The organism is Chitinophaga tropicalis (genome assembly GCF_009758205.1).
Lineage (GTDB): Bacteria > Bacteroidota > Bacteroidia > Chitinophagales > Chitinophagaceae > Chitinophaga > Chitinophaga tropicalis.
The window spans coordinates 1-57,671 of record NZ_WRXN01000010.1 but is presented as its reverse complement, the minus strand read 5'-3'; the positions used below and the strand labels follow the sequence as shown (position 1 = coordinate 57,671).

The following is a 57,671-nucleotide window of genomic DNA, read 5'->3' as shown; positions in this document are numbered from 1 at the left end:
GATATTTACCTGTCTGTACTGAACGATCTGAAAGAAGCCAACACCCTGATCACAGGAAGCACAGCATCTGTAGAAGGAGATATCCTGTTTGGTGGGAAAATGGAACAATGGAAACAGTTGATCAATGCTCTGTCTCTTCGTATACTGATGAGCTTATCCCTCAAAGAGAATAACGCAACACTGAATGTAAAGGGCCGCTTTTCAGAGATTGTCAACGCTCCCGCTACATATCCTTTAATGACAGGGAATGCAGATAACGGCCAGCTGGTATTCTACGATATACAGGGTTCACGTTATCCTACCTATTCAAATAATGACCTGCAGACGGCCTATTACATGGAAGAAAGTTTTGTAGAATTGCTGAAGGGATTGCAGGACCCGCGCCTGTTTGTATTTGCAGAGAAAGCGCCTCAATACAGTACGAAACCTGACAACGATCTCAGCGCTTATGGCGGCGCCAAAGGAAGTGCTGCCCTCAGTGAGAACAGCAGTAAAGTACTGGCTGGCCAGGTATCCAAGATAAAGTCACGCTACTTCAATGACCCGGTGAATGAGCCCAGCATTGCATTAGGCTACGCAGAACAGGAATTTATACTGGCAGAGGCAGTATTGCGTGGCTGGATAAGTGGAGATGCGGCTGAGCATTACAGGAAAGGCATAGACGCTTCACTCTCGTTCTATAAAATTGCACAGGTGCAGAAAGCTGATTACCTGGCGTTACATCCGTTACCAGCTACCGGCCAGCTGGAAGCTGTCCTGACACAGAAATATATTGCTTCTTTCATGAACAGCGACTGGCAGTCATTTTATGAACAACGCCGCACCGGGATGCCCGTATTTGATGTATCTGGTGACGGAGCGCTGAACAATAAGAAGGTCCCTAAACGCTGGATGTACCCTGTTACTGAATTGCAGAATAACGAGAATAATGTGAATGCCGCTATCAATAGCCAATTCAGCGGAGACGATAATATTAATGGCGTAATGTGGTTGCTGAAAGCAGAATAACCGCTGTTTCTGCGCAAAATCGCTTTCACCGAAGGCGAAAGCGATTTCTGCGCAATTTTCTCTAACTTAAATTTATGATGAAGAAGATATACCTCGTATCCTGCCTCTGCCTCTGGCTGGCAGGCACACTCCACGCCCAGCAACGGGAAAAGAAAGTAGTATTTGTCATTGCAGATGGTATCCCGGCAGATGTGCTGGAGAAAGTAGCCACGCCTAATATTGATGGTATTGCTGCCAGGGGCAGCTATGTACGCATGCATGTTGGCGGTGACAAAGGCACCTACAACCAGACCCCTACCATTTCAGCTGTAGGCTATAACAGCCTGCTTACCGGCGTATGGGTGAATAAACATAACGTACCTGACAATGATATTAAAGCGCCTAACTATAATTACTATAATATCTTCAGGCTGTTTAAAGAGCAGTTCCCGGAGAAACAGACCGCTATTTATTCCAGCTGGCTTGATAACCGTACCAAACTGGCAGGAGACGGGCTTCCCGCTGCCGGTAATGTGAAAATAGATCTGCATGCAGACGGATATGAGCTGGATACTGTAAAGTTCCCGCATGACCGTAAACGGGATTTTATGCACGCCATTGACGAAAAAGTAATTGACGAAGCTGTAGCTGGTATCAGGTCAAAAGCTCCCTCTTTATCATGGGTATATCTTGAATATACCGATGATATGGGACATGGCTATGGTGACAGCCCCGAGTTTTACAGGGCTGTTGAAATGATGGACAAACAGATGGGCCGTTTATGGGAAGCGATCTCTTACCGTCAGCAGCATTTTCCGGAAGACTGGATGATCATTATCACCACAGATCATGGTCGCGATGAAAAGACAGGCAAGGACCATGGCGGCCAATCCATGAGACAGAGAAGTACCTGGATGGTTACAAATTATAAACCACTGAACAGTTACGCACAGTACTATGAGCCGGCTATTGTAGATATTATGCCAACAATGGCGCGTTTCCTGGGAGTGAAGGTCCCGGAGCAAACCTTGCGTGAAGTAGATGGTATACCGATGATAGGAAAGGTAGCAGTTGCCAGCCTGTCGCTGAATTATATACAGGGTTATCTCGATGTGAAATGGAAATCCTTTGAAGAAAAGCCCGGTCAGAAAGTAAAGATATGGGTAACCACTACAAACAATTTTAAAACAGGCGGCACCGATCAGTACCGCCTGCTGGCAGAAGTTGCCCTGAAGGATAATCATGTTCTTATAGATGTGAAAGAGCTGCCTTCATCGTTTTATAAAGTAGTGCTGGAAACAGGCGATAACACCATCAACGGATGGTTAAGCCTGTAAGCCTGGCAGGTATTTTTCTTTAAGGATCTTTACATGATGCAGCTCATGGCCGGGAATCATGTAGGCCAGGGACCTCACGGAAATAGGATTGTTATTGGCAATGCCTTTTACCGCTTCCTGTTCTTTCTTCAGATTACGTAACAGGTAAATAGAAGACTCACGTACAGCTTTATACTCATTTGCCAGGTCCTGCAATAGCCGGTCATTGGCAAATGAGTTGGCTACGTAGTCGTCCTGCTCAAACCCCGGTAACCCCTGTTTCTCCCCCCGCACAAAGCATAATAGCCTGTACGCGAATACTCTCTCTGTATCTATTATATGCGCCAGTGTTTCTTTGATGGTCCATTTTCCCGGAGCATAAGCATATAACCCTTTTTCCTCCGGAATGCTGCTGAAAAGGGCATATGTACTTTCTTTCAGTTCCGGTAGTATCTCCGGTACGGATGCATCTCCCACATGGTCAATGTATACTTTCTGATAATCCAGGTATTCGCCTGGTTGAGGTTTACTGATCATAGTAGCGTGTTTGGAATAATATTAAACATTTTCCCACAAAAATGCTATGCGGAAGCGGCATATTTGAATATATTCGTATTAATCTCAATATTGCAGCCGCTTATTGCTGCTAAAAAATGACTACTGAATGGCTTTCATTGGAATTATTAACCTGGTAATTATTCTTACTAATGTGCTCGTATCCTGGAAAGGATTCAGAGATCGAGCTTTCTTTGAGAAATATTCCTTTGAAGTGGATAAGGTACTGATCTATAAAGAATACTGGAGAGTGCTTACGTCCGGCTTCCTGCATGTAAGCTGGATGCACCTGTTCTTCAATATGTTCTCACTCTATGCTTTCAGTGGAAGCCTGGAACTCTATATGGGACCGGCCAGGTTCCTGTTACTGTATTTTGCCAGCCTGGTAGGAGGTGACCTGCTTTCACTACTGATACATCGTAACCATGGTGACTATAGTTCTGTAGGCGCGTCAGGTGCCGTATGTGGTGTCATCTTCGCTTCCATTGCACTGTTTCCGGGTATGAGCGTAGGCTTCTTCATATTGCCTTTATCGGTTCCCGGATGGCTGTATGGTGTGCTGTACGTGTTATATTCTATTTACGGTATCAGGTCAAAGAGTGACAATATAGGACACGAAGCGCATCTGGGGGGCGCATTGACAGGATTATTGATTGCAGTGTTCCTCATGCCTTCTACCATGATGAGTAATTATCTTACTATTCTTGCTATTGCTACACCATGCATATTTTTTATCTACATGATTGTAACAAGGCCACACATTTTGTTGATCGATAATTACTATTTCAAAACGCATAGAGGAGATTATGATATTGATGACAGGTATAATCTTGATAGAGTAGATAGGCAGAAAGAGATTGATATGTTACTGGAGAAGATCCATAAAAAAGGAATAAAGAGTTTAACGAAGAAAGAACGGGAAACATTGCAGAGATATTCACAGTCCGTGAGTTAATAAATTTTTGGAGTGAATTGAGCGATGATTTAACTTCGAAAAAAAGATCTTTATTTATGAATCAAATGGAATTATCACAGATGATCGTCACCAGGTTAGGTGATACGCATGCAATGATAGTTGACTTAGGTACTGACCTGAGAACTGAAATTGCAGGTACGAAGGCAGAGTTAAAATCTGACATCGCAAAATTAGATGCCAAGGTTGGTAAACTCGAAACCAGGTTTGACAAACTTGAAACCAGGTTTGACAAACTCGACACCAGGTTTGACAAACTCGACACCAGAGTCGGAAGCATTGAAACCAAAGTAGAACGTCTCGAAACTAAAGTAGACGATCTGCAATCTGGATTTAATGTAATGAATGGCAGCATTGAAAATCTGAAAGCGACAACCACCATGCTGCAACTAACTTCCTTCAGAATGGGAGACCAGTTAAACAGGATCGAGCTGAAACTCGGAGCGCTTACCGAAGAGATCAAACGGCTGCATTCAGAACAGGACATCATGAAATCAGAGGTCGGCAAAATCACCAAAATAGTCCCTCTCAATCCCGAAATGCTATAAAAAAATAGCAATCAGAATTCAATCAGTTTTTATCCCCGTATACCCCTAAAATATTCGAAGCCTTACTGCGCAAGCAGTAAGGCTTTTTTATTTACATTTACCCGCAAGTAATACCTTACAATTTGAAAAGAATATTAAAGATCCTCGGGTGGACAATTACAACTCCTGTACTGTTAGTTGTCCTATACCTGTTATGCGCATTTCTCTTTTCCCGTATCAGCATCGCAAAAGAAACAGCATTGAAAGAAGACATACCTCTTTACATCCTCACGAACGGTGTACATACAGATCTTGTTGTACCAGTAAGAAATACACAGATAGACTGGAGCAAACAGGTGCTATTTGAAAACACAACCGGAAAAGATACAACTGCACAATGGCTGGCCTTCGGCTGGGGAGATAAAGGCTTTTATCTCGAAACCCCTACCTGGGCAGACCTGAAATTCAGCACCGCTTTCAAAGCCGCTACAGCGCTAAGCACATCCGCTATACATGCTACTTATTACCGCAATATGAAGGAAGGCGCTGACTGCATTCGCCTTAACATAGACAGCTCCCAATACGCAAGACTGATCAATTATATTCAGCAAAGTTTTGACAGAGATGAGAACGGGAATGTTATAAACATTGTCACCAACGCCAATTACGGTAAAACAGATGCCTTTTACGAAGCTAAGGGAAGATATAATCTCTTCTTCACCTGCAATACCTGGGCAAACAAAGGCCTGAAAAGCTGCGGACAAAAAGCCTGTCTCTGGACTCCCTTCGATAAAGGCATTTTTTACCAGTATCGCTAGATTATCTACCCTTATATCATGCAGATCTACAATCTCCCGGACAATTTGATCCCAGCCAGTGAACAGACATTTACAGATAATATTTATATCACGCCGTACCAGTCTCCCGGAGCAGGCCGCTACTATGTTGTTAAGCTACAGGGAAAAACCTGGAGAGATCTATCATAAGTTAGGATATGAGAACCATTCCAGCTTCACTCAGTCTTTCAAACAGGTATATGGCATTACCCCCAGTGAATACCAGCAGCAGAAATTGAACGTTTAACGACAGTTTTTGAACTGTCAGCCCTAAAAGGAAAGCCGTATTGCCTTGTAGTTTTGTGCTTACAAAATCAAGGTAATATGAAAAGAATCAGCGCATTATTAGTTGTTATTGTCATTACATGTACTACAGCATGGGCACAGACCTTTACCCTTAAAAGTAATGACCTGAGCGGGCAGTTCGTTCTGAAGCAATACCTTAATGGTATGGGCTTTAAAGGAGAGAATATTTCTCCGCAGTTATCCTGGGAAAATGCTCCTGCCGGAACACAAAGCTTTGCTGTCACCATGTATGATTTCGATGCACCTACCGGGAGTGGTTTCTGGCATTGGGTGGTATATAATATCCCGGCCGATGTGAAAGAGTTGAAAACAGGCGCCGGAGACGCATCTAAGAACCTTCTGCCTACCGGTGCTATACAGGGAATTACCGACCTGGGTAAACCGGGTTATGTAGGCCCTGCACCTGTCCCAGGCCTGCCACACCTGTACCTGATCACAGTATACGCCCTGAAAAGTAAGCTGGATCTGGATAAAAATGCAACTGCTGCTTTTATTGGGTTTAACCTCAATGGCAATTTGTTGGGAAAAGCATCTATAGTTGCCTACGGACAGCGTTAATAGCATTGCCGGAATAACAGGAAAAGAACTCTCTCCCGGGAGTTCTTTTTGTTTATTGAGCAAAGCCGTTACGTCCGCCACCGGTCAGGAAGGTAGCCAGCATCCTGGTCTTCTGTCCCTGGGTGAACATATACATACAGGCATCGTCTGTATAGTCCATATAGTTCATGGTCATTTCTATCGGAGTACCTGTACAGGTGCTGTAATGAGGAAGTGTAGGACAACCATAGTTCTCTTCATTATGAAGCGGAGTATCTCCTACAAAGTCATTACCACAGTTAGCATCGCCCCAGATATGACGAAGGTTCAGCCAGTGGCCAATTTCATGCGTAGCGGTCCTGCCCAGGTTAAAGGGGGCGGCAGCTGTACCGGTATTACCAAAACAGCTGTGAACTATTACTACACCATCAGTAGCAGCAGTGCCGCCGGGAAACTGTGCATAGCCTATCACACCGCCGGTCATTGCTCCCACTATCCAGATATTCAGCACTGAATCCGGAGTGATAGCGTTCAGGCCACCGGTAGAAGTACGTTTCATAGCGTCATTGGTAGCCCAGCTGGTGCGTGTGGTAGATTTCCTTACAACGGTATCCAGTACAAAGTGGATGCCTACAGCAGCTTTCACAGAATTATAATATGGAACGCTGCCATACTCTGAGTTAAGGCCATTATAGTCCTTGTTCAAAATATCTATCTGCGACTGGATCTGCGCCAGGGAGATATTCTGCGCAGCTGTTCTGTAAAGAACATTTACTGCAACAGGGATCTCAATAGAGCCGTCAGGCAATAATCTCATCAGTGACTGATCTTTAGCAAGGCGGCCGGTCAGCTCTTCGATCCTCGCCATACGGCCGGCCAGTGAAGGGTCTTTAGCCAGTTGGTCTTTTAATACGTCCATGGAAGCGCAACGTCTGCCCTGGGGAAGTGGTGCTTCTGCTTCAGGGGTATCACCGGTTATCGGCTTTTCATTTTTGGAACAGGCATTAAGCAAAAGGGTTCCACATGCTAATAAGAAAAATAGTTTTTTCATCGTTTACAGATTTTGGTTAACTCATACATCATCGTAGGGTTTATAATCCGGGAGAGAGTCAGGATAGATTGATGCAGGTTGACTATTAAATTTAAGGATTATTACCAGTATAAAAAAAGCCTTTTAAGTAAGAACTTAAAAGGCCAAACGACTAGGACTAAAATGAACAACTATGCGTTCTTTCAGATTTTTATTTACACAAGTGAGAATACAGAACACAGAGTGGCACCCTTGTTGTACCAGAACGCAAAGCTAACTCAGGTAAATGAGTATAAATATCCCTGAAATCCGGCATTTATTCTTATTGTCTCAGCTTGATTGCCATAGGTAGCCAGACTACCCTGGTATTGGATTGTTTGAAGGAGTGTATTATTTTAATGCTCAATGTAACATAAACAGGATATAATTATGAAAGTGTTTATAACAAGGAATATACCAGCCACAGGATTGCAGTTGCTCAGGGAAGCTGGTATTGAAACAACGATATGGACAGATAGAAGAGACCTTACACCGGATGAGCTGATCAGCCGCTGTAAAGAACATGATGCCCTGCTGAGCTCCGGTCCCAATAAAATAGACCGCTCTTTTCTTGAGGCATGTAAACACCTCAAAGTAGTATCCCTGCTTTCTGTCGGGTATGATAATGTTGATGTTGAAGCTGCTAAAACACTCGGTATTCCCGTTGGAAATACCCCCGGCGTATTAAGCGGAGCTACTGCCGATACCGCTTTCCTGCTGATGTTGTCCGTTTCCCGCAAGGCTTTCTTTATGCACAAGGAAATTCTTAAAGGCAATTGGAATTTCTGGGACCCTACAGCTAACCTCGGGATAGAACTGAACGGAAAAACACTGGGCATATTGGGACTGGGTAAGATAGGCTTTGAGCTGGCAAAAAAATGTATAGGGGCCTACGATATGAAAGTGATCTATCATAACCGCGGCCGTAACGAAGAGGCAGAAAAAAAGCTGGGAGCTGTAAGGGTTTCTTTTGATGAACTGCTGCAGCAAAGCGATGTTGTTTCTGTACATACCGCATTAACGCCTGAAACAACAGGTATTTTTGATAAAGCAGCTTTCAGTAAGATGAAGCCGTCTTCCATTTTTATCAATACTGCCAGGGGAGGCGTGCATAACGAGCCGGACCTGGTAGCCGCACTGCAGAACGGCATGATCTGGGGTGCCGGGCTGGATGTTACCAATCCGGAACCTATGGAGCCTGGCAATCCGTTGCTGGAAATGCCCAATGTAGCCATATTGCCACATATAGGTTCCGCCACTGAAGAAACAAGAGCTGCTATGTCTGTTATTGCCGCCAGGAATGTAATTGCCGGGCTGAAAGGAGATAAGCTGCCACACAGTGTAGTTTAAAAAAGCCGACCATAGGCCGGCTTTTTTAAACTATTTTATTTTTTTTCCTTTCGTCTCATTATCATTCTGGTAAAGCACCATCCCATCCACTTCATTCTTCTCATTCCTGGTAAACTTTACCTGGGCATCCACCACTTTCAGGAAAAAGTAATCCTCTTTCTCCGCATAAAGCTGTGCCGGGTCCTGTTTGGTAGGTTGCCCTATCAACGCGCCATCCTTCACTGTAAATACAATAGTGAATCCCGGACGAAGCTCATACTCGCCCACATATTGTTTCAATACATCTTCACTGACACTGATAGCCTGCCTGGTCCGGGGAATATCATAAGGCTGATCATACAAGGCAGCCACAATACTGTTGGATAGTTTGTTAAGCCCGCCAGGAGCATTGTTCAGCAGGATCACACATACATCATCTTCCGGTATTCTGGTCAGTATTGAAGTAAACCCATGAATTCCTCCTGTATGTGATATCATTCTTTTCCCCTGGGTAGAATCAATGTCAAGACCATAACCGTATTTGTGAAGCACAGGTGTATAGGCCTGCTCCAGGGTAGCTTTTGGAATGATCTTATAATGCTGTAAGGCCTGATGCCATTTGTAAAGATCTGCTGTTGTGGAATAAATAGCGCCTGCAGCAAAAGATACGGAAGAATCTACTATAGTAGAAGCTGTACTGCCTGTTTCGGTCAGCTTAAAATAGCCGGTGGCTTTATCCTTGTTTACAAGATGAGTAAAATCAAACCCGCTATGGTCCATATGCAGTGGCGTGAAGATGTAATCCCGTACTACCTGGTAATAGGGCTTGTGGGTAACATCTTCAATAATATATCCCAGCAGCATATATCCTGAATTGGAATAAGCCCAGTCAGTGCCGGGTTTGAATTGCAACTGTTTATTCCTGATAATGTTAAAGATCTTTTCCCTGCTGGCATATTTGGTCACTTCGTTCTGCATAAAATCTCTGTCACTTGTATAGTTATAGACCCCGGCAGTATGGGCCATCAGCTGGGCAATAGTAAAGCTGTCCGCCTGCGGATAATCAGGAAAGTATTTACTTGCTTTATCCTGGATATTGAGTTTCTTTTCATCCTGTAGTTTCAGGATAATAACGGCGGTGAACTGTTTGGTAACAGAGCCGATCTGGAAGATGGAATTTTCTGTATTTTTTGTACTGTCCTCTACATGTCTGTACCCATATCCTTTATTAAGGATGATCTTCCCGTTTTTGGCAATAAGTGCTGTGCCATTGAACTTATAGGTAGTAGTATAGGCATTCAGCAATGTGTCTAGCTTAGCATAAGTGTTTTGCCCATGAGCACAGGCAAATATGCCCATTAAAAAAAGGGAGAATAATCTTTTCATGTTTGTATGTTTTAAGGTGGGATAAGACTGTAGATAGTGTCTCAGTTTGGCCCGCAGGGCCAGACTATTCCTTGATAAAAAATCAACTGATACACTACCAGACTGTGAGGCTATGTCGGATATTTAAAGGTAATAGTATATTTTGTAAATGCTAAAATATTTGTTATGAAAGGGCTTCTTTTGGGATTAATCTTCATTTTATCACTGATAGCCGTACAGGCACAATCTTTTAAAGTGATCCCATTCGGTTCCGGCCCTAAACAACACGAGATCTGGTAGAACGGTTATTACCCCGTAGTATGGACCAATAAAAAATACAGGATGATCTACGTTAATATGGGACATAACGATATCGATTATGAACACAACTCCAATAAGGAACTGTCGTTCACATTCGGCAATGCCATGCAGGATCAGTTTATTATTGATGGTCTGTTGTGGTTAGGGATGCACTGACCGGTCTGTCACCTTTTCATATGCATAGTGCCCCTTGATGTGTTCATTCAGAAAAGTACCTTTGGAAAAAGAACTTTTCATCGTATTATACACTTCTTCAGGAACGTTTTTATAATCATATACCATTCCTGATACAAAAATGATCCTTAACGTTGCATGAGCTTTGTCATAATGCATTCTATGTACTACAGTTGATGGCATAAATCATATCGCACAATTGCCGCGCCAAATTGAGCAACCTCTGCACTATAATTGCGCTCTCTGCAATTTTCTTCTTCCTTCCAGTATCCTGTAAAAAGACCGGGTTCGTATCTCATCCAGTGTCAGGCCGGTAGCAAGCACTTCTTCTTCAGAGAGGGCTCCGCAATTGATAGCTTTCAGGAAAAAATTAAGCAATCCCTGTCCGGTAGCGGCATCATCAAAAATATCTTTGGTAAGGGTCGATATAGCAGCTCTTTCCACAAATGTTTTCAACCTGAACAAGGCATCCTGGTAATTACTCAGGAAAAAGTGATATGTGGCAGCATACCGCATAGGCAGCTGTGCAGGGTTCAGGTCCCAGCCCTGGTAAAACCCGTTTATGAGCGAGTGCATGGTATGCCCGTAACCAATCCGCCAGGCATGATGTACATGTTCCCTGTTCTCTTCCATCTCTACAACACTCAGCTGCTCCCCTCTGTATAAGGGTACAGGTATTACGTTGGTAGCGCCGTCAGAAAGAAAGATGCCTGTTCCTCCCAATGCCACTTTGGTCATATGATGTGCAAAGTCACATACCGGGTGGGCCATGGTCTGATAACGGGCAGTAATACCGCAGGAAGCCGTATAATCATACGTACCGAAATGTGCCGCTATGCATCTGCCTTCACTGGCGCGGATGATCCTCATCAGCGGATTCCGGCCTTCATCATCCATAATGATCTGCGTAGCTTCCACCATCGTTTCCATTTTCAGGGTGCCGGGAGTTAACCGGTGTTTCTGTTCCAGCAGCTCAAATAATCTGACAAGCGTAGTGACCTGTTCAGGGATAGTGACCTTAGGCAGCATCACCACAAAATTGTCCGGTAGCTTTCCTTCAGTTTTATTGAATAACGTAGTAAGAAACAGGTCCAGTGTTCTTACGCTCCTGTGTTTAAGATCTTCTGTAAAAGGTTTAATACGTATACCTATGAAAGGAGAGATAGTATTAAGTAACATGCCTTGCGCCAGTTCGCCGGCGGCAGCTATGGCAGTAGCGTCTTCCTCATCGTCCGGGCGGTTGCCAAATCCGTCTTCGAAATCTATACGGAAATCTTCCACAGCTTCCGTCTGTAATTTACGGACTATCTTATCATAAATAACAGGCGATAGCTGTTCATGATCTTCCCATTCCAGTGCCTGGGCCAGTATGTTATGGTCAGGAGCATAGGTTTGCAGGTGTTTCAGGGCAATTTCTCCCATCCTGGGGCAGGTATCTGCCTTAAATAGATTAGCCCCGCCATATACAGTATGTACGGGCTGCCTGTCAGGTTTATCTCCCGGGTATACCTGCTGGAATTTCAGGTTGGCGATGCGTAAGGCATCCAGTAATCCGTTCTTTTCATTATCAGTAATAGAGCATTGCATAGTAACGATTTTTATGAACCACGGTAAGTGGAATATCCGAATGGGTTAAGCAGTAGGGGAACATGGTAGTGTTCAGGGCCACTGATGTGAAAGATAACTTCAATAAAGGGGTAGAAAGCGGGTATGTTAAGCTGGTCAAAATAGTGTTGCGTTTCAAACTTCAGCTTATAAATACCCGGGGGCAGTTCCACACCAGGCTCCAGCAGGTCGGGTATTCTGCCATCCTGGTTGGTGGCGCCGGTGGCTATATAATCCCATGTGGTGCCCCGTTCACCATGCAGTGTAACAATTATGTCCTGCGCAGGCATACCACGTGAAGTGTCCAGTATATGTGTAGTGATCTGGCTCATGGCATCAGTAATTTTTTAAGTCTGATGATAGTGATTTTGAGTTGTTCTTCCATAGCAGTCTTTATCTCCTCCCGGGCATTATTTTGCAGCCTTTCGTTCAGCAGTTGCAGCATTTCAGCGGCCGGTTTCCCGGTAGCGCATATAATGAAGATGTATCCGAATTTTTCTTCATAAAGACGGTTCCCTTCTGCCAGGGCCTGCAGCACTTCCATAGAAGCGTTGGCAGCGCCTGCCTGTTCTCCCGCAGCCCATTGGGCAGTAGAGGCAAATTTTTGCTGCAGGGTGGCCAGGTCGCCTATCCTGGGGTGATGTGTAAAGGCCTCCTTCCAGTCCTGTTCACTACAACTATGCCAGTGTAAAGAAGCGCTATCCAGCAATGCCGTTTCATTATCCACGGGAAAGCTGTCCATCATTTTCTCTACCCAGGCAGCCGATCCGCAACACTGGGTAAGACTTTCCCGCAACTGGGCAGGAGGCAGGTGGTTAAGCTCATCCAGTGTCATAAAGTGGCAGGGTACCTGTTTACATTTTTGTAGTAGATATATACAGCGGGTTCTTTGCCCATTGCTGTAAACCATTGCTGGCAGTAAGGGGCCATCCAGATAGTATCTCCCTTTTTAACAGGGTACCACTGATGGTCCAGCATGTATATACCCTGCCCCTGGAGGTACAGCAGCCCATGTTCCATAATATGCGTTTCCACAAACGGAAGATGACCACCGGGATCGTAGGTAAAGATGTTGACCGCCATATCAAAGGACAGATGTTCAGGCAACAGTACCTGCAACCTTAAAGCGGGATCTCCTAGGTAAGTAGGGGCCGGGACATAGGCAGCATCTCCAAAAAGGATAGGAGGCGTTTCATAACCTTCCAGCTTTTCATAAACCTTATGAAAAGTGACCAGTTGTGTACCCGGAGCAAAGTGATCAAACCGGTATGACTGCCCGGAAGGTATATATACAAAATGCCCGCTGTCCAGCACTTTTTCAGAGGTGCCTGCTTTGACGGTTACCTGTCCGCCAATAACATAAAAGAAGATCTGGGATGCTGCTGTGGTGCCATGTAATGTGCAGCCTTCATTGGCAGTGATGAGCGTCTGCCCCAGCCGGGCGCCCATCTGTTCGTTGATGAGCACATTTACCCTGCAGTTGGTCCACCCGGGCACTACGCTGTTAACATAGCCGTCCGGGCTGATCACGGCATGATTACTCTTTACAACAGATCTTGTCAGTGCTGATATTTCCATACTATGGATGATTATAAAGGCCTGTCAGGCGGTGAATAAAAAAGTCTGCTACTTTAATGGCGGCGGCCAGGTCGGCCGCATCCACATTTTCCTGCGGATGGTGGCTGATGCCTTTGTAACAACGTACAAAAAGCATGCATACCGGCGATACAGCGGAAACAGGTACCGCATCATGACCGGCGCCGCTTGTCAGCCGGATCACATCATATCCCGCATCCTGTATAGCCTGTTCCAGGGCGCCGCTCATGACACTATCACATGTTACGGGCGCTGTCTCCTGTACTACCTGCCAGGTGAGTGTAATATGCCGCTGCCTGCATATTTCTGCACACCTTTCCTGTAAAATATTGTATGCTGTCAGCAGCATATTGGGGTCTGCACTCCTCAGGTCCAGACTGCAGGTCACCTCGCCGGGAATAACGTTGCTGGCGGCATTGCTTATCTGCAAAATACCGGTAGTAGCTACTACCTGCTCTTTATGCTCCAGTGCATATTGCTCTATGGCCAGTATACATGCTGCAGCTGCACAGAGCGCATCCTGCCGCATATGCATAGGTACAGTACCTGCATGGCCGGACATGCCGGCAAAAGTGAGCATCATACGTACCTGTCCGGCTATGCCTGTTACCACAGCAACAGGTGTCTGCTGCTCATAAAGCACAGGCCCCTGTTCTATATGCGCTTCGAAATAACCCAGCCATTCACCGGGCAACAGGGCATCCGCCGCCAGTTGGCCAGGATCGCCTCCCATTGTTCTGATCGCTTCCTGCAAAGTAATGCCGGAAGCATCTGTCCTGTTCAGCAATGCTTCATCAAACCTGCCGGTAAGAACAGTGCTGCCCAGGTAGGTAGTGTGAAAACGTACGCCCTCCTCATCACTGAATGCAATGAGCTCTATGTTAAAAGGAAGCTGTACGGCTTTCTCTTTAAGTTGTGTGATAACGTCCAGGCCCAGCAAAACACCCAGGGGGCCATCAAACTTCCCGGCATTCCTCACAGTATCAATATGGGAGGCAATAACAAGGGTACGCGCCCCGGGAACACTACACTGCCATCTGCCACGTACATTGCCTATATTGTCTGTACGCGCATTTAATCCTGCCTCCTGCATCCAGGACAATACCTTGCTGCAGCCGGTCATAAAAGCAGGAGTACCAAACGTACGGGTAATACAGTGAGGTTCTTCACTGATATCCGCCAGTGCGGCTATCCTGTTTAATATATTTCCGGCCCTGTTCAGATAACTGTCCATATCAGCTGCTTTTGATGATATTGCCCCGGTGTGGATAAAGGGGTATTCCTCTCTCTGATACTTTTACACCTTCCAGGTAAGTTTGTTCTGCTACTCCATATAAAGTTTCATGCAGGTAAGGAGTAACTTTATGTTTATGATGCAGTATGTCTGCCGTAACAGTGAATGACGCTTCCGGGTCCCATACTACAAGGTCGGCATCATAACCTGGTGCTATCCTGCCTTTAGTACGATATATGCCCGCAAGCATTGCCGGCCTTTCACACATCCACAACGCTATCTGCTCCGGTGTACATCCCTGTTTCCTGGCTGCGCTCCACAGAACAGGCAATGCCAGCTGCAGGGAGGCTATGCCGCCCCAGGCGGTGCTGAAATTCCCGCTTTCCTGCTGTTTCATGGCCGGAGGGGCAGGAGAATGATCTGTTGCCACAAAATCTATCAGCCCCGATCTTAAGGCCTCCCATAAACGCTGGTTATTGGCTCTCTCACGGATAGGAGGAGCGCATTTAAAAGCAGTTTGCCCGTCAGGGATATCCTCTGCATTAAAATACAAATAATGCTGCGCAGTTTCAACAGTAAGAGGCAATCCCCTTTCTTTGGCCGCCGCTATCTGTTCCAGTGCATCGGCAGAAGACAGGTGCACAATATGTACCCGGCAGTTATATTTTTTACATAAACGGATCATCAGCGCAATGGCAGCGTGTTCCCACTCCCGCGGGCGACTGCCAAGATATTCCGCATAGGAGCGGTGATCTGTAACTGAAGGCCGGTAACCGGGAGGAGTGATCTCGCAATGTACCAGCAGGGGAAGACCATGTGCAGCTATTAAAGGCATTACTTTTTCAAGATCAGCTGCTGTCACATTAGGAAAGTCATCTATGCCTGAATGGGTAAGGAATGCCTTAAAACCCAGCACTCCCTCGTCTATCAGTCCATTTACCTCATGTGCATTGCCCGGTACAATACCTCCCCAGAAACCGCAATTACTATGCAACTGTCCCGCCGCCGCATGCAGCTTTTCATGGAACGCCTTTACCGTGGTTGTAACAGGGTGTGAGTTGAGGGGCATATCCACCAGTGTGGTAATACCTCCTGTTATAGCTGAAAGTGTGGCCGTTTCAAAACCCTCCCAATCCGTTCTTCCCGGCTCATTGATATGTACATGCGGGTCAGTGATACCAGGCATCAGCACGAGGTCGCCTATATCTGTAACAGGTGTAGTGACAGTGCCAGGAAGCACATGCACAACGTCTTCTATCCGGCCATTATTAATAAGCACAAAAGCTTTTTTAATGCCGTTAGGGGTGAGTACTTTATTTCCTTTTAAGATGAGGTCAAACATATAATGGGCTTCTTGGTAAGATCTCAGTTTGGCCCGAAGAACCAAACCACTCCTGAAAAAAACGCTCAAACCGATACATTATCGGCTCTTTAGTAAAAATAGGGAATTAATTTTTTATATTAGGGTAGTCTCAACCCATCTAAAATAACCTCACAATGAAAGTCAGACTTGAAGAAAACGCATACGGAAAAAACGCAGTAAATCTGTCGAAGATCATCAGACACCCTGGTTATCATGAATTCAGACAGATCACAGTAAATGTATCGCTGCAGGGAGATTTTGAATCTGCACATACAGAAGGCGATAATACAAAGATACTTCCTACAGATACCCAGAAAAATACCGTATATGCACTTGCGAAAGAGCATTTTACCAGCGCCATAGAAGACTTTGCCTTACACCTCGCCGGTCATTTTATTACTACACAACCACAGGTCTCACAAGCTACTATAGATATTACAGAACATGTATACAGCAGGATGTTATTCGATGGCACAGAACACCCCCACGCCTACATCGGTGGCGGGTCGGAAAAACGTACTGCACTGATAGTACAGAATGCTGCAGGTACAACAGTGAATGCAGGTATAAAGGATCTGCTCATTCTAAAAACCACAGATTCAGGATTTGAGCATTATATAAAAGACAGGTATACCACGTTAAAAGAAACAGCCGACAGGATCCTTGCTACTCAATGTGTAGCCAGCTGGAACTATAATGGCCTGGTAACCGGTTATACCCAACAGTTCAATGACATCCGCAATACCTTACTGAAAACATTTGCCTACCATAAAAGCCTTTCTGTACAACAAACCCTCTTTGCTATGGGACAGGCAGTGCTGGAACAATACCCCTCAGTCAAAGATATCAGCCTGAAAATGCCGAATAAACACCATATCCCTTTCAACCTGGAACCATTTGGCATGAACAACCAGAATGAGATCTTCATTGCTACAGACGAGCCTTACGGATATATAACAGGGACTATTACACGGGAATAGTATTTCTTACCTGTATGATCTCTGCTGCTATGCTGACCGCTATCTCTGCCGGCGTACAGCTATGTATGTTGATCCCCATAGGAGCATGTATATTCTCTAACAGCGGCCCCTCTAAACCTTCTTCCTTATAAGTATCAAACATCCTGCGTACTTTGGCTGCACTACCCAGCAGCCCGCAATAACGGAATGACTTATGCAGCAACGCCCGCATTACTATGTCATCTGTCCTGTAGCCAACGGTCATGATCGTTACATAATGATGTACCCCTGGTGGTATCATGATCTTCAGCTGACTATAATCCCGCACAATGGTCTTTTCATGGGCAGCTGAATTTTGCAGCAGCGTATGCAGGTCAGGGCGGTCTTCAAAAATATGAATGTAGAACCCCAGCGGTTCCATGATCTGTGAAAGAGCCAGGGCACAGTGCCCGCCTCCTATAATGAACAGCCTGTCCCTGTAACCTATAGGCTCTTTATAGAGCCAGTCAATTTCCGACTCCATATGAAAGGAAGCAGTATCTTCCGGTGTAATATGTGGTATGAACTGTAATCCTGTTGGAGATAGTTGCAGCATACCTTGCTGATGTTCATGCAGCGCTGAAATGATCTTGTTGACAGGCGTTATATGCTCCGGCAGCAACTTATAAAGCAGTATGGTCTGCTCGCCGGAACAGATCATTCCGCTCTGGTTCCTTGCACTGCTTTTATCATGTACCTGTAAGTGAATAGAATAAGAAGTGGCGAAGTGCTTTAACTGCTCTTTCGCTGTCTCAATGAATTTATGTTCCATGATCCCTCCGCCAATAGAGCCTTCCATTTCCCCGGCCTGGTTCACGGCCATGAAGAATCCCCGGCGACCGGGACTGCTGCCATTGCTTTGCAGAACGTAGAGCAGCATTACTGGTATATTCTGCCGCAGGCTTTTACTGATCAATTCCCAGGTGACTAGTTGTTGCTTCATGTTGCTGAATGATTCCTTTTTCTTTATTTGAATATAGAGCCATGAGTACTTTTTCCGGTGTCATAGGAGTAATAAAGGGAATATCAGCTTCAGGGTTGAATTGAAGAATAGCATTACGTAACGCAAACCACGCGCCAATGCCATACATAAGAGGCGGCTCGCCTACTGCCTTGGAACGGAAAATGGCCAGGTTGTCTGCTGTTGACCGTAGAGCATCTATCACTATCTCTTCCGGTACAGCATAAATATCCGGTACTTTATAGGTAGATAAGGCATTGGAGCGCAGACGGCCTTCCTTATCAAAAATAACTTCTTCCATTGTCATCCAGCCTATGCCCTGTACAATGCCACCCTCTATCTGGCCCCTGTCTATATCAGGGTTCATGCTGGAACCAAAGTCGTGCACCACTTTCACCGCATCCATTTTGTAAATGCCCCGCAGGCAGTCTACCGTTACCTCCAGTATAGCAGTACCATAAACATGATATGCAAAGGGATGACCTTTTTCTTTTACAGTATCAAAATGGATTTCCGGTGTGGCATAATGCGCATGTTCAGATAAGGAAACCCTTTTAGTAAAAGCAGCACTGACCAGTTGTTGCCAGTCCCATCCGGTAGGCTCTCTGTTCACCAGCACCTGTTCATTCACTATGGTAACAGCATCCGCTTTGGTATCCAGTGCTGTTGCCGCTACTTCCTTCAATCTTTCGAGAATAGCGTTACAGGCCATAAGCGTAGCTTTCCCGTTCAGGTCGGCAGTAGCGCTGGCGGCAGAAGGAGAGGTATTGGCAATATTGATAGTATTGGTAGGATTAAGTTTTACCCTGTCTGCACGGATAGAAAAGATCTGTGCAGCCACCTGTAATATCTTGGTATTGACGCCCTGACCCATTTCCACTGCACCTGTGCTGATGCATACGCTGCCATCAGTATATACATGAACGAGAGATCGTGCATGGTTCATCATCGTATTCGTGAACGAGATGCCGAAACACACAGGCATGAAGGCCAGCCCTTTCTTTTGCAGCCGATGGGTAGCATTAAAAGCATCTACAGCCTGTTTCCAGCCTGTAGCATCGTAAAGCGTTGCAGCTTTCTGCCAGCAGGCGCCGGCTTCACTTTGTGCTATCTGCCCGTAAGGAAACTCATCTCCCGTTTTGATAAGGTTCTTCTGCTGAATAACAGCGGCATCTATCTGCAATACCCGGGCAGCATGTGCAATGGCGGCTTCTATTACAAACATTCCCTGCGGACCGCCAAAGCCCCGGAAAGCAGTATTGGGAGGCAGGTGCGTACGGCAGCTCCAGGCAGTAGCGTGCACATTGGGAATATAATAGGAATTGGTGCAGTGAAATAACGTCCTTGACAGTACGCCAGGAGAAAGGTCAGCTGCAGCACCGGCATTCTGAAAGAAAGTTACCTCATAAGCTATGATGTTGAGAGAGCTGTCCAGTCCTATTTTATAGTCAGCCATATACGGATGGCGCTTGCCGGTCATAGCCATATCTTCCATCCTGTGTAGAGCATACTTCACAGGTTTTCCGAGATGCCATGCCGCCAGTGCGCAAAGGGCAGCCCAGGTATTGGCCTGGTCTTCCTTACCGCCAAAACCACCGCCTAAACGGGTAACCACTACTTCAATACGATGCATGGGTTGGCCCAGTGTAGTGGATACGGTTCTCTGCACAGCGGTAGGCCCTTGTGTGGATGAATAAACACGCAGACTGTTATTCTCCTGTGGCACTACATATGCCCCCTGTGTTTCTATATATAGATGTTCCTGTCCGTTAATGTCAACCGCTCCGGCAAATACATGAGCACATTCCCGCCATGCCTGTTCTGTATCTCCCTGTGAGAAAGTGCGGGGAGGCATGATCAGCTGGTTCTGGGCCTGGGCTTCCCGTGGATCGGTAATTACGGGAAGAGGAGTAATATCTGCTTTTATCTTTTTTACAGCTGCCCTGGCAGCTTCCCTGGTGCGGGCCACTACAAAGGCTATAGGCATACCACAGAAGTGTACATGATCGCTGGCCAGCAAGGGCTCATCTTTGATAATGCCGCCTATCTGGTTATCGCCGGGAATATCTGCTGCAGTAAAGATCCTGATAACGTCTGGTTCACGTAATGCTTCCTCCAGCTGAAGCTGGTGAAGAACACCATGTGCTACCGGCGATCCAAGAGCTGCACCATACAACGTACCCTGGATGAGAGGAATATCATCCAGGTACACGGAAGTACCGCTTACATGTGTTTTGGCATCAATATTTTTCATACCTGGATGGGTAGCGATGGAAAGAGAGTGATGAAATGTGCTTTTATCAGTTGTTCCAGCAGTAGCCTTTTATAGTCGGCCGTACCCCTGGCATCACTGATCGGAGATATTTCCTTTTGTGCAATAGCGCAGGCCTGTTGAACCAGCGCATCGTCCGGTATCTGTCCTTCCAGGAAAGCGGCTGTATCTGTAAGAAGCCCCGGTACAGGGTTTAGCCCTCCTGCAGATATCCTGGCTTTACTGATATAACCGTCCTGCATCCTGATGCAGATAGCAGTATTTACGCTGGCAATATCAAGATGTGTACGCTTACTTACTTTTTCGAAATGAAAGAGAGTATCCTTGTCGGGCAACTCAAACCAGCAGCGGCAAACATATTCTTCTTCCGTTTTATTCAGCTGTTTATAACCTTTGTATAATTGCCGGAGAGGAAGTATCCTGCCGGTGTTGAATTCCAGTGTAGTATCCAGTGCCAGGAAGAAGATGGTAAGATCGCCAATAGGAGAGGCGTTGATAAAGTTACCGGCTATAGTGGCCATGTTCCTGATAGGAGTGGAAGAGACCAGCTTTATATAATTTTCCAGCTGGGGAAAATATTCCTGCATCACAGCAGATTCCAGCAGATCAGTAGCTGTGGAGGAAGCGCCAAAGATGCACTTATTCCCTTGCCTGGAAATACCTTTAAGTGAAGGATCGTCAAAAAAGAAACGTAGAGACTGCTCTCTGATGTCTTCAGGTTTCTGAACATAAAGATCAGTTCCTCCGCCTACTATTGGCGTCCCGGCTGCTGCAGGTTCTCCGTTTAATGATAAAGTGAGCTTTTTAAGCCGTTCTTCGATGCCGGAGAACCAGGAGGGAAGTATTTGCTGTTCCACAGCAAAAGTGACAGGATCAGTCTCGTTTCGCTGCTTAACGAAATTGGCTATTATAGATGCTGTCTTTTCTATGGATTTATAACCTGTACAGCGGCAGATGTTGCCATCTATGGCGGCAATGGCACGCCTCCTTTTAGGAACTTGTCTGCTCAGGCAGAAGCCGGCAAGCGACATAACAAATCCTGGCGTGCAGAAGCCGCATTGAGTGGCTGAGTTATCTATAAGTGCCTGCTGTATAGGATTAAGCGATGGCATGCTCACTCCTTCTATGGTAACTATATGTTTTCCCCGGGCATTGCCCAATGGAGTAAGACAGGAGGTGAAAGAACGGTAACGCAGTTCTCCGTTATGGAGATCGCCTATCAGTATGGTGCAGGCGCCGCAGTCTCCTTCGTTACAACCGGCTTTGGTACCGGTCAGATGTTGGTGGTACCGGATGAAGTCCAGTAGTGGCATACCTGGAGAGAGGGTGGTACCAATGTCTTCATTATTGAGAATGAATCTTAGCAAGTGGGGCCGTTTCTCTGAAGATAACGAAAAAAAGCGAGTGTTTTGGCTTGTTTTTTTAACCGGCCGTAGGCCGGCTAACCCTCCTTTTAAAATGAGTTTTCGCCGAAGGCGAAACTCATTTTAAAAACTTAAATATTCTTCTCTAAAAAATCCCCTAAAGCATCCAGCTTATTATTCCAGAATTCCCTGTACTGTGCCGTCCATTCGGCAACTTCTTTCAGCTTCCTTAAATCAGCCCTGCAATAACGCTCCCTTCCCTGCTGTGTAACCATCAGCAGGCCGCATTCCGTCAATATCCGGATATGCTTGGATATAGCAGGCCGGCTGATGTCGAAATTATCAGCAATAGCATTCAGGTTTAATTCTTTATATGCCAGCAAATTCAGTATCTCCCGCCTGGTAGGGTCAGCTATTGCCTGGAAAACGTCACGTCTCATTTGTAATGAACGGTAGTTAAGAAACCATTCGGTTACAAAATTACTAAAAATCAGTAGTGCATCAGTTTAAATACTTAGCCGGCCGCAGGCAGGAAAAGCACCGGGCTGACTAAAAAGTAAAACGAAAACGCTGAGAATTGCATAAAAGCCATTTCGTCTCCACCACTTACCCGAGAGGTGTGGACATTTTTAGTCAGCCCCCGGTTTTAAAGATCTTTCAGCATCCAGACATTACAGGCATAATGCCCGGAATTACCCATAGCTGCATCCAGCCGGCGAAACCCAGCTTTCTCATATATGCTGACCGCTTTGCTGAAGTCGGGAAATGATTCCAGGTAAAGCTGTTGATAACCCAGCTCTTTTGCCGCAATAAAGATCTTATCCATCAATATTTTTCCCAGTCCTTTTCCCCTGGAAGCGCTGGTAAGATAGTATTTAACAAGCTCAGCACAGCCTTCAGGCAGTCCCTGCGTAGGGAACACACCACAGCCTCCCAGTAATACACCATCTTCTTCCGCAACAAAATAAACGCTGCCTGGTTGCTGCTGAAATACCTCGTAGAGGGTATCAGTTTCAGGATCGGAATATACCGTTCCTACTTTGGGAATATTGAACTCTTCCAGCGTTATCCGTATAATATTGGCCAGTTGCTGGTTGTCCGTTATTTCTATATGTCTGATGTTGACTGGCATTATATTGCTTTTTTAATTGATTGTGCACGTTGGAAAAAACTCTGTTCAGCCATTTTCTGTTCTACTTCTTCAATGGCTTTCATAATGTTATTCTGCGTATCGGTCAGGGCTTCCAGGGCTTCTGTCATCACCTTCCATACAGGCTGCATCTGCCTGATCAGTTCTTCTCCTTTTTCTGTCAGCACAAGTAACCGTTTTCTTTCATCGGTCTTATCTTTTTTGGAACGGATCAGTTTTTTCTTTTCCAGTTCCTTCAGCAGGCTGATAGTCGAAGGATGGCTATAGCCAATCTCCGCTGCCAGTTCCACCACGCTCATAACAGATCTCCGGTATAGGGAATAGATGACAGGAAACCACTTCGGTTCAAAATCAATATTGCTGGCTTTATAGATGAGTAACCCGTCTTTACGGATCTGGTCCGCCAGCCTTTGCATCCTGGTAGACACAGCCAGCACTCCTATTTCATCAATAACATTCATATCCCGGAAATTATAGTATAAATATACGTAGTTGCCTACATAAAATGAAAAATTTATTTTTGAAAGCCTGAGGGTAAAGAGTTTTACCTTTGTATTGTCTGTTTAAAAATACCAGGTTTATGAGCCCTGACACCGGTAAATACATCATGCTCACAGGAGCCGCTATTGTAATAATTGGCCTGCTGATCTATTTTTTTCATGATAAGCTCCAATGGATCGGACACCTCCCTGGCGATATCCGGATAGAAAGAGAGAATTTCAGATTTTATTTCCCCATAACAACAATGGTTGTAGTAAGCGTGCTGTTAACGATCGTATTAAGTATCATCAGGAGAATACTCTAAAGCTGCGCCGGCGCCGCCCCCGTCAGGTTCCTGGCATCTTTACAGAAATGTGAAAAATCAGCATAACCAAAGTCGCCATGATTGAAATCATAACCTGCCATACGATAGGCGCGTAAGGCTGATTTGAACCGCATCACCTTCTGGCAGTATTTAGGTGTAACTCCCACCTGTTCCAGGAAATAACGTCTTAAAGAAGCATAGGTGATATGATACTCCTGGCAAAGATGTGATATCAGGTCTGGCTGCTGGTAACCGGCATTCATCATTTTACAAGGTTAATTGTTAAGTGTCGGTATTTTGATGTAAAAAACTTGCAAAAAGTTAATGTCCCGGTTTGACCCTACGGGTCAGACTACCCCATAAAAACGCTGGTATCTTAGTTTGGCCCGCAGGGGCCAAACTACTCCTGATAAAAAGGCTTAAACTGGTAATTATCTGTAAATGACGTATTTTAAAGCCGCATATGAAAACAAGAATAGCTCCAACACCCAGTGGCTACCTTCACCTGGGCAATGTGTTATCGTTCTCAGTTACTGCCGGGCTGGCAAAAAGAGCAGGAATAAAGATCGTGCTCAGGATCGACGATCTCGACCGGGACCGCGTACGCACTGAATATGTAAAAGATATTTTTGATACCCTTAACTTCCTGGAAATTCCCTGGGATGAAGGGCCGCGCAACTATCAGGAGTACAAAGAGGAATTTTCCCAGGTACACCGGCTGGAGCTGTATAATGCCGTACTGGAACAGCTGAGGGAAGATGAACAGTTATTTGCGTGCGACTGTACCCGTACACAGGTCAACATAGCCAGTTCCGACGGTATTTATCCCGGCACATGTGAATGCAGATCTCTTTCGCTTGACCAGAAAGAAGTAAGCTGGCGCCTGCATACGGCCGAAAACAGGAAACTGGTGGTAAAGACCATGGAAGGGCCCGTTACCAGCGGACTACCAGATCAGATGCGCTCTTTTGTAGTAAAGAAAAAAGACGGCTTCCCTGCTTATCAGCTGGCATCGCTGGTAGACGATCAGCACTTTGGAGTAGATGTGATAGTAAGGGGAAAAGACCTCTGGGATTCTACACTGGCACAAATGTACCTGGGCGCACTATTACCCGGAAACACTTTCTACGATAATCTCTTCCATCATCACGTTCTGCTGACCGACGAAACAAATGGCAAGCTATCCAAAAGCGATGGCGCCACATCTGTACAGTCCCTCAGAAAAGCAGGAAAAGCCCCGGCAGAAGTGTTCGGCATGATTGGCCGGATGCTGGAAATAGCAGAGCCGGTAAGCACCTACCGGGAACTGGCATTGGCAGTGGAAAGAATGGGACGGGACGATTGATGAACTGCTATTCCTGTTCTCTTTCAACCGTAATAGTGCATTCCCCGATCAACGCAGCGGCGGCTCCTATAGCAGCCAGCACCGGGGCAAACAGGGCGCCTACTACGCCAATTGTTAACGGGAAATTCATTAGCTCCTTACCAGACTTATCATGAATACTTATTCTCCGGATATTTCCCTCTTTGATCAGTTCTTTTACTTTCTCTACAAGCTTTTCTCCGCTAATGGAAAAGGATTCTTTGGTGGTTGACATAAAACGGGTTTTATTATTGTAATTTAATAAGTTTCTTGTTATGAAGGTCCATATTATGGGAGCTTCCTGTTCCGGTGTTACAACCCTGGGGCATTATCTCTCTTCCCGGCTCAATATCCCTTACTTTGATACAGATGAATATTTCTGGGAAAGATCTGATCCTCCTTTTACCATCAGGCGTAATCCGGAACAAAGAAATAAAATGCTCTATGAACAATTCCGGCAGCACAAAAGCTGGCTGCTGGGCGGCTCTATTCTCAAATGGGAACTGGATGTTGAATTTGACCTGGTAGTATTCCTCTGGCTGCCTGATCATATCCGGATGCAACGGTTGAGGAACAGGGAGCTGGAAAGATATGGAGACATTATTTATAAAGACCCTGAAAGAAACCGGTTATATAATGAATTTGTCAATTGGGCAGCAGGCTATGATGATAATACAACTAAAGGCAGAACATTAGCCGCACATGAAGAATGGTTAAGTAAACTCAGTTGTCCCGTATTGGAGTTAAGAGGAGATCTAAGTGTACCCGAAAGAGCAGAAAAGGTGCTGGTAAAATTATTGTAACAGGCCAATTCTCATCAGTAAAAAAACTCAGCCACGCGCAGCGCAAAAAAATCTAACTTTTCAGCCGGCCGCAGGCCAAAATACCCCCTCTCAAAAAAACGGTTTTGCCGAAGGCGAAACCATTTTTTTGAGCAATCCCCTCACACAATACATTAAAAAAATAAACTTACACCCTATCAGTAATAAAATTGACAATAATATTTTATACTTTACGTATTTTTGTAATACTATGAAATACCTATTGCTGTCATTCCATGTCATTTTGGGGTTTCTTTCCTGTACCCCCGTTGTTTCTGAGAGTAAAAAACCAGTTAACACTAAATCTAAGACCGTATTATTGAACCCTCTTGATACTGCCGTTTACTTTTCAGGTATCTGGGTAAATGAAAGATATGCCGAAAGCGTTAAAACGCTGCAATCTCCGCGGGAATCATTTAAGGAAGACTATATCATGAGAAGCTGTATTGTTATTCCGGGAAGAACCCTGCAGATAACAAAGCTGATAAGCAGCTTCCATGAAGGAGGAGGGGATGCCGTAGTCGTGAAAGAAGGAGAGAAATACAGACTTTACACTGCCGATCTTAAAAGTGTGAATAGCGAAATACAGATCCTTTCCCCCGGCAGAATGAAGCTTTTTGACGAATATTTTATAAAGATCAGCCAGGCCGATACAGAAATACCGGGCCTGGGTATTTTACAGGATATATTATTTAGTGGTACTTATCGGTTAGCAGGCGGTGGACAGGTAACTTTCGGAAAAGATGGTCGCGTATCAGGGCTGGATAGCTTCAAACAATATATACCCGTTATCGATTATACCACAGAAGAAGACAGTACCGCAGATCTCCTGGTACTGAAAGGTAAAACAGAACATCGTTACAAATATCGCTTTGCTCAGGACAGCCTGTCTGTTTACGAGCCACAGGGAAAAAAGATATATTCACTCTTACGTATTACCCGTTAAGTAAAAGAGGTTGTATTGCCAGGCAGATACAACCTCTCTTACATTTAAGCAGCTTCCATTTCTGTACAAAGCTCTGCACATCTGTGACATGCTTCTGCACACTCCTGGCAATGTTCATTATTGTGACGACTGCATTCTTCCGCACATTCATTGCAGATATCGGCGCACAACCTGCAATATTCTTCTGCCCGGCTACTGCCAAGACTCATCAGCTGAGCAGCATTATAACAGATAGCTGCACATTCCATGTCAAGCTGTATGCAACGCGCCATCATTTTTACATCTTTTTCCTGTAAGCAGGAAGATGCGCAATGGTTACATAATGAAGCGCATTTCAGACAAGCGTCGATACATTGTTGATAATGATGATAATTTGCCATAGATCATGGTTTAAAGGTGAAATTACATACTGGGACAGGTCATAAAGATCGTACCAGTATTCTATGGATGAGTGGCGGGAGCCTGGCAGATAATCAGTTAAACGGGTGTATGTGTTGGGGTAGGGTGTATCAGTTTCTACAAACTGTATTTATAAAAAAAAGAGCCGTCAACGACGACCCTTTTTATCTTAATGAACAGGTGGTTCAGAGAATTTACCTTCAACTGCTTTAAACAGTTCCGGCTGTTCTTTCTTTTCCCTGCTTAGTACTTTCTTGGTAATGATAATACTGAGCAGCATACAGACAGCGCCTATCAGGAAATGTATTCCCGGAAAATGGAACGGAGCTTTGTCTGTAGTAAAGTAAGCAAAACTATTATTCATGATCAGCGGACCTATAACCGTAGTCAGGCTCATCAGGCTTGTAAGCGCCCCTTGCAGTTCACCCTGCTGATTGGCCGGCACATGGCCGGAAATAACAGATTGCAGGGAAGGGCCGCAGATGCCCCCCAGGCAGTAAGGAATAAGGAAGGCAAACATCATCCATCCCTCTGTGGCAAAGGCAAAGAGGATCAGCCCTAATGTATATAGGGACAGCCCCAGGTAGATGCTTTTTTCATTCCCTATTTTCGGATTTATTGTTCTTGTTAATCCTGCCTGTACAGCGCCTACCAGCACTCCCACTACAGCCAGGGAAATACCTACCATTTTATCACTCCAGTTAAACCGGTAAATAGTAAAGAAGTTCCAGTTGCCCTGCACCGCCTGGGCTCCCAGGTAAATAAGGAAGAAACTGATAGCCAGTCCGCCTATCTCCGGATGCCTGGTCAGGAACTTCAGTGACCCGAAAGGATTGGCGCGTGCCCAGTCAAACGGGCGACGGTTCTCCTTACTCAGTGATTCAGGTAATAAGAAATAGCCATACAGGCAGTTCAGCAAACAGAGTGCTGCAGCTGCATAAAACGGAGCTCTTATACCCCAGGTGGCAAGTAACGCACCGAGGGCAGGGCCCAGCACAAAACCTAAACCAAAGGCTGCGCCTATCATACCGAAGTTCTTCGCCCTGGTAGTTTCATCCGGGCTAACATCAGCAATATAAGCAGTGGCAGTCGTGAAGCTGGCGCCTGTAATACCGGCAATGATCCGCCCTAAAAACAGCCATCCATAGGTTGGCGCTAGCGCCAGGATGATGTAGTCTATACCAAAACCTAACAGGGAGATCAATAAGATAGGCCGGCGTCCGTATTTATCGCTCAGGTTCCCGATCACAGGCGCAAACGCGAACTGCGTAACAGCAAAGGCGGATATCAGGAAGCCGCCATAAGTACTGGCCTGGTTGATCGGTATGTGCTTTAACTGGGCTATCAGATCAGCCATAACAGGGATGATCAGTCCCCATCCCATGACATCGATCAGTAAGGTGATGAAAATAAAGCCAATAGCGGCTTTCCTGGATGTTTGCATAAATTTGAATTAAAATGACGGTTGTTCAATTGCGCAAACTTATACTAAAACCATAACTTATAGAGGCGGTGAACAGGCCAATTTACGGGGGAAATTGCGTCATTCGCAGGTATTATGAAAGAACTTTTCAAGATACCTCAGTTCAACTCTATAGAATTGATCACCACTCCGGGGTCCAGCAGATAAATACGGATGCTGACCATACCTTCTTTATCACTGTTGAAAGTTGTTTCCCCCGCAGCATATCCTTTCAGGATGTTGGATGCCCATGATTTCGTTTCCGCCAGGCTGGCTATGTTCTTAATAACCGGAGCTTGTCCGTTTACAGCAATAGCATAGCGCAATTTCATACCGGTATACAGCGGAAAATCAGACAGGCATTTCACAGTTATTTTATTCTCTCCGGTATGAACAGGCGCTTTGTAATCCACATATGGCGCTGCTTCCGTGTCGCTGTAAGATGTAAGCTGCATAGGCCATTGCGCCAGCCCTGCTTTACCGGGCCCCAATCCCTCAATCACCCGCAGAGGCGCTTCTTTATCATGCTTGCTGATATAGTCGGCAGCAGGTATCACCACCGGGGCAGTTAGTGTATCTCCTGCAGAAATATGTACACTGTCTCTCAGCATTTCAGGAGTTGCCGTTTCCGGCATCTGGAAAACAGGCCTTTTCCGTGGATGCCAATCCATGATCCCATCCCATTTCCCTCCGGCAATCATCTTGTTATATTGGACAGTCAGTTTTTCTATATTGGCAAAAGCTGCTTTTGCACTGTCTGCTATTGTCAGCGCTCTGGGGTTCCCTGCAGCAGCAAGCGCCAGGCTTTGCCGGGCATAGAGTATTTTCTCATTCATATTACAGGCTGCTTCTACAGGATAGGCTACCAATTCAAAATAAGCATCCTGTAAATATTGAGGAATGGCCTGACCTGTTTGCCTGGTTGCTTTAACCAGCTGCTGATAGTCAGCCAGCCGTTGGGCTGCTTCAGCATTGGTGAACGTGATACGGTTTAGATGTTCCGGTTTTCCTGTTGCTGCCAGGCGGTAATATTCCTTTTTAATATGCCCGATCTGCTTACCATATTCTTCCCCGAAAGTAGCTGCTGCCCATTGTTCCATATAGAGCTGCGCCTTCTCCGGCCGCCATGCCTCCACGTCCCATGCCAGGTCCATGGCAAACTGTAACTCTGCTTCTGCCGGCTTGATGTCGCCTACATTAAAGACCCACAGCTTCCGGGCCTGCAACAGGTATGCCTTTGTCAGCTCATAACTGATAAGTGAGGGAGAGATAGTGGAAAGCCAAAGGTAGTCCTCCGGAGCGCCCCAGTAGGAGAGATGATAATATATGCCACTCCCGCCGCTGCGCTTCTGTTCTTCAGGATCAGACAGCTGCCGGATATAACCGTAATTATCATCCGCCCAGGCCAGTGTAATATCTTCCGGGAGCTTCATTCCCAGCTTGTATAGTTCCAGCACTTCCTTATACGGACAAAAGATCTGGGGTATGTCTGCTGCAGTTTTATCCAGTCCTTTGCTCAGTATCTCACGTTGATTGGCAATCACCGTCTCCAGCAATGCTTTTTTCTTTTCGGGGGATGCAGGTCCCGGCATACCGCCGTCATGTATTCCGCGCATACCTACTGTATACACAGCGTCATTATTCTTAGAGGCAGCCACCCGGTCACGCCAGTAACGATCAATCTGTTCCTGGTTAATATCATATTGCCATTTACCGGGCTGCTGGCCATATTCATGCTCAAAGTTATGGTCCCACTCAAAGACATTATTGCGCAGCAACGGCTCGCAATGACTACCTCCCAGCACTATCCGGTATTTCCCGGCCATTTCAGGATTGCCCGGGTAATACCAGAAGGCTTTGGTACAGGGGTGCATGGCAGGCCACAGATAATTGGCTTTCAACCGCAACATCAGCTCAAATACTTTCTGATAGGTATTCGGACCAATATCCTTAATATCCGTATCCATATGTCTGGCCGCCCAGGGCTGCAATCCCCAGTCTTCATCGTTAATGAAAATACCCCTGTACTGAACTGACGGCGGACCGGTTACATGCGCTCCCGTACTTACATACAGGGCACTGCGCTGCCTGGGCTTTACATCGGCCCACCATACCCACGGAGAAACCCCTGCTTTCCTCGACAACTCAAATACACCATAGGCAGTACCCCTCGGATCGCTGCCAAAAATGACGAGTGCCATATCCACATCGGCAAATGGCTTTTTCACTACTGTCAGGCAGAATGTCTCCCATTTTCCCTTTACAGCCGCCACGGGGATCGCCCCCCTTTTTGCCAGCATATCTATTAAACCAGACTGCCCCAACGTCCCGATAATCACAGGTATAACACCTGCCTGCACTTTATGCACAATGCCCGGAGTAATTCCGGAAATAAGACGTACGTCTTCTCCGAAGGCCTTTGCGGCAATACCAACAACTGCAGCATCGGCAGTATCATAGACCAGGGTGGCCGCCTTACCGTTCGCAAAAAGCGGAAAGCTGCCGGCCACGGCATTTTCAGTAATTTTCTGTGCTTTTGATGGCTGCACACAAAACAATGTGCAGGCCATTAACATTACAATAAAGCTGGAATTCTTCATCCGTGGATTTTAATTAAAGTGTTAGAATGACACGAAATATGAATATATTTACTCTCGTTAAATCATTTTCCACATTATGAAAATAAGAACTCTTCAGGTATTCACCCTGCTATTAATGATTCTGGCTGCAAACTTTTCTGCTTTTTCCCAGCAAAAGCAACCGGGATTATTATTTGGCGTTGCATACTACGACGAATACATGCCTTATGACCGGCTGGATAAAGATGTTGACATGATGAAAAAGGCAGGTATCAACGTGGTCCGCATTGCAGAATCTACCTGGAGTACAATGGAGCCGCAGGAAGGAGTATATGATTTTTCACATATAGACAGGGTGCTCAACGCTATGCACAAAGCAGGCATCAACGTTATCATAGGTACACCAACCTATGCCGTGCCTACCTGGCTGGTAAAGAAATACCCCGATGTTCTCGCTATCACATCAAGAGGCCAAAACCAGTATGGCGCCAGGCAGAATATGGACATTACCAATCCCCATTACCTGGAACACGCAGAGAAAGCCATCCGCAAACTGCTGGAGCATGTAAAAGATCATCCGGCTATTATCGGTTACCAGGTAGATAATGAAACGAAATCTTACGGTACAAGCGGACCAAACGTACAGCAACAGTTTGTAGCTTACATGCAAAAGAAGTTTATCACGCTGGATAGCGTCAACCGTGCATTCGGCCTGGATTACTGGAGCAACCGCATTAATAACTGGAATGACTTCCCTTCAGTGAACGGTAGCATCAATGCCAGCCTGAGTGCTGAATTTGCCCGGTTCCAACGCTTGCTGGTCACTAACTTCCTCAGCTGGCAGGCAGGAATTGTACGGGAGTACAAGAAGCCAGCGCAGTTTATCACCCAGAACTTTGACCTGGACTGGCGCGGCCATTCTTACGGCATACAATCTGAAGTAGATCATTTTGCTGCTGCCCAAACCCTGGATATCGCAGGTATTGACATCTACCATCCTTCACAGGACCGCCTGACCGGCGCCGAAATATCCTTCGGTGGCGACATTACACGGTCCATGAAGGGAGGAAAGAATTACCTGGTCATAGAAACAGAAGCTCAGGGCTTTCCGCAATGGGTGCCTTATCCCGGCCAGCTGCGTTTACAGGCCTTCAGTCACCTGGCCTCCGGCGCCAACATGGTATCTTACTGGCACTGGCATTCCATTCATAACTCGGCAGAAACATACTGGAAAGGACTGTTAAGCCATGACCTCGAGCCCAATGCCCCTTACGAAGAAGCAAAGACGATAGGTGCCGACTTTGCCAGGCTGAGCGATCACCTGGTGAACCTGCAAAAGAAGAATGAAGTGGCAATGCTGTTCAGCAATGAAGCATTGACCGGCTTCAATTCCTTCCCGATAGGAGAGAATTACAACGGTATACTCCGGCCTATGTATGATATACTGTATAGAATGAATGTAGGAGTAGATTTTATCGATCCCTCTTCTAAAACCCTGGAAGATTATAAACTGATCGTAGTTCCGGTCTTATACGCAGCTCCGGATAGTTTGCTCCGCCGCCTGAACCGCTTCATAGAGAAAGGAGGCCATGTGGTATTTACCTTCAGAAGCGGCTTCTCAGACCAGTATGTAAAAGTAAGGGACGTAAGACAACCCGGTATTATCAGTGAGGCTTGCGGAGTACGTTATAACCAGTTTACCGTGCCGGAACATGTATCCCTGAAAGGAGATCCTTTCCAGGTAGGAAAAGATAAGAACTATATAGAAAAATGGATGGAGTTGCTGGAACCGGTAACAGCAAAAGTACTGGCTTATTATGACCATCCGGCATGGGGAAAATATGCTGCCGTTACAGAGAACACCTACGGAAAAGGCGTCGCTACCTATATCGGTTGCCTGCCCAGCCAGGCCATCACAGAGAAGATTTTGGAACATGCAGTGAAAGACGCCGGGTTATGGGGCCCTGACCAGGCACTGAAATTTCCGTTGATAGTGAAATCAGGTACCAACCGCCTGGGCAAAAAGATCCATTATTATTTCAACTACTCTGCCCAGCAACAACAACTGGTATATCCTTACCAGACAGGTACATTCCTGCTCACAGGAAAGAAGATCACTAACAATAACACTATAGAATTACCCGCATGGGGCTTCGAAATAGTAGAAGAGAATTAGCTTAATTGTTTACCATATTTCAGATGATATTCCTTCGGCGTCATATGCACCTGCCGGCGGAATATCTTCCGGAAAAAGCTGATATCCTCATAACCACATTGCAGCGCTATGTTCTCAATACCCTCACGGGTATTTTCCAGTAGTTTTTTTGCCGCTTCTATACGTACGCGCTGCAGGTATTCTAATGGTGTATTACCTGTTGCCTGCCTGAAACGGCGGATGAAATTCCTTACGCTCATGTGATGGTCTGCCGCCAACTTCTCCAGGTTGATCACTTCCGGGTAGTTTGCTTCAATGAAGCGTTGTATTTTTTTAATGGAATCATCAGCATGATCATGCTGGAAGCGGAAAACAGAGAACGCCAGCTGTGAGTCATCATGCGCGTTGATCATCAGTATTTTTGAAGCCATAACAGCTTCCTGGTGACCTAACATTTTTTCTATCAGGTAGATCATAAAAGACGTGAAACTGAAAGCTCCTCCACAGGAGCATACCGTCCCCTCATCTACAATGATCTTATCATCCTGTACTTCTATAGATGGATATCGTTGCCGGAACTGTTCTGCAAATAACCAGTTGGTAGTAGCTTTCTTACCATTCAATAAACCTGTCTCAGCCAGCAGGAAAGCGCCAATACAGATACTGGCCAGATCGGCCCCTTTGCTACGTTGTTTCTTCAGCCATTCTATCAGTCGTCTTTCCCGGTTCAGCACCTCATCGATCTTATCATATCTCATAGCCGGGATGATGATCAACCGGAATTCATCCTTAGCAGCAAGTTGCCGGAATCGGTCTTCACCCAATGACCTTCTTACAATCTTATCGTCAATTACACTGATAAAATCTATCCCGATACTCTCCTTTAACTGCATCCCCGTAACCAACGGATACATCCGGTTAAGCCCTCCCCATATGTCCGCAGGGCCTGTTACACAGGTAGGAACAGCATTCCGGTAGTCAAGAATGGCAATACGCATAGCGGATTTTTATTCTAAAGATATGGCAATATTGCCTTCCTTTTTGTCATTTCCGCCACTGACTTCAACTGTTGGTAAAGGGAATTCTTTCCTTCTTAATTTTTTAATAATCAACATTTTAGATAGTTTTCAGTCAGCCTTGTCGAAGGTTTCTGTGGTTTTTACTATTTTTACAACAAATGAATAACAATGATACCCGAAGCAAACTTGAAAATATCATTAAAGGAACTATCCTTGAGGGGGCAGAAGATCATTGCACAACAGTCAGAAATTTCCTATGCACAAGCTTTCGCACAAGTACAACGGTTAAAAGAGATTTCGAAAATAACGCAATCATCAAAGAAGAGCAGGCCAAACTCTTAAAGGAATACGCCCGCGGAAGCGGTCTTTGGATAACCAATCCTCCTGATTCATCTCAATTTCTAGCCAGAGGAGGAGAAGCGATGGTCTACTTCGATGCAGAAAATAAAAGTGTTATCAAATTAAATGATGGCGTTTATTATGCAACCTGGCTGGAATTTTTTAATAGCGTAATAATACATAATCTTCTATTTCCCAATACTGCTTATATCTTCTTAGGATTTATTGAAACTGACGGTGTTCTTTACTCAGTAATGAGGCAGCCATTTGTTACTTCTGACAGTGCCGTAGATTTGGCGGACGTAAAGAAATTGCTTTCTTATAATGGCTTCGAAAACCGTCTAAGAAGAGGTGCCCCAACAAATAACTATTACAATAAAGAACTTGGGATAATTCTTGAAGATATTCATGACGAAAATGTAATTGTGAACTCTGATACCCTTTTTTTTATTGATACAGTCTTTTACACAGCTTTTTTGAATAGTTAAGAGCACAGCAGTTATTTCCACATTGAAATGAACTTTACTTCACTATTGGCAATATTGCCTTCCTTTTTGTCATTTCCGCCACTGACTTCAACTATATAACTGCTTTACTTTTGGGATGTTGATTTTAACAAAACTAAAAAGGTAGTTATGACAATACAGGAAGTAGCAGCAAGATTTGATGAACTTGCACAACAGGAAAAATGGTTTGAGATCCAGGATGAACTTTTTGCAGATAATGTAAAGAGCATAGACCCTCCCGGCTCTCCATATTTCGGATATGCAGAAGGCAAAGCCGCCGTTCGTAAAAAAGGAGAAGACTGGGTGAAGAAGATCACAAAAGTACATAACGTACATACAACCCATCCGGTAATTGGCGGTAATCACTTTGCCGTAGGCCGGACTATGGATACTGATGTAGAGGGCTTCGGACGGGTAAAAATTGAAGAGATCATGATGTATGAGGTGAAAGACGGCCGGATCATGTCAGAACAATTCTTCTATTAGAGTTGATTATCAATATACTATACTATTGTAAAGTACTATGCTTTAGTATAGCACTTACTAAAGTATAGCAAAGAAGTTACCTTTGTAGCAAAGTTTAGTATAGATGATGGACAGGAAAGAGTTTATGCAGATATTAGGTATTACTGCTGCGGGAACTTTAAGCAGCCTGAAAGCATTTTCAGATACATTGCCGGTACAGGGCCGCAGAATGCCGGTATTGTTTACATCACACGGCAGCCCCATGGATATTCCTCTTTCCAAAGAGGAGCGCCCTTTCTGGAAATCCCTGTATGACCTTGGTAAAGAACTGCAGAAGAGCTTTGATGTAAAGGCAGCCCTGGTTGTTTCTGCACACTGGTGCACACGGGGAACTTACGTGAATATATTACCGGAACAAAAGCAGATCTACGATTATTACGGTTTCCCGGAAGAATATTACAAAGTGCAGTATCACGCCAAAGGAGCGCCTGACATCGCAAAAGAAGTAGCGCAGGTAGTACCTTCCATTAAAGAAACTACAGAATGGGGACTTGATCACGGAGCATGGCCTATGCTGATGCATTTATTCCCTGAAGCCAATATACCGGTATTCCAGATGAGCCTGGACTACCACGCAGCGCCATCTTATCATTACGAACTGGGTAAGCAGCTCAAAAGCCTCAGGGATAAAGGTGTGCTGATCATAGGCAGCGGTTCCCTCATCCACAATCTGCAACTGGCAGGTCAGAAATTCCGTACCGGAGATATGACGCCATATGGCTGGGAAACAGATTATGACGCCTGGATAAAACAACAGATCGATACCCGCGATTTCAACAGCATCATCAATTATGAAAGCAGCCACAAACTGGGCAAACTGGCGGCGCCCACACCAGATCATTTTGTCCCTGTATTATACAGCCTGGGTTTGACCGATAGTAAAGACGAAATAAAATACTTCTACGAAGGCCAGCCAAGTATCCCGGCTTTCAGCGAAAGAAGCTTTTTAATAGGAGCATAAATTATAATCAACCCTGTATGAATAGTACAGGGTTGATCCCTTATTTTAAAGAAGATTCAAACGTATAACTCCCCGACCCAACTTCATACACTGCTTTACCATTCACCATTTTCAGGAACCTCACACCAGCCGCTTTTTCAGCAGGTTTCCCGCTTTCTCTGACACCTTTCTCTCTCGCAGCCGGAATATAAACAGTTGCCGTCGTGTTTGCGGGAATAGTTACATGAAGGGTAAATACATCATTCTTACGTTTCCATTCAGAAGAAATAAGACCGCTTACAGTTTCATATGAACCGCGTACCCAGCTAAGATCACCAACCGGCACAGGTTTAATAACAGACTTACGAAAGCCCGCGCCATTCCCTTCTTCATCAAAACCAATACCTGCCAGATCATTAAAGAACCATTCATTGATCTGTCCTAACATAAAGTGGTTCTGAGAACCGAAACTACCTACGCCGGCATCCCATTTCTCAGTAAGTGAAGTAGCTCCCTGCTTTAATTGATACCCATACCCCGGGCGTTCTGACTGGTTGTTCATGTCAAATATCACGTCCGAATATCCTTCCATAGCCAGCGCTTTCAATAAAAAACGATACCCCACATCGCCGGAGGTGAATGAATTGCCACGTTTCCGTATGTCAGCTACTAACGTATCGATAATACTTTTCCGGTATCGTGGCTCAGCAATATTCAGGGATAATGGCATAGCCATAGTAGTGTTGGATCCGGTTGAATACCGCCCTGTTGCCGGGTTGTAAAACTCTTTATTGAACAGCTGGCGTATAGCTTCCGCCTTTTGTGAGAAGCGGATTGCCTCACTGGTTTTACCTAGTATTTCTGCCATACGCCCCATGATCTTATAATCGTAAAAATAAATAGCTGTGGCAGTAAAGGCCACAGGCGTAAGCTGAGAGCCCCAGGGCTCCCTAGGACCAATGTCATACCAGTCACCCAGCCCGATATTTAAGATGTTGTTCTTTGCCGAAGAATCAAGAAATGACAGATAACGCTTCATCGGCTCATAATAACGGCGTATAAGAGACACATCGCCGGAGAACAGGTATTGCTGCCATGGAACGATAATGAAAGAACTACCCCATTCCGGTGAATTACGGAAGCCGTTCCTCATGTAATCAGCGTTACCGGCATAAAAGAATTCAGGAGCTATATTAGGTACAAACCCGTCATCAAGCTGACTGTCATACATGTCATTCTCGCCTTTGGCAAATAAGGTAAGAAGGTCAAAGTTATAACGTAATGAAGGGCCATTCAGATGATATTGCTCCAGCCATGGCATTTTCTCACGATGGGGACAATCAGTGAACACACTCATCATATTACTGCACTGCGCCCATCTGACCAATGTATAGATACGGTTGAAAAGCTCATTTGAACAAACAAAGGAACCAATTGGCGTTGCGGAGGCATGAACTACAGCTCCATTAAGCTTTTCCACTACAGGCAGAGCAGTATCTCCCTGTGCAGGATATAATTCCACCTGTAAATAACGCCCTCCCTGGTAGAAGAACTGCGGCTGCCAGGACTCAGGTTGATCGCTGGCTTTGGTATATTGCCACCATGCCGGCCGCACACCATCCTGCGTGGCAGAACGCCGGTCCACCGTCCCATCAGAAGCTATCAGCTCAGAAGGAATAATACGCACATAAGAGCCCCGTGTGCCTTTAATAGTAAGCATGGGCATTATCGAGACGTTTTGCCCCAGGTCATACACCAGCAAACCTGGCCTCAGCCGGGCAACCTTTACAGGCTGCAGCGTATCGGTTACCTTCACCGGCGCACCAGCACATGATAAGCCCTTCAGTTGTCCGCCACTACATTCTATAGCTTGTACCCAGCGCTTACCTGCTTTGAAAGAAGGACTGTCCCACCCGCCAGGCAGGAGACGGGCATCAAAATCTTCCCCACCATATTGATTCATATAAGTGACCGGCCCCGTCGATACCTGCCAGCTGCTGTCTGTCCCGATAGTTTTCACAGAACCATCAGCATATTCCAGGCGCATCTGGGCAATAGCTTTCAGCTGACCGTAAGAGTTCAGGAACTTTACATAACGCACAGAATCAGGCATAATATTGTACATGCCATTGCTGAGAATAAGCCCGATGGCATTGCCTCCTTCCTGTATATAGGAAGTGACGTCATACGAATCATAAAGAACGGTTTTACGGTAATCTGTCCATCCGGGCGATAAAATATAATCTCCCACTTTACGCCCGTTTATCAACAGCTCATAATGCCCTAAGCCGGAAACATGCACCAATGCTCTCTTTAGCTTAGGCGCTGATATAAACTCTTTACGCAGCAGCATTGAGGAATAATTTGCATCCTCTGGCCGTGGCATAAAAGCCCATGTTTCAGGTAAATGACGACTGCCCGAAAAATCAGTACGTGACGTGGAAAAGTTATGCGCATATTTTTCAGCCCCTGTAGCACTTATCCAGCGGGCCTTCCAGTCTGTCGCACTTAATACCCCCATCGTCCATTGTGCCGGTTCGCTCCAGTCAGAAACCACCCCTTTTTCATTCCATATCCTCACCTTCCACCAACATTGCTGACTACTTTGCAAAGCCTTCCCTGTATATACAATTTGCCCCATTTTATCCGATAGTACCTTACCCGGATGCCACAGATCACCCTTACCGGCACTTAATAGTTCCCGGGATGTGGCAACCATCACTTCATAGGCTGTCTGACGCACAGCGCGTTCCCCCGCATCGGTTTTAATGGTCCAGCTTAATACAGGCTGAGATACATCAATACCAATGGGATCGGCCCTGAAATCACAGCGAAGGTTAACGGGAATTGTTGAGGAAAAAGCTTTAAATGTGATGAATAGTAATATGGAAAATATATTAAGTAGCCTCATTGTTTCAAACTGTGGAATATGAGGTATAATAATAACAATTTTGCTAAGAATTTAATACAAGATTGTAAGATTTATTTCACATAATATGTTATTAAACTTACTGCCTGCTTGTTTTTATACCAAACCTGAGAACAAAAAATGCAATTATCATCAATGTCAGATAAGGCGCCATCCACAAAAAAATGCTCATATCAAAATTCCCGGCTTCCACCAGCAGTATCCCATGACCATTCTGGGAACTATGCCTCGGAAGCAGATACTGGGCATAATTCCAGCCAAAATGGATACCCACTGCCAGATGAAGCCGTTTCGTCTTAATAACAGCCAACCCAAATAATAAAGAGCCTGCTCCTGTATTCAGTATTGCCAGCAGTATTTCATTTACATGCATTCCCTCATTGATGTGCATGCAGCCAAACAATAGTGCTGTCACAAGCTGTGCCGGCCATTCACCCCATTTATCAAGCATGAGCCTGAATGTATATCCCCGGAATGCCAGCTCCTGTACAAATACAGAGCTGAAAACCGTTACAAAGGAAGTAAGTACCTCATACCATCTGAACCCTGGATTATTGACCCAATGAAACCCGGTAAGCAGCTGCATGCTTAATGCTGAAATAACAAGCATTAACCCTCCGGCCATTGTTCCGCTTAAAAGATACAGATTGTCCTGCCTGTTGCCTGTAACACAACCTATATCTTTGAATGATTTACCTTCAATAGTAAGAATAAACCTGGTGAAGATCAGTAAAGCAACGCCTAGTATGGGATTGAATACTACCTCGCCTTTTAGATGCAGAAAACCGGTGATTACCTGGACAAGAAAGATAAGCAGGTAATTAACGCCAAGATAAATTAATACACGAAGTAAAACCGGCAGTCTTACAAACCGGATTCCTGAAGTGATCATAACCGCTATTTTTGAAGCCAAAATGAAGGAACTACAGGCTGCTGTCAAAGTAAGATCTGCCAATCGGTAAAGATGGGCAACGAGGAAGACCTCTTATCCAACAGGGAGCAATAAAAGCATAGAAAGGCCTTTGTTGCTGTTTCCCCGGTTTTTATTACCGGAAAATACTCCTTCGTCGGAAATATTGGTTTATTATAGCAGGATCATTCAAATTAGCGATATGGACATACGTCAATATATAGCTGAGATTTATAAGCACAGGTATGGAAAGATCCTCTTCCACATCCTCTTTTGGGTATTGTTTTTTGCTGCCCGCTGTTATATAGGCCTGATCTCTTTAAATTCCTTTACAAAATATGAAAAAGGAATTGTACTGGTCAGCCTGTATGCTACCATTGCAAGCGCTTTTGCCTATTACAGCCTCATATACCTGGTCTATATGCCACTGTTCAGAAAGAAGAAATATGTGGCAGGTTTCATCTCATTAATTCTCTGGATATTCACTTATAGCTGCATCGACTATTATTTTGAAATGACGATGTTGCAGGACAGCCACTGGAAACAGCTGATGATAAAGAACAGCCCTGAATATTATCAATACCTCCAGGGTGATTTCAGCAACATCATGCTCACACGCATCGCCACGCTGGGCATCGTTTACCAGTTGTTTTTAAACCTGTCGCTTCCTTTACTCCTTACAATTATAATCGCTTATACAAAAGAGCAGGTTCAAACCATAGAACTGACAAAACAAAATGTCCAGCTTGAGCTTAGCTTTTTAAAATTTCAGGTAAATCCACACTTCCTTTTTAACACCCTCAATAATATCTATTCACTGATCCTGCATGATAAGAAAGAACTGTCTGCTGACATGGTAGCAAGGCTTTCTGCCTATCTTCGTTACAGCCTTCGTAGCGCTGCAACCGACAAAACCACCGCAGAAGAGGAAATAAAACTGCTGAAAGACTATATTGAGCTGGAAACCATAAGGCTGAATCACATAAAAGTGGATACCGGATTTTCAGTAGACACAACCGGGTACTACTTACCTCCGCTGCTTTTTATACCCATAGTCGAAAATGCCTTTAAATTTTGTGCTGATGTCCGGAATGCCTTTATTAAAGTTCAGTTAACAATAAAGAACGGTTTACTGGAGTTCAGCTGCAGCAACAGCTTCGACAGCAGAGATATTTCAGGAAAGGGAGAGGGGATCGGGTTAGTGAATACAGGTAAAAGACTGGAAAGATACTATCCGTCCAAATATTCCTTCCTGGTTTCAAAAGAAGAAACTGTATATTTTGTACATCTTAAGATACATCTTTTATGACCGGAGTTAACTGCATGATTGTGGATGATGAACCACTTGCAAGGGATATTATACAGACTTACGTCTCCAGGATACCCGGCTGGAACCTTGTGAAAACATGTATTAACGCGGAAGAGGCATATGAAGGAATGTTTCAGTTTAAAGTAGATGTATTGTTCCTCGATATACACATGCCTGTAATATCAGGTATCGATTTTATCCGGTCTTTAAAAAGACCTCCGCTCGTTGTATTTACCACTGCCTATGCAGATTATGCAGTAACCGGCTTTGAATTACATGCTGTGGACTATTTAGTGAAGCCGGTTACATTTGACCGGTTCTTCCAGGCCATAGAAAAAGTAAAGGAAAGAATGCTTCATAGAACCAATGTAGCAGAGCAAATACAGGCAGATTATTTCTTTATCAAACAGGATGGCAGGCTGGTAAAAATTGATTATAAGGATATACTTTTTATGGAAGCACAACGTGACTTCACATCAATATATCTTAAGAATAAAAAAATGCTTGCCAGCATGCATTTAAAAGTGCTGGAAGATATGCTGACACCACCGAATATCATCCGGGTTCACAGAAGCTACATCATAAACCTGGACGCTGTCAGATCTATTGCCGGCAATATTGTGGAAATAGATGGTAAGGAAATTCCAATAGGAGCTAATTATAAAGAAATGCTGCTTAAGCGGCTGGGCTTATAAGAAACAGAGGTAAGCCGGGCAGGCTTACCTCTGTTCATTTATATACGCTTAAACATCCACAACTGATTATCACCTCCATTGTTCGTATACTGCACAACCCGCGTCCCGGGCACTGTAGACTGTGCCGGTATTTCCAGCACCTTGCCACTTTGTACACCCGTGATCGTATAATAACCGCCCTTCTGCACTGTTATAACCCATTTCTGATTATCCCCACCATTATAATCGTACAACTGCAAACCGGCGCCGTTCAAAACAGATTGCCCTGTTATATCCAGCGCTTTGCTACTCTGCACACCGGTTATCTGGTATTGATTATTCCCCAGGTGTTTTACCTGCCAGCGCTGATTATCTCCGTTGTTTGCCGTCCATTGCTGTACAGGCGTTTCATTGGCGGACGACTGTCCCGCTGCATCCAGCGCTAAACTACTGTTCTTGTTAACGATCGTATAAATGCCATCCTGTATTACCTGGCTGCCACCAGTATAAGGAGATAGTACTGCTTTCAGCAACGCCGCCGCCTTTATATGTCCGGCCTCACTGGGATGAAGATTATCCGGCAGATAATCAGAAGTAGACTGTGTCAGCCACCCTTCTGTATTGATGTAATGCACCTTTCTGTCGCCCGCAACAGCGCGGTCTTCCACTGCTGCTACCGTTGGCAGTGAACGTATGCCCAGGAATGTGCGCATCACAAATATCTCTGCCTGCGGAAACCTGGAGCGGATACCTGCCAGTAACCCGGTATAGACTGCTCTGAACGTACTATCAGCATCTTCATAGTCGCTGTCATTTGTACCAAGGTTGATCACAACTATCTGAGGCGTATACCTGCTGAAGTCCCAGGCAGGAGAGGAGGCATAGTTGGGTGGTTGCAGCCGGAAATATTGCGCGTCCATAGCCGTACCATGCCTGGGGCTGCTCACCAGCGCAATACCTGGATAAGCTATCTGGGTATGTTCTGCTCCCAGCTCTTCTGAACATATCCATGCATAGTCAGACACATTGGCCTGATCATTCAGGTATCCCGCTGTAATAGAATCACCAATGTATTCTATGATATAGGGGCTCACGGATGGCTTGCTGGTAACCGCTCCCGCATCCAGTATCAGCCCCATAAAGCTGAACACATAATCATAATCCCTGCCTTGTGCTACAGACAGTGTATGCGTTCCCGATGCAAGTGGTACAGCCGTAAGATCAATAACACCTCCTGCATTTTTATAGGATATCCATGGGCCGTTATCTATACGGGCATAAAAGTTACTTGTATTACCGGTTTTAATTTTGACAGTCGTACCTGTAAAGTTCACCTTGATATAGGCGCCTCCCCAGTAACTGGTATAACGGCTGCTGTCACTGAAATCCCAGCGACCAAAATACCTGATATTGGCATCACCGGGAGTAACGTTGGTAGTAACTGCCGGTGCTTCGGCCATCGTGTCTGTTAATGCTATACTATTATCCTGCTTCATACAACTGCTCAGCATGAAAGATAATACCAGCGCGAAAATTCTGCCTGATCTGTTTAACATGTTTATGATTGTTTTCATGGAGCACTGATAATCCATTGCTGGTTGGCACCGTTGTTAAGAGAATACTGTTCAATCAATGTGCCTGCTGTCTGAGACAGTGCAGGTACTTCCAGTACTTTCCCGCTTTGCACGCCTTGTATGATGTAATATCCACCGGCTGTTGGGGTGATGATCCATTGCTGGTTAGCGCCATTGTTATAATCATAAAGCTGAACTTTACCGCCATCATTGAGGTCCTGGCCTGCAATATCAAGTGCCCGGCCGCTTTGCACGCCTGTTATTTTATAGTGATCGCCGCCAATACTGGTAATTGTCCACTGCTGATTTGCCCCGCCACCATAAGGCCATTGCTGTACGGGCGTCTGGTTCACCGTCCCTTGTCCTTTTGCATCCAGCGCCATATTACTGTTACGGTTAATGATCTTGTATCTCCCATCAGCCAGCGGACCTTTTCCGCCTATGATATGTGGTGTGGGATGAGTGGCCTGGTAAGGGATCTCCCCTTTGATCATTTTACCGGCATCATTCACAAGACGCAGGTAGAAGTCTGATGACACCGCTACTCCATCCTGGTCAAGATTGACAAACGTTGTTCCTGCAGGACTTTGGGTCGCGTTCTCTGCCACTTTGAAAATAGCTGTCCCTTCATTCACCTCATCAAACATGGCGATATAAAGACTTTTTGCACCTACTTTTTTCATAACCGCGACCTGGGCCCACATAAAGTCTCCATGGTTTCTTGGTATTTCATTCAGCGGACTGCCTGCATTACTGTTATGAAAGGAAAAACCGGGATAAGCGATAGGCTGATAATCCATACCGTGAGCTTCACAGTAATCGTAATCTCCCTGTATCCATGGCTGGTAAGAGGCTACTACCTGTGCAGCTACTGCCCATGGGGTCAGCATGTTGAACGATTCATACACCTTCATGAAATCAGGACGGGAAAATACGTTGTTGGGTGTGCGCCAGTCCATAGGCACACTACCAATAACATAGCATCCCTGGTTTTTGAACCAGTTGATCACATCAATGCAGGCGGCAGAGTCTCCGCCACCGGGTACTTTCGCTCCCAGGTAGCCCATCCCGAAAATACAAACCACCGGTTTCCCATTCTGCCTTGCATAGGCGGGCGATGACAGCAGGTCCAGGCTGCCGGTAATGGTATTCACCCAGTCGGTTTTAAGACGGCTTTGCATTTCAGCATCGCCGGAAATGTCGTACATGATGTAAAACTTTCTGCCGGTAGCTTCTGCGGCAGCTCTTACTTTACGGGCCATTCCATCCCTTTGTGACTTGAAGGGAGGATCAGACAGCTCCCCCGTAAACCTTTGCAGGGCAGCGCAGTCAATACCGTTTTCCTGCATCCATCTGAAGTGAACGTCAACGGTAGATTGATCGTAGGATGAAAACATCTTTGCCGGCTGACCGTTTCCAAGGGCCGGCCAGGCAGTCTGATAGGTAACGGAGTATTCCCTTGTATCGGGCCACATTTCAAGATTCTGATGCGTCCACCGGTCAACGGCCGATCCGTCTCCGGGAGCAGTGAACCATCCCTGGTAGCCAACGGTCACTTTACCAACAACATCCCCTGCAGGCGAGCCTTTTAAAGCAGCATCAGCTGTCAGGGTTGAAGGTGTGTTCTCTGCATTATTTTCCTTTTTGGTACAGGCAGATAGTATGGCTATCAATAAGCCCAGGGCAAGACAGGTTTTCTTCATAAGATAACTGGTTACGTAAAAAATGGTTATTTATTTCCGGCTACATGACACAAACCAGAGGCCATACCCTTAAAGACCTGTCGATGAGAGTGTTTGCTGTTTGAAAGGAAATGTTTTCTACGATATATCGTAAAATTTTGACAGGTGTTTACGAAATAGCATAAAATATTTTAAATCTTAACCGCCGCCAACCCAATTAATCCTCATCATCAGCTGCGCGCAGCGCAAAAAAGAACTCTCAAAAACAGGGTTTTGCCGAAGGCGAAACCCTGTTTTTGAGCAATTTCTCCCCGCATATAAAAAAATCAAACTAACCCACACACGTCCGGAATCCCCCCGCATAATGTCGGAAAAACCCCTCATAACACATATACGCAGATATTACTTTTGTTCTGTTATGAAACAAGCTGAATTTATCGCACTGTCAGCCTGTGCTATGATGCTGACAGCTTTAGGAATAGACATCATGCTTCCCGCATTCGGAGAGCTTAGAGAACATTTCGGCCTTACCCGGGAGTCCACAGCCACTGCTCAGATCGTAGTATTCTTTTTCCTCGGACAGATAGGTCAACTCATTTTCGGAGTACTTTCAGACCGTTTCGGCCGACTAACCATCCTGCGCATCGGCTACCCATTTTACATCATCGGAGGAATAGCTGCAGCCTTCGCACCCGGCCTTATACTGATGTACGTCGCACGCTTCATAGCGGGCATAGGCGCTTCTGCTGTTCTTACCACTACTATCGCAGGTGTACGCGACCGTTTTGTCGGCAACCAGATGGCCCGCATTCTTTCCCTGGTTCTAACCATCTTCCTCTTCACCCCGGTATTTGCTCCTTTTTTAGGGATGGCCATCCTGTCTGTATCATCATGGCAGATGGTGTTTCTCACACCTCCGTTGTTTGCAATTATTGTATTCGCCTGGTCTTTTCGACTGGAGGAATCACTTCCGCAGCATCAGCGTATTTCACTCAGCTGGGCAAGCATCAGCCATTCTATCCGCACAGTGATCAGCAATCCTACTTTCCTCCGCTATACTGCAGTTACTACCGCTCTTTTCGCCGGACTGAGCTCATATGTTTCCAGCTCCGAAAGGTTGGTAGGAGAGGTATACGGCCGTCCGGAACTGTTTGCCTGGATCTTTGCCGGTATCGGCCTGGGCATGTCGCTTAGTGCGCTGACCAATTCCCATCTCTCATCCAGGTATGGCAGCCGCCGTGCCATCAGGGGATTGCTTACGGCCTATACTGTAATAGGCACATTACTGTTGATCTTCTCCTCCCTTTCCCCAGATCCGCCTGATATACGTTTATTCTTCATCGCTGTAGCGTTGCTCATGGGTATTAACCTGGCTGTAGAACCTAACAGCAGCGCACTGGCAATGGAACCGATGGGAGAAATTGCCGGCATTGCATCAGCTGTTTACGGTACTTCCTTCTTCTTTATAGGCGCCTCCCTGGGAGCCATTATCAGCCATTTCCTCGTACACGGTGTTTTCCCGCTCATCCTGAGTTTTTTTATCATAGGACTCATTGCTTTGTCCCTTGTATTCAGCGATCGCCATTAATTAATTCCGCTTCTGCTACATTGTTTTTGCCGGGATATCCCGCTTTAACCCCTTTCAATCCCCAATCTGTCCATCTCAACATACATTCAATTGTCCCATGCCTGATATGTATAAATCTTTGCACAATAATAAAAACATATGATGTCATTAGGTATTCGCACAGGCATTTTGCTTGCCTGTTTCATGGGAAGTATGTCAGGTTTTTGCCAGACACCGGGAAATATTACCGGTAACTGGAAAACCGAGCTGAAAAACAAAACAATTCAGATGGAAATATATCTGGCTGCAGATAGTGCATACTATGGTAAAATGATAAACGACAATAGTACCCCATCAAAGAACGGAACAATTATCCTGAAAAAACTTAAGTACGATAAAGGGTCCCAGGCCTTTAAAGGCATCATGCATCCACATGATGCAGATGTAGATCTGGATGTGACTGTTACAGTAATAGACAAAGACCGTTTAAAAATGATAGCCAGAAAGCTTCTTATAAGCAGAACCGTTTACCTGGCAAGAATAAAATAAAAACTGACAAATGAAGAGTAAGATATTGCTGGTAATTATTTCCTTTTTTCTTTCCGGACCCATTTACTCGCAGAAGGTTTTCACATCTGTCGATTCCTTATGGGATTATGCGGCATCAAAAAGTATTTCTATTCAGTCCGGTTATCTTAAAGTAGACCAGGCAAAAAAAGCTAAACTGGCTGCCATACTTAGTATTCCTGATCCAAGCGGAGATACCTATCTCAGTTATACACATAACACCAAATTGGCTGTAAACCTTTTCCCTGCGGAAACATTTGGAGGAGAAGCCGGTACATACAAAGAGGTGAAGACAGGCGTTCCCTATGTTACCAGTTTCGTCCGGACTCTTAATGTAAAGCTTTTAAACCTGGAGGGATGGGAGAATCTGAAGATGTCTAAACTTAATATTAAAAGCAGTGTCTCGGAGAATAGGGCTACACTAAAAGCGCTTTTTGAAGATATTGCCACCACTTATTATAATATCGTATCGCTGCAGGAGCAACTCGCCAGTACCATTCAAAATGTAACTGCCTCAGATAGCTTGTTGCAAATTACTCAAAACAAATACAATGCAGGCTTTATTAAACAGCAGGATGTAAATAGTGCAAACATCAACTATCTCACCACTAAAGAAAGCAAGAACCAGATTGAGTTTCTTATAAAACAACAATACCTGGCATTAAAAGTTCTTTGTGATATCCCGGAACAGGAAGACATAGTAATTGCAAATAAGTCTTCATTATCAGACCTGGATATAAACCCCTTTGTAGAATTGAACAACCTTGCTTTGACGAACAGTGTTTATAAAGAGAAAATAGCTTTATCTACCTGGAGACAGCAAAAGTATGCTCAGGCCCCATCAATTTCCTTTTTTCAAAGTAGTACCAGTCAGCAGAATAATACGCGTGGCAGATTGTTTGATAATAGTGTAAAATGGATACCCAGTAGTTATCTGGGACTAAAGCTTAGCCTTCCATTGCCTTCAGCTAATAAAATGAGTGAGATGTCAAAAGCAAAGTATGACTATCTGATTGCTAAGAAAAATACAGAGCAACAAAAAATACAGTCAGAATTGGAAGTAGATAAGCTACGCACTGCTTACGATAAAGCATTAAGCCAGGCCGCAAGCAACAAACAAATATTTTTACTTAGAAAGGAAAATTATGGAAAATACCTGAACCAGTATAAAGAAGGGTTGGTTGGCCTTGAACAAACTATCGACAAGTTTAATGAAATGGTTAACAGCAATTATGATCTTGTCTCATCGCAGGTAACAGCATTGGCTGCCAGAACAAAAATTGATATTAATAACAGAATAAAATGAATACGAACATAATTCGCACCATAGCATTCATACTTCCTGGTCTGCTTTTTTATTCCTGCGGCAAAAAAACTGAAGAAACAAAGGCAATCCGGAAAGACGTGACTGAAACAGTATTCGCTTCCGGCATACTTGAAGCTGACAATACTTACGATCTTACTGCACAGGCAGACGGCTACCTTACAGAGATAAATTTTGAAGAAGGAGACACTGTGGCGCCGGGCAAGATACTAGCTGTCGTAAATAACAACGAAGCCATTTTTAACGAACAAAGCGCAATCGATTTATATAACATCGCACGTAGTAACACACTAAGCAGTGCACCAACTTTACAACAGGCACAAAAGACCATCACTATCAACAAACAGAAGATGGAACTCGACCTGATTAATCTGAAACGGTATCAAAAACTATGGGAGAACAATAGTGTCGCTAAAATGGATGTGGATAATGCTGAGCTCCAATATGAAACATCAAAATCAACCTATGAAAGTTCATTGGATAATTATAAAGAATTACAACAGCAGGCCAATAAACAGGCCATCAGCACTCAGGCAACAAAAAATATTAACGAATTAATTACCGGGAAGAACAAAGTAAGCGCCGTTATAGCAGGGAAGGTTTTAAAGAAATATAAACAACCGGGCGACTATATCAAACGTGGTGAAAGCATTGCATTAGTTGGAAACATAAGAAATACATACGCCAAAGTAAATATTGACGAAGGAAACATCGGCAAAGTCAGAGTTGGTCAGGAAGCATTCATACAACTGAATATAAACAAGGATAAGATTTATAAAGGCACAGTACAGGAAATCTATCCCTCCTTCGATGATGGAACTCAATCGTTCATTTGCAAAATTGCTTTTGCAGATAGTTTGGATTTCACCATTGTAAACACACAATTACAAAGCAACATAGTAGTGGCAACAACCAAAAACGCATTGCTTATCCCGAGGAATTACCTCGACTTTGGAGGATATGTACAGGTGAAAGGACAAAAAGAGAAAGTAAAAGTTGTTACAAAATTTGTAAGCAATGAATGGGTGCAGGTATTAAGTGGGATTGACGATAATACCGTGCTGATTACCGACAACATTGCTGCCAATAAAGTAACTACTTCAGAGGCCGGGGCACAATTACAACGTTAACTTATGAGACATAACATAAACTCAGACATTGCTCTTACACATATTATTACCAGGAAAAGACAAACACTGGTGGCTGCATTAGGTGTTACGCTCGGAGTAGGAGTGTATTTATTTATGAATTCACTTACTTCCGGCTTCTCTTCCTTTTCAAGAGATGAGATGTTTAAAAATAGTGCCCACATAAAAATTTATAAAGACGATGAGTTGAGCCAACCCCTCGTGCCTTCAGCCGGTTCAGGACATATAACTGTTATTGTCAATCCTCAGGTTACCACACTCTCAAAAAAAATAATTAATCCCGAACAACTTCTGTCAACAATTAAGCAACAACCTTTTGTTGTCAATGCTATTTCGCAGGTGAGTTTTGACGCATTTTATAACCGTGGCAAGGCACAGATAAGCGGAGATTGCAGTGGTGTAAATATACTTGATTATGACGCTATGTTTAAAACAAGTAAATACATTGTAGGAGGGAGTTTGAATAGACTGCAGGGCAACTTGAACGGTATCATCATCGGAAGCGGCATCGCAGAAAAATTAAACCTTGGGATTGACGATAATATCACTGTTACCTCCTCATATAATGTAGTAAAAGTAATGAAGATCGTCGGCATTTTTACAACCGGTAGCAGTTTGACTGACAATGCAAAATCCTACATGAATATCAGCACGGCGCAGCAGTTTATAAAAGAAGGGCCTTCTTATGTAAGCAATATTTTTATAAATATACCCGATCCCAATAAAAGTGAAGAGTACGCTGCCTCGCTGCAACAACTAACACCTTATAAAGTGGAAGACTGGAAAACCACTAATGCAGATGTGTTAGCAAGTGGCAAGACAAGAGATGTACTGATGAGCTCCATAGCTATGTCTATTTTAGTAGTAGCGGCTTTCGGTATTTATAATATACTTAGTTCAACAATAGCACAGAAAATTAATGACATTGCTATACTGAAAGCAACCGGTTTCGCAGGTAGAGATGTGATCAGGATTTTTTTGATGGAAGCTCTTATAATGGGGCTCATTGGTACTCTGATAGGTCTGATTATAGGTGCTGTGCTTATCGAAATAATGTCTAACATATATATGGGCGGACCGGTTGGCTATTTCCCCATACGTTTTGAACCAGCACTTTTTGCAAAAAGTTTTGGCCTGGGTGTATTTATTACGCTATGTGCTGGCTATTTCCCTGCAAGGAAAGCCGCAAGAGTGGATCCGGTCGAAATATTCAGAAAATAATTTAGCCATGGAAAAAAGAGAAGTCATTCTGAGCACCAGGTCTTTGGGGAAGTATTTTTATGACCCTATTAAGTTTAAGGTATTAGACAACATCAGTTTCAATGCATACAAAGGAGAGTTTTTAACACTGGTGGGCAAAAGCGGCTCAGGTAAATCAACCTTACTTTATTGCCTCAGTACAATGGATACTTCTTATGAAGGAGAGTTATTTATTGGTCAGGAAAGAGTAACCGGGAAAAAGGTGAATGAATTAGCAGCATTACGAAACAGGAGCATTGGATTCATATTCCAGTTCCATTACTTATTACCTGAATTTTCCTGCCTGAAAAACGTAATGATTCCGGCGCTAAAGCTGGGTAAATACTCCTATAAAGAAGTGGAAGAAAGAGCATACAGCAAGCTTGATGTTTTAGGTATCAGGGATCAGGCATTAAAACCAGCGGCAAAACTAAGTGGAGGTCAGCAGCAACGTGTAGCTATTGCCAGGGCATTGATTAATGACCCTGCTATTATTATGTGTGATGAGCCAACCGGTAACTTAGACAGCAGGAACACCCGGATTGTATTTGACATCTTTAAACAGATAGCGCATGAGTTTGGGCAAACCATTATTGCAGTAACACATGATAACGATTTTGCCGAAGCGAGCGACAGAACTATTGAACTGGCAGATGGCAAAATAATCAGCCATGATAAGAACTTTGACACATACTTATAAAAAGCCAAAAAGGAAAAGACCCAAGCCGGTCTTTTCCTCTTTTATATACTCTTTCTGAAAATGTGGATATCCTGTTAATTTCTCTCTCCACGTGGAGCACTTTTGCGCCACGTCGCGGTGCAGAACAGCTCCGCATACGCGTATCAGAAATGCCCCGCATACGTGTGCTCAAAGTGCCCCACATTGCGGCGCTAAAGTGCGCCACATTTATAAACAATATAAACAATTATAAACAAGAGAGAAACACGCGCGCGCGTATTTTTTTTTATTTTTTTTAAAAAAAAAGAAAATCCACAACGGGAAATTTCTTCCCTGCCGCCGCGCTGCAGTCTCCCCCGGAAATCTCATACAGTAACTAGTGCGCAGTCTTTTTGCGCAGCTTACTAGATAGAGAATTTATTTTTCATCCCGCACTTTTTTTCACTTATACCCTTAAATTTGCGCAAAGCCCTAAAAACGAGTATTTTTTCACAATCTCAATAAATATGCAACACGATGATTTATCGTTCTTTAGCCAGACTATCAATGTTGACCTCAAGAACACCCTGACAACCCCCGGCAATGAAACTGCCAGCTTTATTCAGTCAGCCACGACTAAGTTGACAACCTACAGGAGTAACTTCATTGTCAACTTTAACGCCCGTATGTATGGAAGAATATCTGACGCAAAGCAGATCGGCCAGCACATACATTTTTGTCAGCGCGAATTGACACGGCTCATCGACGATGTCATACGATGCCTCCTACAAGGCGGGAATATACGCTGCGGAGGAGCAGGAAATGAATCATTTTCTCCAGTTTATCTGTGATACCCTTCAGGACCTCCTGAATTTTTTACACAAAGAATACCCCCGGTTTATAGATCCGGACTGCAGGATACCGGCAAAGGATATCCCTGCATTGTCCGATGAGCTGATGTTCAGATGGGACTCAATACAGGAAGCTTTCAACAGGAAAGGAATAGACGCCGAACTTTCAGACATCCTGATGGAGTCTTTCTTTTCCTTTAAGACTGACTATTTAGGCAACAAACATGTTACGCTCTATGAGGCAGGTTATCTCAGGATGCTGTTGGATGAGCTCTGGCTCTTTGCAGGAGCAGACGAAGAAGGAGAGTTGCATCCCGTTTATCAGCTGAATCTGCGGTTGCAGTCAATCAATTTCAACCACTGGAAGTACGTAAACTACTTCACCGGTTTTATTGAGAAAGAAATTGAGTGTATAGACGATCCTGACGAAAAGTTGATGATGGTCATCCAGCTGCAAAAAAAATTAACCCAGTTGCCCGGAAAAGCAAACAAAGGATATAACCCGGAAAATGAATCTCTCAAAGCCCAGACGTTGAAATGGCTGAATAGCGAACTGCACTACTGTGAAACCTTAAGAAGGCTTAACGTAAAGGAGCAGTCCCGGGAAAAAGCAGATAAGTGGGACGGCTTTAAGATAAAGACCAGTTTATCCGTCGCTGAATTAGGCTGTTTCACTAAACTATTGCTTGATAGCGGAGTGATTATCCATGATAACAAAAAACAGCTGATAGAATTTTTCGCTGATTTTCTTACCTCTAAACAAAAACAATCTATCACGGCTAGCAGCCTTTGGAACAAAATGTATACAGACGATACCGGCGTTACAAGATCTCTGAAAAAGATGATACTGGATCTGCTAAACTACTTGAAATAGCCAGTATATCAGTTTGAATTTTTAGCAGGCCGCAGGCCGTTTCCACTTTTCAAAAAATGAGTTTTGCCGAAGGCAAAACTCATTTTTTTTGTGCAGTTTTTCGCTTTACACACCTTAAAACAAGCTCCTGGTTAAGCCATTTTGATACATGCTGCTAACAATTTTAAAAATTTAATTAATTGATGTTTAATTAGTTAAGAGGGGTTGTACAACCCCTGCCACTGTTCTGGCGTTGTTGTTATCATTTCCTTTGTATCACAAAACAAAGAGTAACACAAAGAATGAAAAACAAGTTAACACCATTGAACGAAACCTTCTCACTGAAAGAAGTGCAGGCCCTCCTGGATTCCCAGAATTTAACCCATCCCCGGAACAGAAGTAAGGCCCGTCAATTACTTGACATGGTCACAGTAACTGACACCACCAGCTACATTATGCACGGCAATCGTGTTATTCCTCACAGCACAAAAAAAACACTTGTCCTATGGGTACACCGTCCGCAATAAACTATATCGGGCACCTGAATACATTTTACCAGCGTACCCGTAACGATCATCGCCTTAATTCAACTGATATGGCATTGTACCTGGCGCTTTTTCATATCTGGAATAGCTGGCACTTTAAAAATCCTTTTGCTGTGCAACGGACTGAAGCCATGAAGCTCTCTCACATCGGCTCCAATAGGACATACAACGATAGCCTGAGAAAACTTCAGAAATGCGGATACATTGTTTACCTGCCCCCGGAACAACCTTTTATGCGCAGCACCGTCTGTATTCAGCCATTGGTGGGAATAACCATACCTGAACAGCCTCCTGTTCAGGAAAAAAGGACTGGTATCGAGCCAGACATGGAGGACGTAAAGATCTATTTCCTGTCCCATGGACATCCTGCCGATGAAGGGGCTCGCTTCTTCTTCTACTACCAGTCCTTCGGCTGGTCTAAAAGAGGAAGTCCTATAACTAACTGGAAAGCCGCAGCACAAAAATGGATGCAGAATATCGGATCATTTTCAAAACCGAAGGAGAAACCCAGTCACCTTCATATTAACCAGAATAAGAACTATGGAGAGCCATTATAATTACGGATCAATAATCGATCACATCAGGCAGAAATGGAAGGAGAAACACGGCTTTGAATTTAAGATAACAGAGACAGACAAGCCTGTTATCAACAAACTGCTGGCTTACTTCCTGAGAGATGAGGAAATGGCTGCCGCAGCGCAGCTGGACCTGGCAAAAGGTATTATGTTAACAGGACCTATAGGTTGTGGCAAGACTTCACTGATGTCTTTGATGAATGAGGTTTGTTCCCGTACCCATCAGCATCTTTACAGGTCCGGCAGGGACATCAGTATTGAATATGGAAGATCAGGACTGGACGTGCTGTATAAATATACCACCAACTCCTTTTTCCCTTATACCAATGTCCCGCGTGTATATTGCTTCGATGACCTCGGACTGGAGCCCAGAATGCCTTTTTGGGGAGACTTTAACGTAATGACGGAGATACTGCTGTCCAGGTATCAGTTGATGATGTCCCGGAGGATGGTCACCCATGTGATCACTACCTTATCAGCAGACGAGCTGGAACAACTGTACGGTAACCGTGTCAGAAGCTGCTTTCGTGCAATGTTCAACCTTATTGCATACAGTCATGATGCACCGGATAAGAGAAAATAAAATTGAGAGGATCAAGCTGATTAGTTGATGGATTAGTAGTATGCAATGTAACAGGCCTGGTATTCCTATCGGGCCTTTCTTATACAAAAAAGGCGCCTCAATATTATTGAGACGCCCCTTTTACATATCAAACTACATCACCTGTAAGTTTACGGTGTTCCAGACACCGCTACAATAGCAAGCGCATTGAAAGTACCGTTCTTCAGGCTGTAGGATACACCATTCACCTGTTGAATGAACTGAATGCCCAACGCTACGAACAGCGGTTTGGTACTATTGGCCGTTACTGGTACCGTAAGATTAAGAGCAGCAGTAGCAATACCGTTGATCGGCAGCTCATTACTTTTAGCAACACCGTTAACATAACTGGCTGCTTCAAAGTCGATCTCCGCACCTCCGCAGGAAATAACGAAGTGTGTAGCTCCTCCTGGTACGGCGATCATCTGATCCGGAATAAAGGACGGTATCTCTACTGTCAGGTTACCGGTTGCACGGTCAATATCGGCCAGGAAAGGTGCAAACAGTGTACTCTGTAATGTACTGCCGGCGTTGAATTCAAAACCGGTCAGTAATTCAGCCTCACCATCAATCACATTCCGCTGACCCCTTACACTGGTAAGGTCCGCTTTGATCACCTGTGAGAACGCCTGTACTAACCTTGCAGTAGCCAGATTATCACTTGCATTCTGCATAAGTGACCGGAAGGATACCCTCAGAAGTTTACCCGCCTTACAGGCTCTTTTAAACTCCTCACCATTTTCACGGGTCCTTGCAAATGCCGGATCGCTGGCAATCCTGCTGGCGTCTACACCGCCTTTCTCGCGGACAAGATAACCGCCTGATCTGCTCTTATAAAAAGTGATATTTCCAAGTGTACCTTTAATTGGTAAGATACCTGCTTGCTGAGCCATTGTTTTAAAGTTTTAATTTTTGTAAAAGGTACTTGTATCAGCCGTACCCGTTAGGCTGCATTACTGCGCAGGAAATGTTATATTTGTAATTACATATCAATACTACGGCGTTCAAACCATTGTAAAAAATAACCTTGCCGTATTTGCCGATTATGCACAAAACAGTACCTGATCGTATAGTGATTTATGCCCGTGACATTATAAACATAACAGGTTGCAGCGAACGTACTGCCCGCTATTTATTGAAAAAAATAAGAAAAGTCAATAGCAAAGAGGCCGGACAGTATGTAACTATTTCGGAGTTTTGTTTATACACCGGGTTAAAAGAATCAGACGTGAACAAGTTCCTGGTGCATTGATACTATATGGATACGCCTACTCAAAGGCTAGGATAAAGTATGGGTAGTGTATGGACTGCGGTATCACTATAGCGCCACATAGAACAGGGTATAGTAATTATCTTTACTATATCCTGTTCTTATTTTTATGAAAAAAAATACATAATAATGTACCGTACCGGAATATTAACCGCTTTCCATACCAGGAGGGCTCATTATGATTCTTACCTTCAAGCCAACGACATTCCCATACATACCTGCCCCGGATGTGGTTTCCCCTCCCTCGCCGAACGGGGCGGTTTTGCCATATGCGATATCTGCTCCTGGGAAGACGATGGACAGGATGATAGCACTGACAGCATATTAGATCAACTATCTACTGAAGGCATTAAAATTTCCAGCCCTAACGGTAACCTTTCTTTGACTGAGAACAGGATTAACATCGGTCGTATATTGGAAACCAATTCTGAATTGCTCAACGGTGAAGTTGATTTTGATTCCGCACGTGTTTTAAAGACAATTGCATTTTATCAGCAACGTAGAAAAGAAATTGAGGACAGAATATCAGGTGATGAATCCCCTCAGGATCATATATGGATGGAATGGAAAGAAGGGATCAAGTTGAAAACTTGGGGGGAAGATCAAAAAGTTGTTTTTTTGCAGCTCATTAAGAAGCAACAACTTGGATCAGAACTATCGACAGTTAATGGAATTTCTTCTCCCAAAGGGACTTTTAG

Annotated in this window: 58 protein-coding genes (1 of these 58 running past the window's edge); 31 read left to right on the top strand and 27 right to left on the bottom strand. The window is 44.6% G+C overall.

What is annotated here, in order from left to right; genetic code table 11:
* Positions 1-1,008: the 3' portion of a SusD/RagB family nutrient-binding outer membrane lipoprotein gene (locus GO493_RS20700; protein ID WP_157308140.1), read on the top strand. 447 nt of this gene lie to the left of the window's left edge; only the last 1,008 of its 1,455 coding nucleotides appear in the window; its start codon lies beyond the left edge, outside the window; it ends in the stop codon at positions 1,006-1,008.
* A 74-nt stretch (positions 1,009-1,082) separates the two neighbouring features.
* Positions 1,083-2,324, top strand: coding sequence for an alkaline phosphatase family protein (locus GO493_RS20695; RefSeq protein WP_232538913.1), 1,242 nt, complete (start codon positions 1,083-1,085; stop codon positions 2,322-2,324).
* Here GO493_RS20695 and GO493_RS20690 read toward each other — a convergent pair.
* Positions 2,313-2,840, bottom strand: a complete 528-nt coding sequence (locus tag GO493_RS20690) for a DinB family protein (RefSeq protein ID WP_157308139.1) — start codon at positions 2,838-2,840, stop codon at positions 2,313-2,315. The genes GO493_RS20695 and GO493_RS20690 overlap by 12 nt on opposite strands.
* Positions 2,841-2,967: 127 nt before the next feature.
* Between GO493_RS20690 and GO493_RS20685 the strand changes: the two genes are divergently transcribed.
* The 5 genes from GO493_RS20685 to GO493_RS20665 all read left to right on the top strand — a co-directional run bounded on the left by GO493_RS20685 (position 2,968) and on the right by GO493_RS20665 (position 6,058).
* Entirely contained in the window at positions 2,968-3,813 is an 846-nt protein-coding gene (locus tag GO493_RS20685; protein ID WP_157308138.1) for a rhomboid family intramembrane serine protease, read from the top strand.
* Positions 3,814-3,926: 113 nt separating this feature from the next.
* Positions 3,927-4,379, top strand: a complete 453-nt coding sequence (locus GO493_RS20680; protein WP_157308137.1) for a hypothetical protein — start codon at positions 3,927-3,929, stop codon at positions 4,377-4,379.
* A gap of 122 nt (positions 4,380-4,501) precedes the next feature.
* Positions 4,502-5,176, top strand: coding sequence for a TIGR02117 family protein (locus tag GO493_RS20675; protein WP_157308136.1), 675 nt, complete (start codon positions 4,502-4,504; stop codon positions 5,174-5,176).
* A gap of 58 nt (positions 5,177-5,234) precedes the next feature.
* Positions 5,235-5,441 carry a helix-turn-helix domain-containing protein gene (locus GO493_RS20670; RefSeq protein ID WP_317165449.1) on the top strand — a complete coding sequence of 69 codons (207 nt, stop codon included), beginning with the start codon at positions 5,235-5,237 and terminating at the stop codon, positions 5,439-5,441.
* Positions 5,442-5,518: 77 nt separating this feature from the next.
* Positions 5,519-6,058 carry a YbhB/YbcL family Raf kinase inhibitor-like protein gene (locus tag GO493_RS20665; protein ID WP_157308135.1) on the top strand — a complete coding sequence of 180 codons (540 nt, stop codon included), beginning with the start codon at positions 5,519-5,521 and terminating at the stop codon, positions 6,056-6,058.
* Positions 6,059-6,110: 52 nt separating this feature from the next.
* On the opposite strand, the gene GO493_RS20660 is transcribed toward GO493_RS20665, so the two are convergent.
* Positions 6,111-7,088 (bottom strand): zinc metalloprotease, encoded by a 978-nt coding sequence (locus GO493_RS20660; protein ID WP_157308134.1) that lies wholly within the window; start codon positions 7,086-7,088, stop codon positions 6,111-6,113.
* A 408-nt stretch (positions 7,089-7,496) separates the two neighbouring features.
* Between GO493_RS20660 and GO493_RS20655 the strand changes: the two genes are divergently transcribed.
* Positions 7,497-8,456 (top strand): 2-hydroxyacid dehydrogenase, encoded by a 960-nt coding sequence (locus GO493_RS20655; RefSeq protein ID WP_157308133.1) that lies wholly within the window; start codon positions 7,497-7,499, stop codon positions 8,454-8,456.
* Between the two features lie 30 nt (positions 8,457-8,486).
* Here the strand turns inward: GO493_RS20655 and GO493_RS20650 are convergent, their stop codons facing one another.
* The gene (locus tag GO493_RS20650; RefSeq protein ID WP_157308132.1) at positions 8,487-9,821 is read right to left on the bottom strand and encodes a serine hydrolase; all 1,335 of its coding nucleotides are present in this window, start codon (positions 9,819-9,821) and stop codon (positions 8,487-8,489) included.
* A 321-nt stretch (positions 9,822-10,142) separates the two neighbouring features.
* On the opposite strand from GO493_RS20650, the gene GO493_RS31290 reads away from it, so the two are divergent.
* A complete protein-coding gene (locus GO493_RS31290) occupies positions 10,143-10,277 on the top strand; it encodes a hypothetical protein (protein WP_262885978.1) in 135 nt (44 codons plus the stop codon).
* Here GO493_RS31290 and GO493_RS20645 read toward each other — a convergent pair.
* From GO493_RS20645 to allB, 7 genes are read right to left on the bottom strand one after another with little or no spacing between them, the layout of a single operon-like run.
* Positions 10,263-10,478, bottom strand: a complete 216-nt coding sequence (locus GO493_RS20645; protein WP_157308131.1) for a KTSC domain-containing protein — start codon at positions 10,476-10,478, stop codon at positions 10,263-10,265. The two genes, GO493_RS31290 and GO493_RS20645, sit on opposite strands and share 15 nt — an antisense overlap.
* Positions 10,479-10,523: 45 nt before the next feature.
* On the bottom strand, positions 10,524-11,882 hold the full coding sequence (locus GO493_RS20640) for a DUF6986 family protein (RefSeq protein ID WP_157308130.1): 1,359 nt from the start codon (positions 11,880-11,882) through the stop codon (positions 10,524-10,526).
* 11 nt (positions 11,883-11,893) lie between these two features.
* The gene (gene uraH / locus GO493_RS20635) at positions 11,894-12,232 is read right to left on the bottom strand and encodes a hydroxyisourate hydrolase (protein ID WP_157308129.1); all 339 of its coding nucleotides are present in this window, start codon (positions 12,230-12,232) and stop codon (positions 11,894-11,896) included.
* Complete coding sequence (gene uraD / locus GO493_RS20630) at positions 12,229-12,735, bottom strand: 2-oxo-4-hydroxy-4-carboxy-5-ureidoimidazoline decarboxylase (RefSeq protein WP_157308128.1); 507 nt, start codon at positions 12,733-12,735, stop codon at positions 12,229-12,231. Before uraD ends, uraH begins: the two co-directional genes overlap by 4 nt.
* A complete protein-coding gene (allE, locus tag GO493_RS20625; RefSeq protein ID WP_157308127.1) occupies positions 12,732-13,478 on the bottom strand; it encodes a (S)-ureidoglycine aminohydrolase in 747 nt (248 codons plus the stop codon). Before allE ends, uraD begins: the two co-directional genes overlap by 4 nt.
* A gap of 1 nt (position 13,479) precedes the next feature.
* Positions 13,480-14,730, bottom strand: coding sequence for an allantoate amidohydrolase (locus GO493_RS20620; protein ID WP_157308126.1), 1,251 nt, complete (start codon positions 14,728-14,730; stop codon positions 13,480-13,482).
* Between the two features lies 1 nt (position 14,731).
* Entirely contained in the window at positions 14,732-16,072 is a 1,341-nt protein-coding gene (gene allB, locus GO493_RS20615) for an allantoinase AllB (RefSeq protein WP_157308125.1), read from the bottom strand.
* 155 nt (positions 16,073-16,227) lie between these two features.
* Between allB and pucL the strand changes: the two genes are divergently transcribed.
* Entirely contained in the window at positions 16,228-17,073 is an 846-nt protein-coding gene (gene pucL, locus GO493_RS20610) for a factor-independent urate hydroxylase (RefSeq protein ID WP_157308124.1), read from the top strand.
* On the opposite strand, the gene GO493_RS20605 is transcribed toward pucL, so the two are convergent.
* From GO493_RS20605 to GO493_RS20580, 6 genes are all read right to left on the bottom strand, one after another.
* Entirely contained in the window at positions 17,060-18,034 is a 975-nt protein-coding gene (locus tag GO493_RS20605) for an XdhC family protein (protein ID WP_157308123.1), read from the bottom strand. The two genes, pucL and GO493_RS20605, sit on opposite strands and share 14 nt — an antisense overlap.
* A complete protein-coding gene (locus GO493_RS20600; protein ID WP_157308122.1) occupies positions 17,997-20,306 on the bottom strand; it encodes a xanthine dehydrogenase molybdopterin binding subunit in 2,310 nt (769 codons plus the stop codon). Before GO493_RS20600 ends, GO493_RS20605 begins: the two co-directional genes overlap by 38 nt.
* Entirely contained in the window at positions 20,303-21,691 is a 1,389-nt protein-coding gene (locus tag GO493_RS20595; RefSeq protein WP_232538912.1) for a 2Fe-2S iron-sulfur cluster-binding protein, read from the bottom strand. Before GO493_RS20595 ends, GO493_RS20600 begins: the two co-directional genes overlap by 4 nt.
* Positions 21,692-21,819: 128 nt before the next feature.
* The gene (locus tag GO493_RS20590) at positions 21,820-22,128 is read right to left on the bottom strand and encodes an ArsR/SmtB family transcription factor (protein WP_157308121.1); all 309 of its coding nucleotides are present in this window, start codon (positions 22,126-22,128) and stop codon (positions 21,820-21,822) included.
* A 206-nt stretch (positions 22,129-22,334) separates the two neighbouring features.
* Entirely contained in the window at positions 22,335-22,820 is a 486-nt protein-coding gene (locus GO493_RS20585; RefSeq protein WP_157308120.1) for a GNAT family N-acetyltransferase, read from the bottom strand.
* The gene (locus GO493_RS20580; RefSeq protein WP_157308119.1) at positions 22,820-23,299 is read right to left on the bottom strand and encodes a MarR family winged helix-turn-helix transcriptional regulator; all 480 of its coding nucleotides are present in this window, start codon (positions 23,297-23,299) and stop codon (positions 22,820-22,822) included. The genes GO493_RS20585 and GO493_RS20580 overlap by 1 nt, the downstream gene beginning before the upstream one ends.
* Before the next feature lie 119 nt (positions 23,300-23,418).
* Between GO493_RS20580 and GO493_RS20575 the strand changes: the two genes are divergently transcribed.
* A complete protein-coding gene (locus GO493_RS20575) occupies positions 23,419-23,643 on the top strand; it encodes a DUF2905 domain-containing protein (protein ID WP_157308118.1) in 225 nt (74 codons plus the stop codon).
* On the opposite strand, the gene GO493_RS20570 is transcribed toward GO493_RS20575, so the two are convergent.
* Positions 23,640-23,909: a helix-turn-helix domain-containing protein gene (locus GO493_RS20570; protein ID WP_157308117.1), complete on the bottom strand. Its 270-nt coding sequence runs from the start codon at positions 23,907-23,909 to the stop codon at positions 23,640-23,642. The genes GO493_RS20575 and GO493_RS20570 overlap by 4 nt on opposite strands.
* A 197-nt stretch (positions 23,910-24,106) precedes the next feature.
* Here GO493_RS20570 and GO493_RS20565 point away from each other — a divergent pair, with 197 nt between their 5' ends.
* Entirely contained in the window at positions 24,107-24,988 is an 882-nt protein-coding gene (locus GO493_RS20565) for a glutamate--tRNA ligase family protein (RefSeq protein WP_157308116.1), read from the top strand.
* A gap of 7 nt (positions 24,989-24,995) precedes the next feature.
* Here the strand turns inward: GO493_RS20565 and GO493_RS20560 are convergent, their stop codons facing one another.
* Positions 24,996-25,241 carry a DUF4342 domain-containing protein gene (locus GO493_RS20560; protein ID WP_157308115.1) on the bottom strand — a complete coding sequence of 82 codons (246 nt, stop codon included), beginning with the start codon at positions 25,239-25,241 and terminating at the stop codon, positions 24,996-24,998.
* A gap of 40 nt (positions 25,242-25,281) precedes the next feature.
* Here GO493_RS20560 and GO493_RS20555 point away from each other — a divergent pair, with 40 nt between their 5' ends.
* Both GO493_RS20555 and GO493_RS20550 read left to right on the top strand, forming a co-directional pair.
* The gene (locus GO493_RS20555; protein ID WP_157308114.1) at positions 25,282-25,809 is read left to right on the top strand and encodes an AAA family ATPase; all 528 of its coding nucleotides are present in this window, start codon (positions 25,282-25,284) and stop codon (positions 25,807-25,809) included.
* A gap of 229 nt (positions 25,810-26,038) precedes the next feature.
* Positions 26,039-26,773 (top strand): hypothetical protein, encoded by a 735-nt coding sequence (locus tag GO493_RS20550; RefSeq protein ID WP_157308113.1) that lies wholly within the window; start codon positions 26,039-26,041, stop codon positions 26,771-26,773.
* A 44-nt stretch (positions 26,774-26,817) separates the two neighbouring features.
* Here the strand turns inward: GO493_RS20550 and GO493_RS20545 are convergent, their stop codons facing one another.
* The 3 genes from GO493_RS20545 to GO493_RS20535 form a co-directional block, all read right to left on the bottom strand.
* Positions 26,818-27,153 (bottom strand): four-helix bundle copper-binding protein, encoded by a 336-nt coding sequence (locus GO493_RS20545; protein ID WP_157308112.1) that lies wholly within the window; start codon positions 27,151-27,153, stop codon positions 26,818-26,820.
* Positions 27,154-27,341: 188 nt separating this feature from the next.
* On the bottom strand, positions 27,342-28,616 hold the full coding sequence (locus GO493_RS20540; protein WP_157308111.1) for a TCR/Tet family MFS transporter: 1,275 nt from the start codon (positions 28,614-28,616) through the stop codon (positions 27,342-27,344).
* A 137-nt stretch (positions 28,617-28,753) separates the two neighbouring features.
* Positions 28,754-31,234 (bottom strand): glycosyl hydrolase 115 family protein, encoded by a 2,481-nt coding sequence (locus tag GO493_RS20535; protein ID WP_157308110.1) that lies wholly within the window; start codon positions 31,232-31,234, stop codon positions 28,754-28,756.
* A gap of 76 nt (positions 31,235-31,310) precedes the next feature.
* Here GO493_RS20535 and GO493_RS20530 point away from each other — a divergent pair, with 76 nt between their 5' ends.
* Positions 31,311-33,389: a beta-galactosidase gene (locus GO493_RS20530; protein ID WP_232538911.1), complete on the top strand. Its 2,079-nt coding sequence runs from the start codon at positions 31,311-31,313 to the stop codon at positions 33,387-33,389.
* Here GO493_RS20530 and GO493_RS20525 read toward each other — a convergent pair.
* A complete protein-coding gene (locus tag GO493_RS20525) occupies positions 33,386-34,366 on the bottom strand; it encodes a GlxA family transcriptional regulator (protein WP_157308109.1) in 981 nt (326 codons plus the stop codon). The genes GO493_RS20530 and GO493_RS20525 overlap by 4 nt on opposite strands.
* 179 nt (positions 34,367-34,545) lie before the next feature.
* Between GO493_RS20525 and GO493_RS20520 the strand changes: the two genes are divergently transcribed.
* The 3 genes from GO493_RS20520 (at position 34,546) to GO493_RS20510 (ending at position 36,718) form a co-directional block, all read left to right on the top strand.
* Positions 34,546-35,214, top strand: coding sequence for a putative polyvalent protein kinase domain-containing protein (locus GO493_RS20520; protein WP_157308108.1), 669 nt, complete (start codon positions 34,546-34,548; stop codon positions 35,212-35,214).
* A gap of 147 nt (positions 35,215-35,361) precedes the next feature.
* Positions 35,362-35,718, top strand: a complete 357-nt coding sequence (locus GO493_RS20515) for a nuclear transport factor 2 family protein (RefSeq protein WP_157308107.1) — start codon at positions 35,362-35,364, stop codon at positions 35,716-35,718.
* A gap of 103 nt (positions 35,719-35,821) precedes the next feature.
* Positions 35,822-36,718 carry a dioxygenase family protein gene (locus tag GO493_RS20510; RefSeq protein ID WP_198315784.1) on the top strand — a complete coding sequence of 299 codons (897 nt, stop codon included), beginning with the start codon at positions 35,822-35,824 and terminating at the stop codon, positions 36,716-36,718.
* Positions 36,719-36,758: 40 nt separating this feature from the next.
* Here GO493_RS20510 and GO493_RS20505 read toward each other — a convergent pair whose 3' ends face one another.
* Positions 36,759-39,608, bottom strand: coding sequence for a family 78 glycoside hydrolase catalytic domain (locus GO493_RS20505; RefSeq protein ID WP_157308106.1), 2,850 nt, complete (start codon positions 39,606-39,608; stop codon positions 36,759-36,761).
* A gap of 97 nt (positions 39,609-39,705) precedes the next feature.
* A complete protein-coding gene (locus GO493_RS20500) occupies positions 39,706-40,518 on the bottom strand; it encodes a CPBP family intramembrane glutamic endopeptidase (protein WP_157308105.1) in 813 nt (270 codons plus the stop codon).
* 220 nt (positions 40,519-40,738) lie between these two features.
* On the opposite strand from GO493_RS20500, the gene GO493_RS20495 reads away from it, so the two are divergent.
* Entirely contained in the window at positions 40,739-41,845 is a 1,107-nt protein-coding gene (locus tag GO493_RS20495) for a sensor histidine kinase (protein WP_157308104.1), read from the top strand.
* Complete coding sequence (locus tag GO493_RS20490; protein ID WP_157308103.1) at positions 41,842-42,540, top strand: LytR/AlgR family response regulator transcription factor; 699 nt, start codon at positions 41,842-41,844, stop codon at positions 42,538-42,540. The genes GO493_RS20495 and GO493_RS20490 overlap by 4 nt, the downstream gene beginning before the upstream one ends.
* 38 nt (positions 42,541-42,578) lie before the next feature.
* On the opposite strand, the gene GO493_RS20485 is transcribed toward GO493_RS20490, so the two are convergent.
* A complete protein-coding gene (locus tag GO493_RS20485; protein ID WP_198315783.1) occupies positions 42,579-44,075 on the bottom strand; it encodes an RICIN domain-containing protein in 1,497 nt (498 codons plus the stop codon).
* A gap of 14 nt (positions 44,076-44,089) precedes the next feature.
* Positions 44,090-45,796 carry an RICIN domain-containing protein gene (locus tag GO493_RS20480; protein WP_157308101.1) on the bottom strand — a complete coding sequence of 569 codons (1,707 nt, stop codon included), beginning with the start codon at positions 45,794-45,796 and terminating at the stop codon, positions 44,090-44,092.
* A gap of 397 nt (positions 45,797-46,193) precedes the next feature.
* Between GO493_RS20480 and GO493_RS20475 the strand changes: the two genes are divergently transcribed.
* The 10 genes from GO493_RS20475 (at position 46,194) to GO493_RS20430 (ending at position 55,685) form a co-directional block, all read left to right on the top strand.
* On the top strand, positions 46,194-47,363 hold the full coding sequence (locus tag GO493_RS20475; RefSeq protein ID WP_157308100.1) for an MFS transporter: 1,170 nt from the start codon (positions 46,194-46,196) through the stop codon (positions 47,361-47,363).
* 267 nt (positions 47,364-47,630) lie between these two features.
* Complete coding sequence (locus tag GO493_RS20470) at positions 47,631-47,891, top strand: hypothetical protein (protein WP_157308099.1); 261 nt, start codon at positions 47,631-47,633, stop codon at positions 47,889-47,891.
* Between the two features lie 10 nt (positions 47,892-47,901).
* Positions 47,902-49,215, top strand: coding sequence for a TolC family protein (locus tag GO493_RS20465; protein ID WP_157308098.1), 1,314 nt, complete (start codon positions 47,902-47,904; stop codon positions 49,213-49,215).
* Complete coding sequence (locus GO493_RS20460; protein WP_157308097.1) at positions 49,212-50,363, top strand: efflux RND transporter periplasmic adaptor subunit; 1,152 nt, start codon at positions 49,212-49,214, stop codon at positions 50,361-50,363. The genes GO493_RS20465 and GO493_RS20460 overlap by 4 nt, the downstream gene beginning before the upstream one ends.
* A gap of 3 nt (positions 50,364-50,366) precedes the next feature.
* A complete protein-coding gene (locus GO493_RS20455; RefSeq protein WP_157308096.1) occupies positions 50,367-51,602 on the top strand; it encodes an ABC transporter permease in 1,236 nt (411 codons plus the stop codon).
* A 7-nt stretch (positions 51,603-51,609) separates the two neighbouring features.
* Positions 51,610-52,320: an ABC transporter ATP-binding protein gene (locus tag GO493_RS20450; RefSeq protein ID WP_157308095.1), complete on the top strand. Its 711-nt coding sequence runs from the start codon at positions 51,610-51,612 to the stop codon at positions 52,318-52,320.
* A 726-nt stretch (positions 52,321-53,046) separates the two neighbouring features.
* Entirely contained in the window at positions 53,047-54,003 is a 957-nt protein-coding gene (locus GO493_RS20445) for a hypothetical protein (RefSeq protein ID WP_157308094.1), read from the top strand.
* 281 nt (positions 54,004-54,284) lie between these two features.
* Positions 54,285-54,509 (top strand): hypothetical protein, encoded by a 225-nt coding sequence (locus GO493_RS20440; RefSeq protein ID WP_157308093.1) that lies wholly within the window; start codon positions 54,285-54,287, stop codon positions 54,507-54,509.
* The gene (locus tag GO493_RS20435) at positions 54,488-55,084 is read left to right on the top strand and encodes a hypothetical protein (protein ID WP_157308092.1); all 597 of its coding nucleotides are present in this window, start codon (positions 54,488-54,490) and stop codon (positions 55,082-55,084) included. Before GO493_RS20440 ends, GO493_RS20435 begins: the two co-directional genes overlap by 22 nt.
* Positions 55,068-55,685, top strand: coding sequence for an ATPase (locus GO493_RS20430; protein ID WP_157308091.1), 618 nt, complete (start codon positions 55,068-55,070; stop codon positions 55,683-55,685). The genes GO493_RS20435 and GO493_RS20430 overlap by 17 nt, the downstream gene beginning before the upstream one ends.
* Positions 55,686-55,834: 149 nt before the next feature.
* Here GO493_RS20430 and GO493_RS20425 read toward each other — a convergent pair whose 3' ends face one another.
* Positions 55,835-56,596, bottom strand: a complete 762-nt coding sequence (locus GO493_RS20425) for a hypothetical protein (protein ID WP_157308090.1) — start codon at positions 56,594-56,596, stop codon at positions 55,835-55,837.
* Between the two features lie 506 nt (positions 56,597-57,102).
* On the opposite strand from GO493_RS20425, the gene GO493_RS20420 reads away from it, so the two are divergent.
* Positions 57,103-57,671, top strand: a 569-nt coding sequence (locus GO493_RS20420; RefSeq protein WP_198315782.1) for a CPCC family cysteine-rich protein, incomplete at its 3' end; no start/stop codon positions are given.

What these genes read in the sequence shown, in the direction of transcription:
- GO493_RS20525 (WP_157308109.1), bottom strand. Translation starts at nt 34,366, where the DNA reads ATGCGTATTGCCATTCTTGACTACCGGAATGCTGTTCCTACCTGTGTA.
- GO493_RS20440 (WP_157308093.1), top strand. Translation starts at nt 54,285, where the DNA reads ATGAAAAACAAGTTAACACCATTGAACGAAACCTTCTCACTGAAAGAA.
- GO493_RS20545 (WP_157308112.1), bottom strand. Translation starts at nt 27,153, where the DNA reads ATGGCAAATTATCATCATTATCAACAATGTATCGACGCTTGTCTGAAA.
- GO493_RS20655 (WP_157308133.1), top strand. Translation starts at nt 7,497, where the DNA reads ATGAAAGTGTTTATAACAAGGAATATACCAGCCACAGGATTGCAGTTG.
- GO493_RS20585 (WP_157308120.1), bottom strand. Translation starts at nt 22,820, where the DNA reads ATGCCAGTCAACATCAGACATATAGAAATAACGGACAACCAGCAACTG.
- GO493_RS20680 (WP_157308137.1), top strand. Translation starts at nt 3,927, where the DNA reads ATGATAGTTGACTTAGGTACTGACCTGAGAACTGAAATTGCAGGTACG.
- GO493_RS20695 (WP_232538913.1), top strand. Translation starts at nt 1,083, where the DNA reads ATGATGAAGAAGATATACCTCGTATCCTGCCTCTGCCTCTGGCTGGCA.
- GO493_RS20650 (WP_157308132.1), bottom strand. Translation starts at nt 9,821, where the DNA reads ATGAAAAGATTATTCTCCCTTTTTTTAATGGGCATATTTGCCTGTGCT.
- GO493_RS20685 (WP_157308138.1), top strand. Translation starts at nt 2,968, where the DNA reads ATGGCTTTCATTGGAATTATTAACCTGGTAATTATTCTTACTAATGTG.
- GO493_RS20540 (WP_157308111.1), bottom strand. Translation starts at nt 28,616, where the DNA reads ATGCAAACATCCAGGAAAGCCGCTATTGGCTTTATTTTCATCACCTTA.
- GO493_RS20430 (WP_157308091.1), top strand. Translation starts at nt 55,068, where the DNA reads ATGGAGAGCCATTATAATTACGGATCAATAATCGATCACATCAGGCAG.
- GO493_RS20645 (WP_157308131.1), bottom strand. Translation starts at nt 10,478, where the DNA reads ATGCCATCAACTGTAGTACATAGAATGCATTATGACAAAGCTCATGCA.
- uraH (WP_157308129.1), bottom strand. Translation starts at nt 12,232, where the DNA reads ATGAGCCAGATCACTACACATATACTGGACACTTCACGTGGTATGCCT.
- GO493_RS20505 (WP_157308106.1), bottom strand. Translation starts at nt 39,608, where the DNA reads ATGAGGCTACTTAATATATTTTCCATATTACTATTCATCACATTTAAA.
- allB (WP_157308125.1), bottom strand. Translation starts at nt 16,072, where the DNA reads ATGTTTGACCTCATCTTAAAAGGAAATAAAGTACTCACCCCTAACGGC.
- GO493_RS20520 (WP_157308108.1), top strand. Translation starts at nt 34,546, where the DNA reads ATGAATAACAATGATACCCGAAGCAAACTTGAAAATATCATTAAAGGA.
- GO493_RS20510 (WP_198315784.1), top strand. Translation starts at nt 35,822, where the DNA reads ATGATGGACAGGAAAGAGTTTATGCAGATATTAGGTATTACTGCTGCG.
- GO493_RS20435 (WP_157308092.1), top strand. Translation starts at nt 54,488, where the DNA reads ATGGGTACACCGTCCGCAATAAACTATATCGGGCACCTGAATACATTT.
- GO493_RS20620 (WP_157308126.1), bottom strand. Translation starts at nt 14,730, where the DNA reads ATGGACAGTTATCTGAACAGGGCCGGAAATATATTAAACAGGATAGCC.
- GO493_RS20640 (WP_157308130.1), bottom strand. Translation starts at nt 11,882, where the DNA reads ATGCAATGCTCTATTACTGATAATGAAAAGAACGGATTACTGGATGCC.
- GO493_RS20500 (WP_157308105.1), bottom strand. Translation starts at nt 40,518, where the DNA reads ATGATCACTTCAGGAATCCGGTTTGTAAGACTGCCGGTTTTACTTCGT.
- GO493_RS20560 (WP_157308115.1), bottom strand. Translation starts at nt 25,241, where the DNA reads ATGTCAACCACCAAAGAATCCTTTTCCATTAGCGGAGAAAAGCTTGTA.
- GO493_RS20515 (WP_157308107.1), top strand. Translation starts at nt 35,362, where the DNA reads ATGACAATACAGGAAGTAGCAGCAAGATTTGATGAACTTGCACAACAG.
- uraD (WP_157308128.1), bottom strand. Translation starts at nt 12,735, where the DNA reads ATGACACTGGATGAGCTTAACCACCTGCCTCCTGCCCAGTTGCGGGAA.
- GO493_RS20535 (WP_157308110.1), bottom strand. Translation starts at nt 31,234, where the DNA reads ATGAAGAATTCCAGCTTTATTGTAATGTTAATGGCCTGCACATTGTTT.
- pucL (WP_157308124.1), top strand. Translation starts at nt 16,228, where the DNA reads ATGAAAGTCAGACTTGAAGAAAACGCATACGGAAAAAACGCAGTAAAT.
- GO493_RS20460 (WP_157308097.1), top strand. Translation starts at nt 49,212, where the DNA reads ATGAATACGAACATAATTCGCACCATAGCATTCATACTTCCTGGTCTG.
- GO493_RS20465 (WP_157308098.1), top strand. Translation starts at nt 47,902, where the DNA reads ATGAAGAGTAAGATATTGCTGGTAATTATTTCCTTTTTTCTTTCCGGA.
- GO493_RS20480 (WP_157308101.1), bottom strand. Translation starts at nt 45,796, where the DNA reads ATGAAGAAAACCTGTCTTGCCCTGGGCTTATTGATAGCCATACTATCT.
- GO493_RS20550 (WP_157308113.1), top strand. Translation starts at nt 26,039, where the DNA reads ATGAAATACCTATTGCTGTCATTCCATGTCATTTTGGGGTTTCTTTCC.
- GO493_RS20605 (WP_157308123.1), bottom strand. Translation starts at nt 18,034, where the DNA reads ATGAAGCAACAACTAGTCACCTGGGAATTGATCAGTAAAAGCCTGCGG.
- GO493_RS20590 (WP_157308121.1), bottom strand. Translation starts at nt 22,128, where the DNA reads ATGAGACGTGACGTTTTCCAGGCAATAGCTGACCCTACCAGGCGGGAG.
- GO493_RS20580 (WP_157308119.1), bottom strand. Translation starts at nt 23,299, where the DNA reads ATGAATGTTATTGATGAAATAGGAGTGCTGGCTGTGTCTACCAGGATG.
- GO493_RS20660 (WP_157308134.1), bottom strand. Translation starts at nt 7,088, where the DNA reads ATGAAAAAACTATTTTTCTTATTAGCATGTGGAACCCTTTTGCTTAAT.
- GO493_RS20425 (WP_157308090.1), bottom strand. Translation starts at nt 56,596, where the DNA reads ATGGCTCAGCAAGCAGGTATCTTACCAATTAAAGGTACACTTGGAAAT.
- GO493_RS20530 (WP_232538911.1), top strand. Translation starts at nt 31,311, where the DNA reads ATGAAAATAAGAACTCTTCAGGTATTCACCCTGCTATTAATGATTCTG.
- GO493_RS20575 (WP_157308118.1), top strand. Translation starts at nt 23,419, where the DNA reads ATGAGCCCTGACACCGGTAAATACATCATGCTCACAGGAGCCGCTATT.
- GO493_RS20470 (WP_157308099.1), top strand. Translation starts at nt 47,631, where the DNA reads ATGGAAATATATCTGGCTGCAGATAGTGCATACTATGGTAAAATGATA.
- GO493_RS20450 (WP_157308095.1), top strand. Translation starts at nt 51,610, where the DNA reads ATGGAAAAAAGAGAAGTCATTCTGAGCACCAGGTCTTTGGGGAAGTAT.
- GO493_RS20570 (WP_157308117.1), bottom strand. Translation starts at nt 23,909, where the DNA reads ATGATGAATGCCGGTTACCAGCAGCCAGACCTGATATCACATCTTTGC.
- GO493_RS20490 (WP_157308103.1), top strand. Translation starts at nt 41,842, where the DNA reads ATGACCGGAGTTAACTGCATGATTGTGGATGATGAACCACTTGCAAGG.
- GO493_RS20600 (WP_157308122.1), bottom strand. Translation starts at nt 20,306, where the DNA reads ATGAAAAATATTGATGCCAAAACACATGTAAGCGGTACTTCCGTGTAC.
- GO493_RS20565 (WP_157308116.1), top strand. Translation starts at nt 24,107, where the DNA reads ATGAAAACAAGAATAGCTCCAACACCCAGTGGCTACCTTCACCTGGGC.
- GO493_RS31290 (WP_262885978.1), top strand. Translation starts at nt 10,143, where the DNA reads ATGATCTACGTTAATATGGGACATAACGATATCGATTATGAACACAAC.
- GO493_RS20495 (WP_157308104.1), top strand. Translation starts at nt 40,739, where the DNA reads ATGGACATACGTCAATATATAGCTGAGATTTATAAGCACAGGTATGGA.
- GO493_RS20485 (WP_198315783.1), bottom strand. Translation starts at nt 44,075, where the DNA reads ATGTTAAACAGATCAGGCAGAATTTTCGCGCTGGTATTATCTTTCATG.
- GO493_RS20665 (WP_157308135.1), top strand. Translation starts at nt 5,519, where the DNA reads ATGAAAAGAATCAGCGCATTATTAGTTGTTATTGTCATTACATGTACT.
- allE (WP_157308127.1), bottom strand. Translation starts at nt 13,478, where the DNA reads ATGGAAATATCAGCACTGACAAGATCTGTTGTAAAGAGTAATCATGCC.
- GO493_RS20475 (WP_157308100.1), top strand. Translation starts at nt 46,194, where the DNA reads ATGAAACAAGCTGAATTTATCGCACTGTCAGCCTGTGCTATGATGCTG.
- GO493_RS20445 (WP_157308094.1), top strand. Translation starts at nt 53,047, where the DNA reads ATGTCATACGATGCCTCCTACAAGGCGGGAATATACGCTGCGGAGGAG.
- GO493_RS20690 (WP_157308139.1), bottom strand. Translation starts at nt 2,840, where the DNA reads ATGATCAGTAAACCTCAACCAGGCGAATACCTGGATTATCAGAAAGTA.
- GO493_RS20455 (WP_157308096.1), top strand. Translation starts at nt 50,367, where the DNA reads ATGAGACATAACATAAACTCAGACATTGCTCTTACACATATTATTACC.
- GO493_RS20555 (WP_157308114.1), top strand. Translation starts at nt 25,282, where the DNA reads ATGAAGGTCCATATTATGGGAGCTTCCTGTTCCGGTGTTACAACCCTG.